A 57,671-nucleotide genomic window follows, 5' to 3' on the forward strand; every position below is an offset into this window, starting at 1 on the left:
ATGCCAAAATCAAAGCGTTCCGGGCCCAGTTCAGAGGGGTAAGAAATGTGGAATTTTTCCTTTACAGACTAACTCAGTTATATGCTTAAACCAAGATGATCCACAACTTTTGGTATTGATCCATTTTATACGTAAAGGGTGATTTTGAGATCATTCTCTTCATCAGGTTTTCACCCATTCCTTCTTTCAGTTTAAGTTCAAAACAATAGCGCTTTATTACCGAATTATTGACGTGCTTTACGGTCTGAACCGAAATTCCGTGAAACCTGCCCATCTTAGTGCGCTACTAGCCGGACCCATTGCGTTTTTTCTGGTTTTATTTTTTGCTGACTTAAACCCGGGTCATCCCGAGGTTACCAGAATGGCTGCGGTGACCGTATGGGTGGCCATTTGGTGGCTCACCGAAGCAACCGACCTGGCCGTGACGGCCTTACTCCCTTTCATCCTGATTCCGATCCTGGGCATAGCCGATTCGCAAACGGTGGCGGCCCAGTATATGGATCAAACCATTTTTTTATTTATTGGGGGCGTGCTGCTCGCTTTTGCCATTGAACGGTGGAACCTGCACCAGCGGATTGCCTTGTCCATTTTATCGAAACTGGGCACCAACCCGGCCACCATGCTGGCAGGCGTGATGGGCGCTACTTTTTTTATTTCGATGTGGGTGTCCAATACGGCTACCGTCATGATGATGCTCTCTGCGGTGCTGGGCATTATCATTCAGGTGGAAAAACACAACCTATCTCCTTTTCAAAAAAATGCGATCGCCAAAGCCATGCTGCTGGGGCTTGCTTACGCGGCATCCATTGGTGGCATGGCGACTTTGGTGGGAACGGCCACAAATCTCGCTTTCTACAAAATATATGTAGATGCTTACCAGGATGCCCATGACATGAACTTTGTCAGTTGGTTTGTGCTGGCTTTTCCTATTGCCGTAATCTTGTTGACCGCAGCGTTTTTTATTCTTAAGTTCTCCTTTCTACGCCATGCAAAAAAAGTGGTTTTTGACCGCAGTTACTTCGTTGCCTCCCTGCGGCAATTGGGCAAAATGGCTTTTGAAGAAAAGATCGTCTTTACGGTTTTTGTGATGACCGCCTACTTGTGGTTTGGCCGAAAGGATATTGATTTTGGTTCTTTTCATATAACCGGCTGGAGCCGTCTTTTAGGGACACAGGCATCGTTCATTACGGATAGCACGGTGGCTATCGGAATGGCATTGTTGCTATTTCTAATCCCCTCGAAAAATGAGAAAGGAAAAATGCTGATGAGCTGGGAAGAAGCGAAGAAACTTCCGATCGGCATCATCCTCTTGTTGGGCAGTGGTTTTGCTTTGGCAAAAGGCTGCGATCAGTCGGGGCTAAGCTCCTGGCTGGCACAGGAACTGCTTTTTTTAAAGGATGCGTCCCCCCTTGTTGTTATCGCCGGCATTTGCGTTATCGTTTGTGTCATTAGCGAACTGGCTTCCAATGTTGCCTGCATCCAATTGGTGCTACCCATTTTGATAGCCATTCAAAAAGTAACCCACCTGCCCCCATTGATGCTGATGGTGCCTGCCGCGCTGGCTGCGTCGCTCGGGTTTATGCTTCCCGTAGCCACCCCGCCCAATACGATCGTGTTTGGAAGTGGGCGGATCCGTGCGGCTGATATGCGCAATGCCGGGTTGCTGCTCGACGTTGCAGGCATTGTTATCATCACAGCCGCATCCATGATTATTCGGCTAATTATCTGGAAATAAAGACCGTGAATGCACGAAGAACAGGCTCGTAATGTCTCAAAAACCTCTCTACTCTACCGACCACTTGACCTCCGACCAGTTTACATCCTGCGGCAATAGGTTCTTTTTGGCCGCCAGTGCCGCCACCCGACCGGCAGCCTGGCCCATATAGGCGGCATTACCCGTGACCCGGTAGCTCGAATGGGCCACAAAATCGCCACTGATGCAACGACCCGCCATCATCAGCCCCTGCACATCTTTGGCGATCAACGCCCGCACCGGAATATCGTACGGTTTGCTGGCGGTACCCCGGTTGTAGGCCGTCGTGGATTCATCCTCCTTTTTGACCGAATGCACATCCACCCCAAACGTAACCCGGCAAACGGCATCCTCAAACCGCGATCCTTTGATCAAATCCAGACGGGAAACCGTGTATAACCCATGAATCCGGCGGCTTTCCCGTACGCCAATCTGCTCACCCGTGGCCATCAGCCGCAGATTCTCCCACGGCCCACCCAGCGATTGAAGACTCTGAATAATCTGATGCACCTCGGCCCGCCCTTTCAGTGTTGCTTCGGTCACCTGGCGGGCATCGGTTCCATTAAAACCGTATTCATGATTGGCCATCAGCATGTGCAAATCGTCGTAGATCGGGTGCAGGCTGGGCCGGGCATAGGAAGGTTTGTGACCGCCCTTGATAATGGCTTCTTCCAGCCGTTTTTTGGAGGGAGAGCCAATTTTGCTATCGGCTTCGTCGCGGATAAACGCTTTAATTTCGTTATACCGAACGCCCGAAATCAGGCAAAGCATGCTCATCGGTTGCCCCTGCCTGGCGCTGTCGCCATAGTCGAACTGGCAACCTGCCCGAGCGGCCAGATCGCCATCGCCCGTGCAATCGATGAACACTTTGCCCCCCCAGGCTTCCCGTCCCGACTTCGACTCGGTAATGATGTGGGTTAGCCGGCCATTCTGGGTGGATGCGGATACCAGCCGGGTAAAAAGCCGGACGGTAACGTTGGCTTTCAGGCATAATTCTTCCAACAGTATTTTCATCTGTTCGACGTCGAACGAGAACGTATTACCAGTCGGAACGGTGGCGGCTCCTTTCTTCAGCCGAAGCCCGTCCTTGATTTCGGCCACCAGTCCTTTCTTGTTCTTATTATCGATAATCCACGTCAGGCAACCCGATGTCCAGACGCCACCCAGACAACCGTGTACCTCCAGCAACAGGGTTTTCGCTCCGGTACGTCCGGCTTCAATGGCGGCTGCCACCCCGGCGGGCCCGGCACCGCAAACAATGACGTCAAATGCATCGACCACGGGAATATCGCGGGCGGGTTCGCTGAGTGTATTCGCTGCCGGGGCATGGACGGTCTGCGACAAACCGAAAAGGGGTGACGAGGCCGAAGCAGCAGCCAGGGTTGTTGCTAAGAAGTCTCTGCGTTGCATATCGAAAAAAGTTAGTATTCTGTATGTAAATTGGTTAACCCGCTCTTGTTTCCTTTGCCACTCCGGTCGATCGCCGTTAAAAGAGACTTCTGAATGATACCATCCGTGCCCGCTTTACAGGCTTACTTTTCCTGTCCCAACCACGCCAGCAACGCAGCACGTTCAGCCGTTGACGACAGGATCATGTGTTTTCCCTTCGACGGATATAATCGCTCCAATTCCGATGTAGAAACCGGCTGCCCGGCTCCATTCACGACACCGGCCAGCCAGACGGAACGGGGCGTGAGGGCCGCTACCAGATCGGGGAGATCATAGGTGTTGATGGCTCCGGCCACAACCGACGGTACATACCGGGGCAGATACTGCTCCTGCCCGATCAGGGAACGATACGTGCCCAACCCGTTGAGCAGCGCCAGCCGACCGATGGCCGGTGTCAGCAGGGTAGCGTGCAGAACATCAGGCACAAACGTGCCGACACCCACCGCCGAAACCGTCGTAGTGCCGGTTTTCCTTTTAATAAATTCGGTGAGCAACTGAATCTCTTCCATCCGAACGGCGACCAGACTTTTGCGGGTCAGGATACCCGCAAACCACAGGTTCAGCGATGTGCTGTCAAGCTCCGAATCACCACCGGGCAGATCCGCCTGGGCCTGTTCACCCGCTCCGCTCAGGTCGGGCAGCACCACGTCGTAACCGGCCTGTACCAATTGCTCGGCCACATTCCCTTTTTGTGCGGCTCCGGCTTTGCCTTTCGAGTCGATGTAAAGCACGGTTTTACCGGTACTTTTTTCCGGTTTAAACCACAGAACCGGCAGGTAATAGGCTCCCGGCCCTTTCACTAAATACCGCTCCAGATTGTATCCATCACGCGGAAACTTACCCGAAAAAATCACTTCGCCCAAGGTCGGCGGTGTGTACCCTGTCAACGCAATTACGTGTTTGACAAGAGTTTGCGATGAGTTACCAGCAATACTTTGGGGAGCAACTGCCGACGCCCGCTTTTGGGTCAACGAAAACAGGGTTTCGCCTTTCAGCGCGGTCAATACGTTGCCGGTCGGCGTCACATTGAGTTCTTCAGCCCGAAACGCCGGAATGTTTTCATCGGCACTGGAGCCGGGATTGTTGAGGTGTTTCTGAAAAAAAGCGTACGTCGCTTCCCGGTTTTTTTGCGTGGAAGCATGGGGAGCATCGTCTTCGACCATGCCCAGATTCGACTCCGCACCGAGGGCTTTATACGCCTTTTTGGCTTCGTCGAACAGTTCGCGGGCACCGTCCATGCTGAACATATCGCGGGTGGTCGTCACCATCAGCGTCGGACGCGGAGCGCGCACTTCGACCAGATCGCCCAAATCCAGCCCTTTCGCCAGCATCCCGGTCAGGATTTGTTCGGCGTCCTGCGGCCCGTTGGAACGCAACAGTTTATCGTAGGTCGTCAGATAACACTCCGGCGCAGCCGCCCGAATCCGGGGATCCATCGCGGCCAGATACGCACTTTGCGTGCCTCCCCCCGACCGGCCCGTTACGCCAATCCGCGTAGCATCAATTTCGGGGCGGGTCAGCAGGTAATCCACAGCCCGGATGCCATCCCAGACGAAATACATCGCCGGTGTTACGCCGACCACAAAGGATTGCGCGCCGGGATACGAGTGTTCCAGCGTGGGTTTAAGTCCGGCAAATCGTCTTCCTTCCGTTTTTTCGTATTGAATTCGTTCACCCTGCCCGATCGGGTCGAAGGCCAAAACCGCAAAGCCTTTTTTGACGTAATTGAGAATCATCTGCTGATAGACCCCGCTCCGAAAGGCTGGCGCACCGTGCCCACTGCAAAATACGATGGCTGGCAGGTTTTCGCGTTTTCCCGCAGGCATGAACAAGGCCGCCGTTACGTAATACTTTGGCAGGGACTCGAAGTAGAGTTTTTCGACCGTGATGCCATCCCGTTCGAGTTTACCGGTAACGACCGGATTGAGGGGTGTTTTTTCGGGAAAGGCACCAAAAGCTTCCTGCAATTTTTGCCGGACCACGGTTTGCCGCTTCTGCCAGTCCTGCTGCGTTCTCAACGCCTGAACCGCCTTTTTGCGCTGTTCCAGTTGCCCGAAGGCCTGTTCACACAGATGCCGGTAGAGCGCGCCCGGCTGACCATTGTAGTATTTCCAGTATGGCAATACGGCCAGGTCGTCCTGCGCCCGTACGAACGTGGTCAGACCAAGGCTGATGCACAGCAAAATCGGGAGAATGACTGGTTTCATGGCTCTCATTTATTTCTCCCTGGCTACGATTTCCAACGTGTTTTTCCCCGCCAAAGCCGTTGATTTCATTTCCAGCACGATGCGGTACACGACATTACCCAGCGACCGATTCAATTTTGGATCGTCGATCTCCTTTTTTTCGACCGTGGCCGACAGGGTTTTCGGGTCGTAGTGCATGAGCAGGTCAAACCCGTTGCCCTTCAGCACCAGTTCGCCGGGTTCGGGTTGCTCGCTGGGCAAAGTGGTCAGAAAATGGAGCCGGGTTTCGCCCGTTCGGGCCGTTAATTGGTAGGCATCGCTGACGACAAACTTTTTACCGCGTTCCAGTTCATAGGCGCGTTCCCAGCTTTTTACCCCGGCCTCTTTCGGATAGGCTCCGCCGATGTCAGTTGAAAAGCGAACACCGGTTTTTGTGGGGGAGAAAATCGAGTGCCGGGCCGTAAAGTTTCGCCCCTCGTGCTGGGCAAAACCGTTGATGTGCGGGACGTTGTGGTAGTCGGACTGCATCGTCCAGATTTTATAGCGGTCTTTGCTGAACGTTTCGCGGGTGTATGTGCCTACGCCCGCATCGATCAGAACCGGGTTGCCGTTATAAAACAGGATGAACGAACCCACGTCGTTGTGGTTGTGCTGTTCGCCGTTGTGGCCGCCTTTGGCCGCGAAATAAAATCCCTGCGCGGAACCTTCGCGTTCGCGGGCAATCGCTACGTCCAGGTTCGGCAAATAGTATTCCTTCAACAACGGTTCCGCCGGAGAAACCGTACGCCAGTCGGTGGGACTGAACAGATTCACCAGATTACTCCCCAACCGGCCACCCAACATTGCTTCGACCGGACTGGTTTTGTTCAGTACATACGCCCCAAACCCCTGCATGACCGGGTCCTGAATGGCTTTACCAATCCGGTAGATCCGTCCGCCATCGTGACGGAGTTTTGCCTGGGCATCGGCAAAATTAACGTAGTATTCGCCCTGGCTGACGTAGACCCGGTAGATGTACCGCCCCATATTTCGAACGAGTTCGTTCTCGTAAATGTCAATTTTGCCCCGGCTGGCTTTTTGCAACAGCGACAGGTAATCGAACATGCGTCCCCCGGCCGCTCCCCAGTAGCCCGGTCCTTCGCTACACCCGCCGTCTTCGGGATACGAATTGATGAAAAGATCGACGGCCTGCATGGTTTTGTAGATACCGTCTTCGCGTTTCTGCGGGTCGGTTTCCAGCAGCAGCACGCAGGTCAGCACGTTGTAGCTGCACCAGGGCGTCCAGTTATTGACCCGGCCCTCGCCCCAGCCTGTAATCCACCAGTAATCGTTGCGCTGGTAAAACGGTTCGAGCACTTTGGCGCGTAATTCCTGCTCAAGTCGTTGCGCAATGATGGGGCTAACCTTATCGAATGCCTCGTGAAAATAGTACCAGATCCAGGCCAGATCAGCGGCCGTATCGCCCGTCACCAGGTCAATGATCGGGTTGTTTTTGTCGGGCAACAGCGTGGTGATGTTGGCAATCTGGCCTTCGTACCCGTACATGTAAAAATGGGCGGGCGAACTCCAGACGGTTTGTTCACAGTAGGCAAACACGCCGTTGATCAGATCGTCCAGAAACCGCCCTTTGCCTTCGACCAGTTCGGCCAACGCCAGCGACCGCAACGCATCGAGCTTAGCCCGATTCACCGTATCGGCGGCCTCGCGGTTGCCGGTTCGGCTGTAGGTCAGGTAAAGCGATGCCTTCGTGAGGGGCCAGCCATAGCCAAGGTATTTTTCACCTTCCCGGATGGCCTGGGTTTTCACCGCGTCGGAAAGGCTGGCCCAGCCCTGCCGGTCACGATAGGCCGGAAAGTCTACCCATTCAGCCCCCTTCACGACCGATGTACTGATCTGTTTGCGCGAAAAATTCCCGGTAAGCAGATTTCGCTTTGCCTGACAAAACCCGGTTTCCCAGGCGAATACCAACAAAAAAACAATCGTGTAGCGCATCATTGGCGGTTACTGTTTCAGAAGTTTCAGGTGCCGGACATCCTGGTCCGGCATCACCCGTAACAGATAAGCATCCGGCGGCAGGTGTTCTACCCGAATCGGTTTCTGGAAATGCGCATCATAGTTGAAGTCGGCCAGAAGCTGGTTCAGGGCCGCCGTTCCGCTTCTGGCTTGCTTACCAGCCCGGATTCTGGGTCAGGGCCGCGTTCATTTCGATTTCGGTACGGGGAATGGGCCACAGGTTATCGCGATCGGTGAATTTGCGGACGAAATGCGGTTCACCAAACAGGTTTCGGATCACCGTACCATCGAGTTGCGCCTTCGCAATTCCCCACCGCCGAACATCGCTGAACTGATGGCCTTCACCCGCCAGTTCCACTTTTCGTTCGTGTACGATCCGGTCGAATAGCTGCGCTTTGGTGGTGACTGCCAGCACGGCAGGGCCACTGTTCAGACCCGGCATTTTGACGCGGGTCCGGACTTTGTTGAGTTCGATAATGGCTTTCGCCAGTTGCCCGTCTTCGTTGTAGGCTTCCGACAACATCAGCAGGACGTCGGCATACCGGATAATGGGGAAGTTAAACGGCGTGTGTTCGCGGACGCTCATGGCTCCATTTTCGTTCCCTTCCGGCGTAAACTTGCGCCACAGGTAGGTGAACCAGCCCGAATTATTGCGGCACTGCCCGAAGTTTTCGCTCACCCCGGCCGCCACCACAAATTGCAACATCCGGACCTGATTGGCTACAAAACCAAGGTGATGGGAATACGGGACAATCAGGGCCGCATTCATGCGCGGATCACGACCCCGGTAGATTTTGCCCAGCAAAGCCGTATCAGGTATGGAGGTCAGCTTGCCATTGGTATGCGTCGCCCAAAAGGCTTTCCGTTTGACGGCATTGTCTTCATTGAATTTGGGAATAACGTCATTCCAGTTAAACCGGGAACCGTCTTTGTTTTCGTAACTGTCGGCCAGTTCCGTGGTCGGTATACCAAAGTTCCCCCCGCCAAACGAGCCTCTGAAACCGGTATTGTAGGCATAGGGGATGCCATACTCCAGACCAACCCCACCGAGTGTCTGGACGGCAAAAATGATCTCATTGCTTTTATGACCCGCCAGCTTGAAGAGGTCGGCATAGCTGGGGTAAAGCGCATAGCCATAATTGTTCGACTTGTTAGAAACGATTTCCTCAAAATCGGCAATGGCGTTTTTCCAGTCTTTGGCATATAGATATACTTTACCCCGTAAGGCATAAGCCGCGCCTTTAGTCACCCGTCCGTATTCGGCTTGCGGCCAGGCAACCGGCAAGTCCACGATGGCTTCGGTCAGGTCTTTCACAATAAAAGCACGCACTTCCTCCACCGAACTACGCGGTTTTTTCAGATTATTGAAATCTGCGTTCAGATCCACCGACTCGTCGTAGAGCGGTACCCCACCAAAATAGCTGAGGAGTTCGGCATAGTGGAGCGCCCGCAGGAATTTCGCTTCGGCCACAACCGGTTTCTTAACCGCATCATCCACCGGCATGTCCGGCACCCGGCGAATTACCTGATTGGACCGTTGAATTTCATCGTACTGATGCCGCCAGAAATTGCCGATATACGTCGTTTGTTCGGTAGCCGTACCCAGCATGAAGCTCAGGTAGCCGTTTTCCTGCCATCCGAAGGCCAGGCCACCCATGTTATCGTGCATGTACTTTTTGCCGTACAAATCATCGCGACGAAGGCCGCCATACACGCCCATGATGGCCTGTTTGGCGTGTTCGGGCGTTTGCCAGAAGGTCTCGGAACTGATGCGGTCGTAGGGTACGGTATCCAACTGAACACAACCGGTCAGGAGAGCCAGCGGTACGATGAAGAGGAGGAATTGTATCGATCGTTTCATGGTTGGTTCTGGTTTAGAAATCAATGCTTAAGCCTAGGGTAGACTGTTTCATGGTCGGGTAGTTAAAGCTATCAATGCCCGAATTACCGCCCTGAATCTCCGGATCGAAACCTTTATAATTGGTCAATGTCAGGAAGTTTTCCAGGCTGCAATAGACCCGAAGCCCTTCAAGCGCCATTTTTTGTGTAATTGACTTTGGTAATCGATAGCCGAACTGGAGGTTTTTCACCCGCAGATACGATTTATCGACAACCCAGAAATCACTGATAACCCGGTTAATCGTATTGGTAGACAACAGTAACCGCGGATAGCTGGCATCGGTACGTCCCGGTGTCCACCGCCCGTCGGCCACCTCTTTGTTGATTAAATACAGGTTAGCCGGGGTGGGTGTCCGCCAGTCGTCGAGCCAGTAATCCTTAAAACCGCCGATGCCCTGCAACAGGCAGGAGAAATCGAAGCCTTTCCACTGAAGTCCGAAGTTTAGCCCGTACGTAAACCGGGGGGATGTACCGTATCCCACCACGTATTTGTCGTCGTTATTGATGATGCCATCGCCATTCAGGTCCTTGTAGAGCAAATCGCCCAGTTTGGGGGTACCGAATGCCGCAAACGGATTCACTTTCTGCCCCGAAGCGTTGACGGGTGCCTTGTCGATCAGTTGCTGAACCAGTGCCATATCCGACTCCGTCTGTAGAATCCGGTCCGTAGCCAGTACGAACAGGACGTTGGCCGGCAGTCCTTCCTGCAAGAGGTTTTCGTTCGAAATGGTCCGTTCATCGCCCTTGAACTTCGTTACTTCGTTGTTGATAAAGGCCATGTTCCCGCCAATCTGGTACCTGACCTCTCCAATCCGGTCATTCCAGTTGAGGGCCAGCTCGACGCCCCGGTTCCGCACGCGGGCCGCATTCTGCTGCGGCAGCGAGGCTGTACCACGCACATTAGGGGCTGGTAGGTTGATCAGAATGTTGCGGGTGTCCTTGTCGAAAAGTTCCAGCGAGCCTGACAGCCGGTTTCGGAAGAAACCAAAGTCGAAACCGAGGTTGGTCACGTAGGTACTCTCCCAGGTGATGATGGAATTGGCAATGGCCGTTTGGGCAAAGCCCGTTTGCAATGTACCGTTCAGGACGTAGTTCGACGACGCATACAGCGCCTGGTAATCGTAGTTCCCGATGCTGTTATTGCCCAGGGCGCCGTAGGAGGCCCGCAACTTGAGGTTATCCAGCCAATCGATGCCTTTCAGGAAAGGTTCTTCCGAAATCCGCCAACCGGCCGAAATCGAAGGGAACATCCCCCAGCGGGTATCCCCGGCTCTAAAGCGCGATGAGCCATCGTAACGGACATTGGCTTCGAGCAAATATTTCTCTTTCCAGCCCAGATTCAGCCGACCGAAATAGGAGTTCATTCCCCAGTCACTGGCCGTACCCGATGCATCGGCATCAATCGTAGCGGCATTCAATACGGTCAGTGACGGATCGGTCAGGTCATATTTTTGGGCCTCAAACCACGACGATTTGTAGTACTCCTGGCTTGCGCCAACCATCGCATGAAGATTCAGTCCGTTGCCAAACGTGGTTTGGTAGCGGATAATCCCATCCATATACTTCCGGGCCGTCTGTTCGCTGCGGTTCAGTGCATATGTACGACCCGTTCCGGCCACCACAATGCTGTTGGTGCGGAAACTCCAGCGATCTAAAAAAACCGGTTGCTGTTCTTTGAGATAACCCGTCTGTTCGTAATTGAACGAGCCTTCCAGCGTCAGACCTTTCACGGGATTGAAAACACCGAAGAAGCGGGTAGCCAACCGATTCTGGTTGATATCGCCTTTGCGGGCGTTGACCGTTGCCAGGGCGTTGTTCGTGACCCCACTCCCATCGGGGCTGTTGGAAGCACCGTAGCGTCCGTCGGGGGAGCGGTAGACCATCGCGGGCGACGTAGACGCACTCCAGCGGAAGGCACTGTTGTTGTCGAGCGCATCGGTGCCAATATCGGTGCTGGAGTTGGTGCCGCTGGCCAGCAAACCAAGCGTTAGGTACGGTTTTACTTTGGCTTCCAGATTCACCCGACCCGAATACCGCCGAAAGCCCGTATTTTCGATGATACCGGGGTTGTTCAAATATCCGAACGAACTGAAAAACTTGATCTTTTCGGTGCCCCCGTTGATCGACACATTGTGGTTTTGTGAGATCACATTTTGGTCAAACAGGTCACGCCAGTCGGTATTGGGATACATCAACGGATTTTTTCCGGCGTCGTTTTTCCACAGATCGATCGACGACTGCGGGAAAATGGGGCTAACACCGGGCGTCGTGTTCTGCTGAGACTCGTTGTAGAGTTCCATGTGCCGGACATAATCACTGACGGTTTCAACCAGACGGGTGGCTTTTTGAGCCGCTACATAGCCATTGTAGTTGATCTTCATCGTTCCCTCCTTGCCCTTCTTGGTCGTAATCAGAATCACGCCATTGGCCGCCCGCGACCCGTAAATAGCCGCCGATGCCGCGTCTTTCAGAATGGAAACCGTTTCAATATCCTGCGGGTTGAGGTTATTCATGTTCGACTCGACCCCATCGACAATCACCAGGGGGCTGGCGTTGTTCAGCGTACCCGAACCCCGGATCAGCAGCGAAGCACCATCGCCACCCGGTCGGCCATTTCCCTGGTTGACCGACAGGCCGGGGGCCAGGCCATACAGACTGGACGAAACAGAGGTGATGGGCCGGCTTTCGGCCACTTTTGCCAGATCGATCGTTGAAACGGCTCCGGTCATATTTACTTTTTTCTGGGTGCCGTAGCCCACCACGACCACTTCTTCCAATGCTTTGGTGTCGGTTTGCAGCGAAACATTGATCTGGGTTTGATTCCCTACGGTTATTTCTTTGGATACGTACCCGACGAACGAAAACACCAGTGTAGCCTGCACATTGGGCACGCTGAGGCTGTATTTCCCGCTTACATCGGTCGTTGCCCCACGTTGGGTACCCTTCACGACGACACTCACGCCCGGCAAGCCTTCGCCTTTTTCATCCGTGACGTTGCCCGAAATCGGTACGTCTTTCGGGGCAGTTTCAGCAACCAGCGGTCGGTGAATCGCCGGGTGGTTATCGCTGGCGGGTACGGAAAGCATTTCCAGCCGACCAGCCTCCGGCATTTCGGGTAGCAGCTTCAGAGCGGGAGCGGTTTTGGCTTCTTTCGGCAGAGCGAAAATGACGTAAGACCCGCTTCCCTGTTTGGAGAATGCCAGGTTGTGCGGTTGTAAGAGTTTCGTCAGATTTTGTTCCAGACTCAGGCTCCAGTTAACAGTGGAGGGCAGCACCTGAATGTGCCGTACTACCCGGTCGGCGTAGAGCACATCGACACTGTAGTGGCTCTTTATATCCCGAAGCAACTGACTGAGCTTTACCGGAGCGGTTTTCTGTTCATGAGTACGTTGCTGAATACGGGAGGTTGCTAATGTCTGGGCCGGGCAAACGGAAAAGGACAGGTTCGCCAATACCAGCAGCGATTTAAGGTATATCAATGTTCTCATTGAAAAAGGGTATTAGGATGTACAAGGAGGCAGATTTAATCGTTGGCCCGGGCCGAGAAAGTCACTTTCTTACCCCGACGTACGGCCTGAATGTCCAATGCTTTTGATAAGGAAATCAGCAGTTCATCCGCATTCTTCGCTTTGAACGAACCCGAAACCGTTTCGTGCGCCAGCGCCGGATCAGGAATGGAAACGTGCAGACCATAATTGTCGCGCAGGAGTTGAGCAACCTGACTCAGCGGCATGGAGTCAAACACAAACAGCTCGTCTTTCCAGGCCGAAAACCGCTCCGGATCGGCTACGTGTTTCCGCTGGATTTTTTCATCGACCAAGGTTACAACGTCACCGGGCGTCAAAACAATGGGAGCCATCGTCTGGTTGGTCTCCCGTTGCAGCACCACTTTTCCCTGATTCAAAACCACCTGCATCCGATTCTGCCGGCTCGACACGGTAAACTCCGTGCCCAATACCACCACATCCAGTCCGTTGGGCGTTTTGACAATGAAGCGTCGGTTATCCTGCGTATGTGTTACCGAAAACTGCGCTTCGCCGGTCAGGTATACTTCCCGGTTTTCCTGACCCGGAAGAACCCATTTCAACCCAAACCGGGGGACTTTCAGCACGGAGTTGGCATTGAGCGTTACCCGACTCCCGTCGTCCAGCACCCAGCTCCGGATTTGACCCGGTTCGGTGGCATAGGTTTGATTAACCAGTTCTGACCGAAACCACCAGCCCATGAGCAGTAAAATCGAAACGGAAGCGGCTAGGTACCAGCCCGAAAACCGGATCAGAAAGGGGGTTGGCTCAGTAGGCATCGCTTTCACGGACGGCTCGTCCTGTTTCTGGGCCAGGTAGTCGTGATACCGCTCAATGGCTGACGAAACATCCACCAGGTACTGAGGATGCGTAAGCTCCCATTCAGCCAGCGTTTTGTAAAAAAACTCTTCGTTTTCGGGTTGCTTCGCCCATTCGTCAATGGTCTGTTTTTGAAGTGCCGACGCATTCCCGTTAAAGTAATCGAACAGGAGCGTTTTCGTAATGGGGATATTCATGATAGGTCATATTTCTAAGTTGACAGAAACGATACGCAGCCCCACCATTAGACCGGCCAAAACAAAGCGACGGCCGTTATCAATAACCATTTGTCTTTCAGGAGCTTTCGGATGGCCTGACTGGCGCGATACACCTGAACTTCTACCGTTCGTACCGAAATTTGCAGGTCATCTGCAATCTCACGCAGCTTCCGGCCCTCAAACTGATAAAGCAGGTAGATTTTTCGGCGTTCCAGCGGCAAGGTGTTGATGGCTTTTTCGACATCCTGACACAATTCCTCGTATTGGGTGATGGCGTCAGGCTGCCGAAATTCCTGGATGGGTAAGGGCGTTGCTTCCTCCAGCGGTGATTTCCGGCTCAGGTCCCAGCGCAGGTAATTGTAAGCCCGGTTTCGGGCGGTTCTGAAGAGATAAGCCCGGTACGATGTCGTGATATGATCGAATAGGCCCTCCGAATAAAACTGATAAAAAATTTCGGAAACCAGGTCTTCTGCTACCTGACGCGACCCCACAAACCGTACGGTATGGGTACAAAGCGGCTGGTAATATCGCTTGTATAAAAGTTCTACGCCCAATTGAGGGTTCTCCAGCAACGTCTTTCGAATAAACAACTCGTCATCATTGGACGGCGAACGCGGGGAATGGGAGTCCTGATCCACGTTGGGTTCGATTCGATTGGGTTCGTCGGGCTGTTGAAAAGCAGAAGAGGTTTGCACCATAACTAAAAAATGTAAAAGTGCTTCCGGGAAAAATACTTTCCCGTTTCACCTACAAGACAAGTTAGACGCAACCGACTACTTACAGGCTATTGAAAAATTTTATTATTTTTTAGTACGAAATGGTTTTTTAACGGCTTTTTAGTCGATCATCTCCTAGTCGCTCAGGCAAAACGCCACGTATCGATCACCGGAGCGCGTGTTGAGTTTGCCCCCGCCACAGGCAATCACGATGTACTGTTTGCCATTGACCACGTAGGTACTGGGCGTGGCATACCCGGCGGCTGGTAGTTTCATTTCCCAAACCACCTGACCGGTCTGTTTGTCGAACGCCCGAAATTTCTCATCCCGGCTGGCCGCAATGAACACCAGCCCGCCCGCCGTAACCAGGGGACCACCGTAGTTGTCGGTTCCGGTTATCGGTACGCCTTTTTTCCTGAGTTCGGGGTATTCGCCCAGCGGCACCTGCCAGCGATGTTCGCCCGTGTTCAGGTCGATCGCCGTCAACGTACCCCAGGGCGGACTGCTAACCGGATAGCCGTTGCGGTCGTACCAGCGATTATAGCCCGTATGCTGATAGGGAATCACCGCTTTTTGCGTTGAAGCGACCGGTTTCTCTACGGTTTTGTTGAAGAGAAAATCGACAACAGCGTCGCGCTCGGCTGGCAAGATATGCGAGAACGAAGGCATCATGCCCCGCCCTTTCAACAACACCTGCACCACCTGATCGCGCGAAAGCCGGTTGCTCACCTGCACCAGCGACGGGTATGAGCCATCGTGGTTGCCTTTGCGGTCCGTTCCGTGGCAGGCCGAGCAATACAACTGATACTGCGCGTTACCCGCCACGGCTTGCTGACCCGCGTTTGGCGACGGCTGCTGACGGGGAATGAGCGACGTATAAACCGGCACTTCTTTCGACGGTACGTACAGAATACCTTCGGGATCGGTTGCCGCCCCGCCCCACTGCGCCCCGCCGTCGGTTCCCGGAAAAAAAACCGTCATCTTACCCGTCAGCGGAACATACGGACCCGTATTGGCTTTCCGCAGCACGTCCACCAGCGAATCGCGGTTGGCGGCAAATGAATTGATTTCTTTTTCGGTAAAAGACTGACGGGCAAACGGGGCGGGTCGCTGCGGAATGGGCTGGGTTGGGCTCGCCCGCTCACCCGAAACCGCTTCCTGGGGAAAAGGCGTTTCCTTGATCGGGAAAATAGGTTTGCCCGTGACGCGGTCGAACACAAACGTAAAGCCCTGCTTCGTTACCAGGGCCACCACGTCGATTTTTCGGGGCCGCCCGTCGGAGCCTTTTTGCGTGATGGTGAGCAGATTGGGAGGAGCGGGCGGATCACGGTCCCAGATGTCGTGATGAACGAGCTGATAGTGCCAGAGCTTCTTGCCCGTAGCGGCATCGAGTGCCAGTAAACAATTGGCATACAGGTTATTGCCTTTCCGATTACCTCCGTAAAAATCGTGAGCCGCCGAGCCGGTCGGTGCATAAAGAATGCCCCGCTCGCGGTCGATCGCCATCCCCATCCAGGGGTTAGCCGCCCCAATCCGCTGGCGCGGATTGGCCGGCAACCAGGTTTCGTAACCGGGTTCGCCTTTCATCGGAATCGTGTGGAACGTCCAGACCAGTTGGCCCGTCCGGGTGTCGAACGCCCGAATATCGCCCAGCAAAGCCGTTTCGCTTTCCGAAAACCGGGCGCCGACGATGATGCGGTTTTTGTAGATCGTATTGGGCGTATTGGACACCACGTAGTGATCGGCGCCGGGTCGCTCGATGCCGGTTTTCAGGTCGATCCGTCCGTGATCGCCGAAACCATCGATGAGTTTGCCCGTTCGGGCATCCAGCGCGTGCAGCCACGACCCGGCTCCAAAGAAAATCCGTTGGTCGGTTCCATCGGCCCAGTACGTAACCCCCCGGCTGGTGGTGCCGCCGTTATCGGTCAGGGTCGTTTTCCAGAGGGATTTGCCCGTAGCGGCTTCCACCGCAAATGCCTGGGTATTCGCCGACACGCCGTACATAACACCATTGATAATGAGTGGATTGCATTGCATCTGGGTGCGATTGCGCAACGTATCGGCCCCACCCGACGCATACGTCCAGGCTACTTTTAACCGCTTGACGTTGGTTTTATTGATCTGGTCGAGTGGAGAATAATGGCTCCGGGCGCCATCGCCATTGTATTCGGACCAGTCGGTCGTAACGGCTGCCAGTTGAAAAGCCAGCGCGGCACTAAACGCCAGACAGCCTCCCAGGGCCAGTAGTCTTTTCTGCATAGGATGGTTCAGGAAATAGGGCTATTTCGTGTTGGTTTTGGGGAGCAGATAGCCGAGTCGGGTTAAAAACTGGTCCGTCAAGTCGATAATCTGTTGATTGAGTTCCTGATTGGCATTAAAGAAACCGTGTTTCTGTCCGGCAAAGCGGTGCAATTCGCAACGGTTGCCAGCGGCCTGCATTCGTTCACAAAATTCTTCTGCGTTCTGAATCGGCACCGTCGTATCGGCCTCGCCATGAAAAAGAATAGCGGGCGGTATTCCGGGCCGTATGTGCGCCACGGGCGAAAGGGATTCTGCCCGGTCGCCCAATCGTTCGTAGCCATAGCCCCCCACGGTTGTTTTGGTAACCGGATTCATCAAAACCAGGGCACTGGGTCTGGTGCTGACCGACTGATCTTCACCCGGTTCGTCGATCTGGTCCAAAACCGCCGTCGCCAGGGCCAGATGACCACCTGCCGACCCGCCAGCCGCCACAATCCGATCCGGTTGAATCCCCAATCGGCTGGCATTTTTGCGCACCCAGCGCATGGCCGATCGGGCATCCTGCACGGCTTCAAACGGCGTGGTTTTTTGCCGACTCGAAACCCGGTAGTCGAACGCAATCGTGATCATGCCCCGGTCGGCAAAATAATGACAGGCCTTTTCAAACTGGGTGACACGCCCGCGGACCCAGCCACCCCCAAAAAAGAAAACGAGGGCCGGGCATGTTTTCCCCGGCTGGTAATCCGGTGGATAAACGATGCTCGCCCGCAAATCGGTTGGTCCGGTCTGTTTATAGATTTCAACCTGGGCGTGGGGCAATATGCGTTGGGCCAGTTGCAGGGTATCGCGGCTTTGGGCAGAGGCTACGCAGCAACTGAGTAACCACAGCCCCAGCAGCGCATACCGACGGGCTGAACGACGGTTTCCCGGTTTATTCGTGGCGGTGGCTACGGGGTGTTTCATGGCTAAAAATAGTGCTGGATGGCTTTCGGATAATCAGCAAAGGCCAGTTCCGGCTCCGCAATTTCGGGATGCCACATTTTTTCCCATTCCAGACTGTAATAGCCAGAATAACCGCCCGCTTTCAACGCATCGATCGCTTCCTGAAGCGGGGCTTCGCCTTTGCCAATAAACGTATAGGCGGGTTTTCCGGCCACCATACGACCATCTTTGATGTGGGTATGACGGATGTATTTTTTGAGCGTCTGATACACTTCCGCCGGTGGCTCTTTGGTAATGGACCACATATTGAAAATATCCCAGATCAGCCCAACGTTTGGATGCGCGGCCTTTTGCATAATCTCAAGCAAAACGCCTTTCCAAATCACCTCGCCGTGCGACTCCAGCAGCACCGTTACGTTGGCATCTTTGGCGTACGTTCCCAGCTCCAGCAGGTTTTCGCTAATGAGGTTGATGGTTTGCTGCCGATCCTGATCCTTGGGTAAATCGTTGGGAAAAACCCGGACGTACGGGCAGGCGAGTTGCCGGGCCAGGTCGATGAAGCGTTTGGCTTCGTCCATGTTTTTCTGCCGTTTGGTCGCATCCATCCAATGCAGATTGGCCGACGAGCCTAAATTACAGATTTTAAGATTGTTATCTGCAAACAACCGGCGTGTTTCGGCAATGGCCGTACTGAACTCCGGGCATTTGGGCAGGAACATCTCCTTCTCCAATCCCCGGATTTCAATGGCTTCGTACTTTTCGGCAACGGCGGTTTTGACGATTTTCGACAACGGCCAGGCCGGGCAACCCAAGGTAGAAAATGCCAGGCGCGGTTTGGCTTTTTTGACCGTCAATCCCAACGTGGCCGCCCCGGCGATCCCGACGGCGGTTTGTATAAATGTTCTGCGTGTAGTCTTCATTTGTAGGGAAGAAACGGCCGTGGCTTTTTTACTTGCTTCTGTGATCCCTTTGAACCATTAATTCGGAGTGCGTGGGCCGTGGATGTACCGGGGTGCCAGGCGCAGCGCCCCGTCAGGAGCAGACAGCGATTCGTCTACAAACGGAGTGAAGTGAATGGAGCAAAGGCTTTACTTGTCAAAGGAAGCATTCGACTGCCTAAAGACAAGTAAAGCCCTCACAACTACGTACAGGATCGTTGATAATCGTCTAGAATTGTACAACGCGCTCATACGCTTTCTTCGGCTGGCCGTTCTGATCGAACAGCAACGGATAATCTTTGCGGCCCGGAACCGGGAAGTTATCCAGCCAGGAATACTTATCGCTCAGGTTCCAGAATGTAACACCCGTGATCTTGTCGCGGTGCTTGCGGAATACCTCGAACAGCATTTTATAATGTGCAGCCTGTTTGTCGTTCATCTCCGGTGTAAATTCGCTTTTGTCCGTCTCTTTTCTGGCACGACGCTCGTGTTCTTTGGGGTACACCGACACGTCGACCTCCGTGAACTGGATTTTGAGCCCCAGGCTGGCAAATTTGGTAATGGACTCCTCCAACTCCTGTTTGGTAGGCTCATAAATAGACCAATGCGCCTGTAAACCCACCCCATCGATGGGAACACCTTTCGCTTTGAGTTTCTTCAGCAACTGGTAAATCCGCTCCCGCTTCGAGGCATTTTCGGTGTTGTAGTCGTTGTAGAAGAGTTGCGCAGCGGGGTCGGCTTCGTGGGCGAACTGAAATGCCTTCTCGATGTAATCCTCGCCGATGATCTCGTAGAATTTCGATGGGCGGTAAAGGCTTTTTCCGGTATCAGGAACGGCTTCATTCACCACATCCCAGGCATAGATTTTCCCTTTATACCGGCCCATGACGTCGGTAATGTGCCGTTTCAGACGAGCCAGCAACACTTCCCGGCTCACGGTTTTACCCGTTGAGTCGGTGAAAAACCAGCGGGGTGTCTGGTTGTGCCAGCAGAGCGTATGCCCCCGCAGTTTGATGCTATTTTGTTGGGCAAAGTCGGCGATGGCGTCGGCGTCCTTCCAGTTGTAGCGGTTTTCTTCGGGATGAATCGGCCCCATCTTCATGGCGTTTTCGGGCGTCATGCTGTTGAACTGGGCTTTGATCAACTCCGCATCCGGGCCGGGCTGCACCATGCGCGGGTTCACGGCCACGCCAATCGGAAAATAGTCTTTGTAATAATCCTTTAGCCCTTTTTCGGGGGCCACGAAGCCGACCGCCAAGGCAATCAACACACAGGAGCTTAGTTTACGCATGGTCAAAATAGGTTAGTGGCTGATGATGAAACCTGTACGATGAATGAAACCTGCAAGGTCTTTAAGACCTTGCAGGTTTTGTTTCAAGTATCTTACTTATAAGCGTCGATGGTTTTAATCGTTCCGTCCGGATTATGGGTCAGTTCGGTTACTTTCACATTCCGAAGGTGGGTCTTGCCGGAGAGCTGCACGTCGTGGTAGAATAGGTACCATTTTTTATCAACCTGCACGATGGAATGGTGATTGGTCCAGCCCAGAACGGGTTTCAGCACCAGACCTTTGTACGTAAACGGCCCATACGGATTGTCGCCGATGGCGTAGCAGAGATTATGCGAATCGCCGGTCGAATACGAGAAGTAATATTTGCCGTTGTATTTATGGAGCCAGGCCGCTTCGAAAAACCGCTTGTCGTTGTCTTGTTCCAGAAATGGTTTGCCGTTTTCATCCAGAATCTGCACTTCCCGAACCGGCTCGGCAAAGGACTTCATGTCATCACTCAGCCGGGCAACGCGGGGCAGGTAAGCTACCTCGTTTTTCTGTTTCAATGCCCCTTTCGGGTTATACTGGTTGTTGTCCCAGCGTTGCAACTGCCCACCCCAGATGCCTCCAAAGTACAGATACGCTTTGCCATCGGAGTCCTGAAATACCGTTGGATCGATGCTGTAGCTCCCCTTGATAGGCTCCGGTTCGGCCTTGAACGGCCCGGTCGGGCTTTTGCTGGTGGCAACCCCGATGCGAAAAACATCCTGTTTGTCTTTGGCTGGAAAATACAGGTAATACGTTCCATTTTTGTACGTCGCATCGGGTGCCCAGAGCTGGCGACCGGCCCAGGGGACACCTTTCAGGTCGAGAGCGACGCCATTGTCCTTGACGGCCCCGCCAATCTTATCCATCGACAGCACATGGTAGTCACGCATCGCAAAGTGGCCCCCTTCGTCATCTTCTTTAACGTCTTTCGCATCGATGTCGTGGGAGGGATAGATGTAAATTTTGCCGTTGAAAACGTGCGCCGAAGGGTCAGCCGTGTAAATATGCGATACCAATGGCTGCGAAATTGGATTTTTGCCCCCGCTGGTTTGGGCAAAGGTGGTTAGTGAACAGCCCATCAGGGCTGTCAGCACTAGCGTTGTGTAGGCTCGTTTCATCATAGTCATATAAGGTTAAAAAATAAACTGCGGCATCTCGGTTCTGAAACGCCCTTTTACTTGAACAGCACCTGCGAAAAGCCAAACAGATCGTGCCGCCAGACGGGCCAGGTGTGTCCGCCCGCGTACTCGCTGTACTGGTATTTGATGCCCAGATCATCAAACTTTTTCAGCATGACCTGGCTGTTCTGATGCGCAATATCTTCCTTGCCGCCCATCGAAATCCAGAGGTTTTTGAGATTGCCGTTGATCGTTGCGGCATTGGCTTTCATGAATTCGTACTGCGGATCCGACAGCTTGGGATTGTTGGCAAACCAGCCCGAACTGAACACGCCCAGCGACGAAAACAGATCGGTGTTCTTGATGCCCGCGTACAACGTCTGCAAACCGCCCATCGAGAGTCCGGCCAACGCCCGGTTTTTGGCGTCGGTGGCCACCCGGAAGTTGCTTTCGACAAACGGAATGGCGCCTACTTTTAACTCATTTTCAAACATGCGCAGGACGTTTTCGTTGAAACCGGCCAGACCGCCCGCGTTGGGCATGTTGCCGTCCAGCATCACCACCACCATCGGTTTTGCCTTCTTGTCAGCAATCAGGTTGTCCAGAATCATACCCGTTCGGCCCTGCGTGGCCCAGCCGCGCTGGTCTTCGCCCCCGCCGTGCAACAAATACAAAACCGGGTATTTCTCCGCCGACTGATCATAACCCGGTGGGGTGTAAACGTACATTTCACGCCAGGCATTCGACGCTTTTGACAGGTAGCGTTTGATCCGGATTTCGCCATGTGGCACGTCTTTCAGGGCGTAATACCCGCCGTCCCGATCCGGAATTTCGATGCCGCTCGCCATCCGTCCCATGCCGTAAAAGGTTTCACTGGCCGGATCGACCACCGCAACGCCATCAATCAGCAGGGAATAATAATGAAAACCCCGGCTGATGGAATCCGTTGTGACGGTCCAGAAACCGCTCGTGTCTTTTACCATCGCGTACTTTTTACCCAAATCGATCTGCACCTTCTGAGCTTCCGGCGCTTTGACCCGAAAAACAACCCGGTTATCGGGCAGAATCTGCGGGTATTTCGCGGACCGGATGTTGGTCGAAGCGGGGGTACCCAGAATCGTAAATTTTGTCAAAGACGCCACATCGACGGGTTTGAAAAGAAACTGGGAAAACATGTACAACCCGTTTTTCCAGACTTTGAAGTCGTGCACGCCCGGTTCGATGTAATACACGTGCGGAACCTTGTTTTCGTAGAGGTAATCGTGGGTGCGTTTGCTGAATGTGATCAGTCCATCGGCATCCCCGCACGAAATCCAGAGCAGTTTCAACTGTTTTTTGGCTTCCTCCGGGTTAGGCACCAGTTCTTCCGGTTTTTTCGTATTGGGGGCCGACGAAAAACCGCCCACCCAGGCAAACCGGTCCAGATTACCCAGACCAAAGTTCAACGATTGCCCTCCGCCCATCGACAGTCCGGCAATGGCCCGGTGTTCGCGGTCTTTCAGGACAGAATACTTTTTCTCTACAAACGGAATCAGATCGGTCAACAAATCCTTTTCAAACGTCGCAAACGCTTCCACTTTGTCTTTGTCGAAGACGTTGCCTACGGCGCGGTCGTCTTTCATGGCGCGGCCGTTGGGCATGACCACAATCATCGGCTCCAGTTTGTTTTCGGCATACAGATTATCCAGAATCACCTGCGGTTTGCCCCCCCGGAGCCACTCTTTCTCATCGCCCCCGATGCCGTGCAGCAGATACAGCACCGGATATTTTTTCTTTTTCGAATACCCTGGCGGGGTGTAAATCAGGGCCTTGCGAGTGGTGCCGACGGTTTTGGATTCGTATTGTACCGAATCCATTTTGCCGGTAGCAATGCCCTCGCGCACCTGATCGAAGCCTTTGGGCATTTCTTTTTCGATGGTTTGCGAATGGGCCTTTGAGCCTGCCGCCGTGGCAACCGCAATGGTTACGGCGAAATACGCCACTTTCCGGAATAAGCTATTTTTCATGTCTTCGATGCGTTTTTAAGAACCCTTTACTTTTGGACAGGAACACGGATTGAACCGATCAAAACGGATTTTAATCTGCGCGAATCCGTTCAATCCGTCTAATCCGCGTTCCTATCCAAAAGTTTAAACACGTTTTATTTAAACAGCAGCGGAGCCAGTTCGTGCAAACTGCGACGCCAGGTCAGAAATTCGTGGGCGGTTTTTTCGGAGACGTACGCAACCGCGTTGTAACCGGCCGCTTTCAAATCGGCGGTCGCCTTGTTCACCCGATCCGGGTTTTCCTTGCTGCCGCAGCTCAGGAAGATCAGTTTGGCTTTTGGTTTGTCCTTGAGTTCTTCCGGATTGTAGACACCACCGCTCAGCAAGGCGTAAGCACCAAAAACGTCCGGTTTATTAAGCGTAATCGTGTGGGTTTCCATGCCGCCCATCGATAGCCCGGCCATGGCCCGGTTGTCCTTGTTGGCTAGGGTGCGGAAGTTGGCATCCACGTACGGAATCAGTTCGTCGACCAGCACCGTCTGGAATGGCACAATGCTAAAATCCTTCATTCGGCCCCACTTCACCTCGTTGGTCATGCCGTAGGTCATCACAATGATGAAGGGCTTGATTTTGCCTTCCGCCATCAGGTTGTCCATGATCAGATTGGCGCGTCCCTGGTTGCTCCAGGCGGTTTCGTCTTCGCCCCAGCCGTGTTGCAGGTAGAGCACCGGATATTTTTTCGATTTCTCTTTCTCGTAACCCGGTGGCGTATACACAAACGCCCGGCGCGAGGTACTGGTGCTTTTGGACGGAAAAAGAATCTGCTGCACGTTGCCGTGGGGGACGTCTTTCAGGGCGTAAAAGTCCTGATCGTGCGCCGGAATTTCAATCCCACTCTCCCACCGGACGGAACCGTAATAATTCAAAGCGCCGGGATCGTTGAACGTACCGCCGTCGACGGTCAGGTGGTAGTAGTGGAAGCCCTCGTCCATCGGCCCTTCCGTGGTGCCGGTCCAGAAACCGTCGTCTCCTTTGGCGAGTCGCGTGCCTCCGCGTCCGCCCAGCCCCAGGCTCACCCGAACGCTATCGGCCTTGGGGGCCTTGATCCGAAACCGGGCGTACCCCTGGGAGTTTACCTGCGGATAGTCCTGCCCCGGCTGGTTCAGGGTGGAGGGTTTAAAATCCTCGGCCACTGCCGGTTGGGTGGCCTGCGAAAAACAGTCGACGCTCGATAAAGTGGCTGCGAGTAATACAGTAAGAATCCTGATCATCATATGGTTACTGGTTTAAGGGAAATTACAAGGTTTATTGGAAATGTATTCAAGACTTTCGCTATTGCCCCTACATCCCCTAAAGGGGACTTTTGCATCCGGATCAGTAAGTGTCCAAGTCCCCTTTAGGGGATGTAGGGGCAATAGCCAATAAAATTTATTTAAAAAGTTGAGGCAAGGTCGTAGCCAGATAAAGCTTGCAGTTCATCCAGGTATGGCCGCCCGGCACGATCAGCGGTTCTACTTTCAGGCCCTTTTCCTTGAACATCGCAATGTTTTGTTTCACCGGTTCATACAGGAAATCCTCGGTGCCTATACTGATCGTGAACAGCTTCAATTGCCCGTTCATCTGCCCGGCGTTGGGCGACCAGTCGGTGAAGTTCTTTTTAAATTCTTCCGTGGCGGTGTACGGCGCATACGAACACACGTAGGCAAACTTGTCGGGATGGGTCAGTCCGATGTTCAAAGTCTGGCCCCCGCCCACCGAAAAACCAGCCACCGCCCGGCTTTTGCTGTCTTTGCCGACGGGATAATTCGCTTCGATAAACGGCACAATGTCATTGACCATATCCTTGGTAAAGTCGGGCATCGGTGCCGGGCGGACATTGCCGTACGGCATGACGATCAGCATCGGTTTGGCTTTTCCCTGCGCAATCAGGTTGTCGGCAATCAGGTTGGCGCGGCCCACTTTGGTCCATGTTTCTTCGGTATCGGAGCCGCCGTGAATCAGGTACAAAACCGGGTATCTGGTTTTGCCGTTCGGATTGAAACCGGGCGGGGTGTAGACCAGTACCTGCCGGGTCGTCCCCAACGTACCGGATTTGTAGTAGCGGTAGCTGACTTTGCCATGCGGCACATTCTGGAGCGAATGAATCAGCGGCTGATCGCCCGGCACATCGACAATACTGCGCTTAAAGCGCTCATTGGCAAAGATGTACGTATTATTCGGATCGGCAAGTTGAACGCCGTCCACCGAAAAGCTGTACGGATAAATGTCCGGTTTCACGGGCGGCACCGTCACGCTCCAGATGCCCGACGTATCTTTCGTCAGGTCGACCGGTGCTTTCAGAAACTCGCCGTTCAGGGTCACATTCTGTGCTTTTCTGGAAAAATACCGGAACGTAATGCTGTGGTCGGGATGCACGTCGGGCGAACTGATGGACGGCGGCCGCTGGGCGATTACCGCAATAGCCGACAAAAGAAAAGCCTGGAAGAGGTAGATACTACGTTTCATGGGGTCGGTCGGGTCTTATTGGAAGAGTAAAGGCGTGGTTTCGGCAACGTACTTTTTGACATTCATCCAGGTATGACCGCCGTCCGTGATCAGGCTTTTGAAAGCCACGTTTTTCGCCTTCAGGTAATCCATAAATTCGACAGTGCCTTTGTACAGAAAATCGTCGCTGCCCACACTTACCCAGAACAGTTTCAATTGCTTGTTCGTGTTTGCGGAATTGCCTCCGATTTGCGGAAAATTCTGATCCATTTCGGCGGGCGACAGGTACGAGCTGTAGCTGCACACCCACGCAAATTTGTCCATATTGCTGAACGCCGTGCGGAGCGTTTGCCCACCTCCACGCGAAAAACCGCCGATGGCCCGGCTTTCCCGATTCGCCACCGTCCGGTAGTTTTTCTCGATGTACGGAATGACCTTGCTCACCAGGTCCGTCGCAAAGTCGTTGGCCCGTTTGATGGCATCGGCCCCGTCCCGAACCGTCGGATCGGCGGGTTTGGCGCCCCCTTTCTGCTCAGCGACCCGGGCCGCCATATTGCCGTACGGCATGACAATGATCATCGGTTTGGCTTTGCCTTCCGCAATCAGGTTGTCCAGAATCAGATTCGTTTTCCCGACTTTAAAGAAGGTTTCTTCCGTATCCGTCGTGCCGCTGATGAGATAGAAAACCGGGTATTTTTTCGATGGATTCTGGTCGTAACCCGGTGGCGTATACACCACCAGCGAACCGGTGGTCCCTTCCAGCGACGGATAGTATTCGTAATTGATCGAACCGTGGGGAACGTCTTTCATCGCATGCACTAACGGCGTGTCACCGGGCACATCGACCAGACTGGCTTTAAACCGCTCGTTCGGAAAAAAGGCAACGTTGGCGGGGTCCATGACGGTAACGCCATCGACCTGAAAGCTGTACGGGTAAATATCCGGTTTGATGGGCTCCGTTGTTACGCTCCAGATGCCTTGCGCATCTTTGCTCATTTCGATGGGCGCTTTCAAAAACTGCCCACTCAACTTAACCTCTTTGGCCGTCGGAGATAAGTACCGAAACGTAACGGTTTTGTCGGCGTTCACCTGGGGTGACACCACCAGCGGGCCGCGTGGTGGCTGGGCGATTGCCAAATTGCAGAGGCCGAGCACGACCCACAGAAGCCACAAACGACTGATTATTACCTGCTTCATGGTTTATTAAGATTTAGGAATCGATTTTACTTCTATCATTGGGTAATGATGTCAATTTCGGCATAACCCGATGCCGAACCTTCCTGCGTATTTTTCAAGGCCCGCAATTTGATATACCGGGCTTTGGTGGGTTCGAACGGTTTGGTTTGCCAGACCGGGCTGTTTTTAATGTTTGAAAACTCCCCTTCGCTGACGGTTTTCCAGTTGGTATTATCGGTCGAAACCTCAAACTGATACTGAGTGATGATGCTGGCCTCTTCCCACCAATTCTGGGCAGGCAGATACCGGAAACCGGTCAGATTTTCGTCCTTGCCCAGATCAATGACCAGGTCCGACGGCACTGGCTGGTTTTTGGGTTGTTGCCAGGACGTATTCGGATTGCCATCCAACACCTGATGCGCCGACTTGGCCTCCGTACTCAGAATTTTCCAGCCGTTGCGGGCGATGTCGAATTTCTCTTCGCTGACGATGCTGCTTTGTTTCGTAAACGGATTGTAGGCAATCGCCTTCAGGTCTACTTTGCCGTTACCGGTTTTTACGGGAACCGTATACTTATTCGTGTTGGCGGTTGGCGTGCTGCCGTCGAGGGTGTAATACAATTCCGATTCCGTATCGCCCGGTTTGATATGGATCTCACCCGCCTGATCGCGCATGACGATGGGGGGCGTTAGAATCAGCGGGGCTTTGTAGACCTCCAGATTTGAAATCAACGGACAACCTTTGGCATCCAGAATCGTCAGCCGCAGTTGCGTGGCTTCGACGGTCGGAAACCGCAGAATGCGTTTATACCCGATGGTCGTCTCTTTGGCAATCTCTTTCCAGTTCCCATTGACCATCGCTTCGACGGTAAACGATTTGACCCGTTGCCCCAACCGAATGGGTTCCTGCACCAGAAACCGGTTAAAAGCCGTGGGTTTCGTAAACCGGAGCGTCAACGATGCGTTCCGAACGGCATCGTCCGTGGCCCAATAGCTTTCCGGATCGGCATCGATGGCCTTACCGGCGTCGTAAGCCGCATTTTTCCCCCGTTCGTTTGAAGCCGTGGCCCGGGCATTTTTAGCCAGATTGACAGAAAAGGCTTCTTTGGTGGCTTTGGTAAATTCCTGTACGGCTTTCTCGTCCTTCTCGTGAATCAAGCCGTTGGGCATGATCGGAAAATTGAGCAGTAACGTCCCGTTTCGACCAATGGAGTTGTAATAAAGATCCATCAGTTGGGGTAAGGTTTTTACCTTTCTGTCTTCGCGCTCGTGGTAAAACCATTCGGGACGGATGGAGGTGTTTACTTCGCCGGGCACCCAGGTATCGCCATTTTCGACACCGTGGCGCAGCATTTGCTCCGGTACATCGCCGGTGGCATTCAGTAAGCTCCAGTTGGTTTCGCCCACATACCCGGCTTCGGTGCCCACCCAGCGCAGGTCGGCCCGGTCGCCCCCGTCGTTCCAGATCACCAGCTTGGGCTGGAGTTTGCGCACCAGTTTGTACGTGTTCGGCCAATCGTAATACGTTTTGGAATCGATTTTACGGGTTTCATTCGCCCCGCCGTAATAACCGGAACCGCCGTTGGCGCCGTCGAACCAGACTTCAAAAATGTCACCGTAATTGGTCAGCAGTTCCTGCAACTGGTTGCGGAAATAGGTGATGTATTCAGGCTTGCCATAATCAGCATGGTTCCGGTCCCAGGGCGACAGATACACCCCGAATTTCAAACCGTATTCTTTGCAGGCATCGGCCAGTTCCCGAACGATGTCGGCTTTCCCGTTTCGCCAGGGCACATTTTTTACGGAATAGTCGGTGTATTTGGAAGGCCAGAGGCAGAAACCGCTGTGGTGTTTGGCCGTAAAAATGATGCCTTTCATACCAGCCTCCTTACAAATTCGGGCCCACTGGCGGCAATCCATTTTGGTCGGGTTAAACAACTTGGGGTCTTCGCTGCCGAGGCCCCAGGCCATATCGGTATAGGTGTTGATCGAAAAATGGATGAACGCATAGTATTCCATTTTTTGCCAGCGCAACTGGTTTTCGCTGGGGAGCGGGCCAACAGGTTGGGGCGGTGTTGGTTGGGCAAATCCCGTCTGATGGAACAGCAGAATTAACCCTATCGCAAAAAGTTTTTGCATCATTTTTTTAAAGTGGATGAAAGCATCCGATTTTGAACAGCCTGGGCGCATCGGTGTAGTTGGTAAGTTATCAATCCACCGAAGGTACACGAAAACGGCTGTTTATAGGAACCGTATCCTGCGGTTCGATTTTGGCATTGCCCTCCATATTGGATTGCCCAAAACAGAGGTACATATGGAAGTTGGGGTCCTGCGCCGAAGCGTTGAAGCTCCACAGCAGGAAGCCAAGAAGAAGCGTAATGGCAGAATACGTCTTTTTCATAACGGGTTTAGTTTCGGGAGGATGGCGAAATCTTATCATCAATCCGGAAATAATCGAAGTCGGCAAAACCGCCCGTCTGCTGCGTGGCGTAATTGAACAAACCAAACCGGTACCCCATAAAATGCGGGATGGTGTAGGGCATTTTCAGCCGCTCACCAATGGATTGCCACGACTTTCCGTCCAGACTATAAAAGAACTGAGCGCTGTTGGCCCGTTCTTTAAAATTGCATTCGGCTTTTAAATAGACGGTTTTTTGCGTCAGCGGAACCCGCTGAATGTCAATTGGTTTCCCGGAAGCCGCGCTCAGCATGACGATAAAATTTTGCCCATTTTCCCGTTTGACACCCACCAGACCGTAGTTTTTCTGTAATAGACTCAGCCCGGCAAAATCTCCGTCCTTCAGGTTGGTCACGTCGAGCAACGTTGATCCGGTACATGCCGGGCCGACGGTCCGCTGCGTCAGTGTGTTTCGGGCCAGCACAAACGAGGTGTCGATGCGACCGCTTTTCAGCCGCAGATACCCTTTCCGTTCCGTAACCGACCAGAGCTGGTTGTCCGGGTTGTGGTTCCATTGCCAGACTAGTGGCAGCGCAGAATCTCCTTTCTTCCGCGTGAATTCGTCCGAAGCCACAATGCCTGGAATCAGGCCTTTGCTGGCAGGCAAATCGAGCGTTTCGGGTACTTTTCCATTAACGCCCAAAACCGGCCAGCCGTCTTCCCAGGTCACCGGAACCAGATACGGAATGCGCCCGACTCCACCAGAATCCCGGAAAAGATAAGCGTACCATTTCCCATCCGGCGTGTCGATCAAACCGCCCTGCGCCACACCCAAATCCTGCAAACCGACTCGGCCTTCCCATGGACCCGTCATCCTGTCGGCGCGGTGAATCACCACGGTTCTCATGCCGCCCCGCGGCCAGGTAATGTTGAACAAGTAGTATTTGTCCTTTACCTTGAACAATTGCGAACCTTCGGCGGGCAACCCTCCGCCGGTGCTGGATGGCGTGCTGGCGTTCTCAATAAGGACCTGTTCGGTGGTGCCGGGCTTCACGCCGGAGGCATCGGCAGTCAGTTCAACCAACCGGAGTTTGCCCGCGCCGTAAATGAGGTACACCCGACCGTCGTCATCGAAAAACAGGGTATTATCGTGGTAGGACGGTTTAAATGACGTCTGTTTCCACGGCCCTTTTTCGATACTGTTGGTCGTAAAAACATGGGTTTTACCGGTGGTTTGGGCAAAAGTGGTTACGTAGTACGTGCCGTTGTGGTAGCGCAGGCTGCTGGCCCACGACCCTCGTCCGTAGGTGCTTTTGCCGTTGGCCAGGTTCAAGGCATCCACATTCGCCAGCGTATCATACCCATAACCAACCAATTGCCAATTCACCAGGTCTTTCGATTTCATAATCGGCAAACCCGGACTCAGGTGCATCGTGGTGCTGCTCATGTAATAGGTATTGCCCACCCGGATCATGGACAGGTCGGGTACATCGGCAAAAATGATCGGGTTTTGGGCGGTTTGGGCTTCCGAAGCGAATACCGCGCAAAACAGGGTAACCACCCATAAAACCGCCTGAAAAACCGTCCTTTTCATCTTAATGTATTTAAGACTTACGTCTGATAATTCTTTTCGCTTTTGCCCCTAAATCCCCTTTAGTGACAAAAGCGAAAGTCCTAGTATTCAATCAATTACTTGAACATCGGATCATCCCCCGCATATTTCAGGTACTGGAACGAAGCGGTATTCGTGCTGGCGTCCCCCGACGACGTCGCGTACAGACCGTACAAACAGCCGATAAAGCTGCCCGCTACTTTGGTACTCAGGAATTTAGCATCCACCTTGTCCTGAAGAAGCTTCCAGTTTTTAGCATCGGTGGAATAATGAAAAGTATAAGTATCCCCCTGCGACGCGATCCGCAGACCCACTTTCCCGGTTTTTCCGGTCAGCGGCACTTCGGTCAGCAGTTCCATCTCTTTGGATCGCGGTTTGCTTTTGTAGAGTTGCATCACATCCTTGTCCTGCGATTTGGATTTACACAGAAAGTAGAAATGGCCCTCATCCTGAAGAATGATCAGCCCGGCTTTTTCTTTATCGGATGCTGGGGCGAAATCCAGCTCGGTTTCCGCCGTACTGAACAGGTGCTGCTGGCGTTTCCCGATGAACGCTGGATTGCTCAAATCCATGACGGTTTCGGGCTTGAGTTTCAGCGTCAGTCCCTGTTTCTTCGACAGCGAATACCAGCTTTTGTCGAGGGTTCGCATAAACAGCAGCGCCGGGTCCAGTTCCTTGTCAAAGGTCAGCGTATAGGCAAAGTTACCCGATTGCGGTAACGCGCCCTTTTGTTTCACTTCTTTGAAATTAACCGGATAGCTATACGAAATTGCCTTCTCGCCATGCTCGATCATGGGCCAGTCGTTTGTCCAGATGACGGGCGCAATGAACGTTTCACGCCCTGTGTTGTAATAATCGCCTTCGTAGGGCCTTACCGCCAGAAAAATGCAATACATCTTGCCGTCTGGCCCATCCACGAACTGCGCGTGACCCGCCGATGTAATGGCGTCTTTCCGGTCGGCCGGCAACTCCCGCTGTGTCAGGATCGGATTGCCTTCAAAAGGCACATACGGCCCCCAGACCTCTTTGCTCCGCAAGATCACTTCGGAGTGATTGACTGACGTTCCGCCCTCGGCCGCGTAGAGGTAATACCAGCCGTTCCGCTTCATAATGTGGGGGGCTTCGATCCAGACCGGTTTTTTAGACAGATCCACACCACCGTTGACCAGTTGTTTTTCTTCCCCGACAACTTTTAAATTCTGGTAATCAAATTCATACATGCGGATGGTCCGGTGTCCCGAATACAGCGGTTTGTTGTTGGGCGCATCGCTGTTGTATAAAATGTAGGCTTTGTCAGCCGCTTCGTCAAAGTAAATGGAGGGGTCGATGCCTCTTACCTGCGGGATTTTAACCGGATCGCTCCAGGGGCCAGCCGGATTTTTGGCCGTCACCACGAAATTGCCATCGTGGTCGATGTCGGTGCAGGTGAGGTAGTAGGTGCCTTTGTAATAACTGATGGCTGGCGCAAACAAGCCCCGCGTCAGCCGTTCGCCCATGAAATCCATCTGAGTGGGCCGGTCGATGACATTCCCGATTTGCTTCCAGTTTTTTAAATCCTTGCTGTGAAAAACCGGAATGCCGGGAAAATAGGAAAACGTCGAGTGGACCAGATAGTAGTCGGTGCCAACCTGCACGATGCTCGGGTCCGGGTAAAAACCGGTCAGGATGGGGTTGACCAGGGTGGTGGTCTGGGCGAAAAGGAAGTGACTCAAAAAAATACCAAGTGCCAGCAAAGCACCCGGCAGAACGTTTTTCATCTTTTTCATAGCAATCTTAAAATCAATAGCCAGGTGGTGGGCCACAAAAGCAGTGTGTTCTTCCGGCGTGGGTGGTTCATCGTAACGCTAAAGAGACGTAAGAGGTCAAAAGCCTCTTACGTCTACGCAATTTATCTACCAACTTTTCTTACTCAATAACCCGGATTTTGCGGGAACTTCGGCCCTTCCACCACCCGGTCGATTTGCGATTGGGGAATGGGTCTCAGCATGTGAAAATCCTGAATATTGGCAGCCGCTTCCGGATTCCAGGCTTTCACGCGTCGCACCAGCGAACGGGTCCGGACCAGGTCATGCCACCGTTGCCATTCGCCGAAGAGTTCGCGGGTTCGTTCGTCCAGGATAAAGTCAACCGTTACGTCGGCCGGCGTAATGGTCATGGCCGTTGCGGCAGCCGCGTTCTGAGCCGCCGTGTTGGTTTTCCGGAAAGCCGCGCGTTGCCGAACCGTATTCAGCATTGCAGCCGCCTTCGTCGCATCGCCCGCTTTCAGGTAGGCTTCGGCCCCGGTCAGGTACACATCCGCAAAACGGTAGAGCACGCAGGGCCGGGTCGACGGATCGTTGAAGTTGGCACCCCGGCTGGGGTCCATGAATTTTTTCAGCGCCGGAAAAATGCCGTTATCCCACAAGCTGGGCGGTACGACCAGCCCTTTAAAAGGCCGTGTACCGATGAACTGTGGCGCACCTTCTACCTCAAAGTCGGGCAACCAAACCGCGGTATCTGCCCCCACCACGGTGGTATAGCTGATGCCCCGTTTGTTGTTGGCGGCCGTAGCGGTGTTCGTAACGGCAGTATTGGAAATATAAACCGTATAGAAGGAATTGATAAACCGTGAATCGACATTCCGATTCGTAAACGCCTGATCCAGAAAGTAGTTCTTGCCGGCATTGGGGCCTGACGGCCATTTGTAGCTGTTCGGGCGCATCCGGGTATAAGGCCGGCCATACTGCGAATCCCGGATCATCAACGAGGTTCCACTGTTCACGTAGGCCCCCGCAGCGCTTTTGTAGGAATTGATACCGGTGTTGTTCGGGTAATTCCAATTGGTAAACCAGGGCGTCAGATTTTGAGCGGCACCACCACCAGCGGCTCCTCCAACCTGATAGTAGCCAAATTTCGGGTCGAGTACGTGATCGCTGACAAACATGGTTTCTTTCCCATAGTCGTTGGCCGGGACAAACGCATCGCCATAATCCTGCCATAGATCGAGACCATACGTTGCTTTATTGGCAATGATGTCTGCACAAATGGTGGCCGCCTGCGTAAAATCAGCCGCCGTATTGTTGAGCCAGCCCCGGGTTAGATATGCCTTGGCCAACAGGAGCTGCGCCACCGGTTTCGTAGCGGCTTTCCCCAGAAATGGGGCGGTTGGCTGGTTGGGCAGATCAGTGGCTGCTTCGGTTAGATCCTTGATAATCAACTCATACACCTGAGCAACCGGTTGGCGGGAAGCAGCCTGTGAGGGTACCGTAATAAATTCGGTACTGAGCGGAACATCGCCCCAGGTTTGCACCAGATAAAAGTACCAGAACGCCCGCAGAAACTTCGCCTGTGCCAGGTACTGCTTGCGGGTAGCCTCCGGCAGATCGATCGTCTGGCCGTATTTAAGTACACCGTTCAGCGTGTTGATGTCCTGAAAAGCAACGCCCCAGGCGGAACCGAAGTTGCTGCTGTTCAGTCCATTGTAGGTATAGGGCGGAACACCACCGCTGCTGGCTCCCTGCAAAAACTCATCGGTTCCGGCCTGCATTTCGACCGTGAACCCTTCGGTTCCCCACTGGCCCCGGATGTCGTTGTAGACCCCGGCAATACCGCCCAATACACCCGACGGCGTATTGAAGTAGGAAGGAACGATCTGTGATTGTGGGTTCTCTTCTAATATTTTTTCGCAACCCGTGTTGAGCAACGCTGTTAGGCCAATGATGGACCAGAATTTTATCGTTTTCATGGTTCTATCCAGGATTAGAATTTAAAATTTACCCCCAGCGTGAATTGCCGTACGGGCGGGTTGTTCAGGTTGACAGAAATCTGACGCTCCGGCGTACCGCGTTCGCTGGCACCCTGCGGGTTCAGGGTCGACTGACCGCTGGCATAACTGTTTCCTTCCGGATCGACGGCCAGATTATCGCTCACCAGGGGCGAATACAGGATCAGCGGATTGGTAGCGTTGAAATAAACCCGGGCGGAGTTCATGCCGATTTTCCGGATCAACTGACTGGAAAAGGTATAGCCCAGGTTGATGCTTCTGACTTTAATGAACGAACCGTCGTAGTAGCCCAGCGTGGAGCCGAAATAGGCGACCGCACTACCGGCATCCGGTGCGGGGAAGGCATTGGTCGGGTTGGTTTCGGTCCAGTAATCGGTTTTCACCTGATTGACCCGGCCCTGGTTGAAGAAAGCAAAACCACCCGAACCCGTAGAGTTACCTGTCAGATACGGTACGATCACTTTCATGCCCATCCGGGCAAAGGTTACGATAGACATATCAAAGTTTTTGAAGCTGAACCGGTTGGTGATGCCGCCTTCCCAGGCCGGCTGGAAATTGCCCAGAATCTGCCGGTCAGCCGCATCAATCTTCCCATCACCATTCAGATCTTCCACCCGGATCTGGCCCGGAAACTGCGTGGGAGAGGTCTGTTTGGCCAGCGTGCCGTTTTCTTTGTCCGAGGTCTGCCAAATGCCGGTTTTTTTGTAGTCGAAAATGACCGAAAGCGGTTGTCCCACAAACCACCCTGCCCCCAAATTGGCAAGTTCGGTCGGCGTCGTAAGCTGCGTAATTTTCTCCCGGTTGAAGAAATATGTCACATCGGCGCTCCAGTTGAAGCCTTTCGGGTTTCTGAAAATCTCGAACGTCAGCGCGGTTTCCAGTCCCTTGCCTTCCGTGCGGCCCAGGTTTTTCAAGGTTGAACCGGCTCCGTTGCTCGGTGGCAGCGGAACAGACAGCAGAATGTCTTTCGTTTGCTGGTGATACCAATCCACCGAACCCGTAATGCGGTTATTCAGGAAGCCAAAGTCAACACCGATATCCACCTGCGAGGTCGACTGCCAACCCAGACCGGTCGCCGGCAGACTGGTAACCGTGTAGGCCAACTGCTGGCCGGCGGTTCCCGTACCGAAATTGTAATACCCGGCCGACAACGCACCCAACGTTGCATAGGCTCCCACGTTTCGATTTCCGGACAAACCCCAGCTTCCCCGTAGTTTCAGGTTCGAGATGAACGGGGCTCCTTTCATAAAACCTTCCTCGATAATATTCCAGCCAGCACCAATTGCCGGATAATTAAAATACTGGTTACCAGGAGATAAGGTAGAAGAACCATCCCGTCTCAACGTCAGGGTCAACAGATAGCGGTCATTGTAGCTGTAATTCACCCGACCCATGTAGGAAAGAAGACCGGTTTCGGAAAACGAGTTACCGAAGTCCGAGTTGGCAACCGGCGTTCCGGAAGCCAGCGAGAAATTAGACGTCTTGATGTAATCGGCCGGAACCCCGGTGATCGTAAACCTGCTGCCCAGGGAGTGGTTTTTCGTAATTTCATACAGCCCGGTGACGCCTACTTTATGTTTCCCAAACGTCTTGTCATAGTACAACAGGTGCTGAAGATTGATGTCCCAGTACTCGGTATTGCTGATTTCGGCATTGGAAGACGACTGAACCGTGGCGCTGTTAAAATACGTCAGCGGGCCATTGTAGCCATTGTAGTTCGACTGGCTGAAGTTCAACCCGGCATTCATCCGGTAGCGCAGGCCGGGCAGAATATTTACCTCGGCGTATAAGCTGTTAAAAGTTCGCAAGGCCCGCGTACGGCCCAGATACGAATCTTTCTTGGTCAGAATCGTTAATGGGCTAACCCCAGCGGCATCGATGGAGCCTTCGGCCGGGAACAGGTTGACCGAACCGTCGGCATTATAAGGCGCTGCCAGTGGCGTTTGCCGTACCAAACCACCCGGAATACCACCACCACCCGGTGTGTTGGTGTAGGTCAGCGTATTCAGGGTGTTCAACCCAATCTTGATCCGCTTGCCAATGCGCTGGTCGACCGTTGCCCGGATGGTGTAACGTTCAAACTTTTGGCTGGGAATGATGCCGGTTTCATTGAAATATCCCAGACCCAGCGAATACTGCGTATTTTCAACCCCGCCGACCATACTCAACTGGTGGTTGGTGTTGAAACCGGGTCGGTAAATTAAATCCTGCCAGTCGGTGGAAACACCGGCGGCCAGGGCATCTTTTTCTTTCTGGGTCAGCGGATAGGCGGTTGTGCCGGGGCTGGTGCGGTTATATTTGGTCGCATCGTCTTTAAACCGGGCATACTCCGGGCCATTCATGACGTTAAATTTGCCCATGATGTTGGTCACCCCATGATAGCCATCGTAGCTGAATACCGGTTTTCCGACTTTACCCCGTTTGGTGGTAATCAGAATGACGCCCCCTGATCCCCGCGACCCGTAAATGGCCGTTGCCGAAGCATCTTTCAGAATTTCGAGACTGGCGATGTCGTCGGGGTTGATGTCATTGAGTCCGCCGAAGGGGATTCCATCGACAACCACCAGCGGGCCATCGAGCCCGTCGCTTGACCCGGAACTCGTCGTCAGCGTCCGGTTTCCCCGAATCCGGATTTGCCCCTGAGCACCCGGCGTAGAACCGTTGCTAATAATGGAAACCCCGGCAGCCCGGCCTTTCAACTGGTTCACCAGGTTGGGAGCCGGAACCTCTTTCAGCGTGGTTTCATTGACCGAAACCACCGAACCCGTCACATCGCGTTTCCGCTGAACGCCATAGCCCACCACCACCACCTCATCCAGCGTTTTATCATCTGCAGCCAAAACGACATTGACAACCGTTTGGCTCCCCACAGTTACTTCCCTGTTGGTATAACCGATGTAGGAAAAAATGAGAACCGTCCCATTGGCCGACGGCACCGAAAGCCGGTAATCACCATTGCCGTCGGTGGTGGTGCCCCGGGTAGCCGACTTGATTTGAATCGTTACACCCGGCAGCCCTTCCCCATTTTCAGCCGTGACCTTCCCCGTGATTTGCACATCCTGGACGTTCTCAACGGCGTTCTCATCGGAAAGTTTGCCCTGGAGCGGTCCGGGTGGTGTCGACATTCTTTTGAGTACAATCTGTTGATTGACGATCTCGTAGCTGACATTCAGTGGCGTCAGGATCTGGTTTAGAACCACATGAAGCTGCTCATTCTTAGCCTGGTAAGAGATTTTTCGTTTGGATTGGATAATCTCCCGGCTGAACAGAAACTGCACATCAGCCTGTTCTTCGATGCGTTTGATCACGGTCTCGACGTCCTGATTTTTGGCGGAGAGACTGATTCGTCGGTTCAGGATTTCCTGGCCCCGCACATCGAACGCTACGCTGATGTGAATGAAGGCGAGCGCAAGCAATAGTTGTAGGCTTGAAAATTTCATAATCCTGACCCAAGCATTGCGGTTTATAGAATAGGAATGCATAAGTTTGCGTGCTTTGTTGTTCTTCAATTAGTTAGGAATGGCAAAAGTGTTCCCGACCCCTCACCTAAAGGGATAATGTGTGGTGGAACGCACATGATTTGGGAAGCGTACAGGCGATGGTGTTGGAAGCACTATCGCCTATTTCTGGCAGGAAAGAGATGGGTTTCTAGTTCATGTTACCTGGCTTTGGTTAAGAGTTAAAAAATCAATTACAACCCTGGCTGTGAATGACCACCTGATTGTCTACCAGTTCAAAGGTAGAAGCCGTCGTTAAGCAGATGAGCCGGACTTTTTCAAGGAAAGGCACATCATTGAGTTGTCCGGTAAAGGTGCAGTTTTTCAGCAGGCTCCGGTCATAGTGAATGGGCATGTGGTAACTCGCTTCCAACTGGTCAAAGATCTCCGTAACGGGCGTGTAATTGAACGCAAATGGTTGAGCCAGCGGGGCAGATGGCGGTTCTTTCTCCAAAAAGTGTTCGTGCCTGACCAGTTTCTCCGCACTGGCATTTAGCCGAAGTTCTTCGTTTACCGTCAGCAGGACGGTTTTGCCCGGCGATTTAACGGAAGAAACCGCAACTTTACCCGTTTTCACTTTGACAAACGCCGTGGACTCCTTCTCAAAAGACCGTACCTGAAAACAGGTTCCCAGCACTTTGGTCGTTAGGTTGGAGGTATAAACGATGAACGGTTTCGCCGGATTTTTGGCCACTTCAAAAAAGCCTTCACCTTGAAGATACACTTCCCGAACCGACGGATGCGACTGTTTGCGAAACCGGATCTGGCTGTCGGGCGACAGCAGAACCGAGGAATTATCAGGCAACACAACCACCAGCGACTGGTCCGTACCATTCTTCACCAGTTTCCAGTCATCCCCGCGCGTCGGCTGTTCTTCCTGCCTGCCAATCATACGGCCTGTCTGGAAGACGGGTTGATCCAATTGCCACCAGACCAGCAAAATCACCACGGCCGCTGCGGTTGCCCAGGGCCCCCAGCGTCCGCGAAAGAGCGGTTTGATAGCCGGGGAAGCGTCCGGCAATTGATCCAGAATTTCGTCGGCTTTCTCTTTCGCCTGTTTCCGCGAAGGCACAGCGGTTTTGCCCTGAATGGCCAGAAAAGTAGCTACGGCCTGCTCGTAGAGTTCCCGTTTATCCGGATTCTGAGCCAGCCACACCCGCCAAAAAGCCTGATCTTCCGGGCGTTTTTCCAGCATCCAGCGCCGGAAAGCGTCGCTTTCCAGGAAATCCTCAACGGTCGAAAAACGTTCGAAAGGAAAGTGCATTGGTACTATTCGGCTGTTTTTATTGATAGTATGAAGACTTGGCGCGCTGATACCCTCCTCAAAGCGAATTTTTTTGAGAAAAAATACAAAATCTCACGGCCATAGCTGGACAAACCACCGATTGCGAAGTTTGCCGAGTGCTTTTTGCAAAAAATTGGAGACCGATTGCCGGTTTACGTGCATCACTTCGGCAATCTCGGGGATGGATAAATTCTCGTAATATCGCAGATACAGGGCCTCCCGTTCACGGGCGGGTAAGGTAGCCAGTTGATCCTGAATGGTCTTTGTCATACCAGCCAGTGATTCCTGACGAATCAGTAAGGTTTCGGAATCTACTTCGTCAATTCCGGAGTTGTCCCAATCCAACTCTTCGAATTTCCAGCGTTTTTGGACCCGTAAATACTGAAGGATGTGGTTCCGGAGGGCCTTTAACAGATAATGCCTGATACAGCCCGTCTCATTGATCTGTAAGCGGTTTTGCCAGAGTTGCAGAAAAAGCTCCTGAATACAGTCTTCAACCACGGATTCATCCACCATAAATTTCAGCCCATAGTGTTTCAGCGCGCCATAATAGCACTCGACCAACCGGCCCAAGGCCTGTTTTTCTCCCTCACGAAAGGATTGCCATAACGCTTGATCCTGGGCTTGAGAAGTCATGGAGCTTACTGGAATAAAGACTGATAAAGCAAAAAACGGGTTAGCTGAATCGTACTGTGGCGACCTCACCCGTATCACGTGTCAAATTTCCCACAGGAGATTTCCAGTCGATCCGGGCACTCCGGTAAATCATCCGATGGTGAGCAGCCCCATCCTGTTGAAGCGGAAAATTTAGCATGAGTAAAAGGTGTCGTACGAACGCAATTTAATAACTGTAAAGTTGACGTTTATTTTTTAATTGTCAATAAGACAATTAATGTTTTTGAAAAAAAATTTTCTTATTGGCACGAATAATAGAATTATACCAAGTTTTCCCTGGTGGCTATGCAACGAATTGGGAATACCGTTCAACCGGCAGCAGCAGGCTGGTGATGCATTTCGTCCTCCATTTTGCCGTAAAAAAATCCTCACCTCCGCTAGCTGCTTCTCTAGAATCGACAGGACAAATGCCGTAATAGATTTTACCTATGTAAATATAGAATTTATCGATTGGTATTATTTCTCCCAATAACATAATTTTATCCCGCTGCACCCAATCCGGTGCAGGCATCTATCGATTTAACACAGAATGTATCGAAATGGAAAAAGGATCAAACGACATCAGCAAGTGCCCGGTTCACAATGGCAGTCTGAAACACAACGTGGGCGGTGGTGGCACACGAAACCGTGATTGGTGGCCCAACCAGTTGAAGCTCAACATCCTGCGTCAGCACTCGTCCTTATCCGACCCGATGGGTGAAGATTTCAACTACGCCGAAGCCTTCAAAAGTCTCGACCTGGAAGCCGTAAAAAGCGACCTTCACGCCCTCATGACCGATTCACAGGACTGGTGGCCGGCCGACTTCGGACACTATGGCCCTTTGTTCATCCGCATGGCCTGGCACAGCGCCGGAACCTACCGCGTGGGCGATGGCCGGGGTGGTGCCGGTGCCGGACAACAACGTTTTGCTCCATTGAATAGCTGGCCCGACAACGTGAGCCTCGATAAAGCGCGCCGGTTGCTTTGGCCCATCAAACAGAAATATGGCCGCAGCCTTTCCTGGGCCGATTTGATGATTCTTACCGGTAATGTGGCCCTCGAATCGATGGGTTTCAAAACCTTTGGCTTTGCCGGTGGACGGGCCGATGTCTGGGAGCCGGATGAAGACGTCTACTGGGGTGCCGAAACCACCTGGCTGGGCAACGACCACCGCTACGCCGATGGTTCGCCCGGGGTTGCAGACCATGGTGTCGTTTCATCGGACGAAGATCCGGGGCGCAACATTCATTCCCGCAACCTGGAAAAACCGCTCGGTGCCGCCCACATGGGCCTGATCTACGTCAATCCGGAAGGTCCCGATGGCAATCCGGATCCCGTAGCGGCCGCAAGAGACATTCGCGAAACCTTTGGCCGCATGGCCATGAATGACGAAGAAACCGTTGCGCTGATCGCCGGCGGGCACAGCTTCGGTAAAACCCACGGCGCTGCCACTTCCGAGCACGTAGGCAAAGAGCCGGAAGCTGCCGATCTGGAATCACAGGGATTTGGCTGGAGCAACAGCTATGGTTCCGGCAAAGGGGCCGACACGATTACCAGCGGGCTGGAAGTCATCTGGACGAAAACGCCGACCCAGTGGAGCAATAATTTCTTTGAAAACCTGCTGGGCTTTGAATGGGAATTGACGAAAAGCCCCGGTGGTGCGCACCAATGGGTGGCAAAAGACGCCGGGAGCATTATCCCCGATGCGTATGATCCCTCCAAAAAGCATGCACCAACCATGCTGACGACCGACCTCGCACTGAAGTTCGATCCGGCTTACGAAAAAATCTCCCGTCGGTTTCTGGAAAATCCCGACGCCTTTGCCGATGCTTTTGCCCGGGCGTGGTTCAAATTGACGCACCGCGATATGGGCCCCCGCGCCCGGTATTTGGGTCCTGATGTTCCGGCCGAAGTATTGATCTGGCAAGACCCCATCCCGGCGGTGGATCATGCCCTGATCGACGAAAATGACATAGCGGCTTTGAAAGCGAATATATTAGCCTCCGGTCTGAGCGTTTCGGAACTGGTTTCCACCGCCTGGGCTTCGGCTTCTACCTTCCGGGGGTCCGACAAACGCGGAGGTGCCAATGGCGCCCGCATTCGTCTGGCTCCCCAAAAAGACTGGAAAGTCAATAACCCCGTGCAGTTGCAAAAAGTGCTGGGCATTCTGGAAAGCATTCAGCAGGAATTTAACGGGATACAGTCGGACGGCAAAAAAGTTTCACTGGCCGATCTGATCGTGCTGGCGGGTTGTGCGGGCGTTGAAAAGGCAGCGAACGATGCCGGACACCCCATCAGCGTTCCTTTCACCGCGGGTCGTATGGACGCTTCGCAGGAACAAACCGACGTCGAATCGGTGGGGTATCTGGAACCGATTGCGGACGGTTTCCGCAACTATAGGACATCGAAATTCTCGGCTTCTACGGAAGAGTTGCTGATCGACAAGGCGCAATTGCTCACCCTGACGGCTCCAGAGTTAACCGTACTGGTGGGCGGGATGCGGGTCCTGAACACCAATTTCGACGGTTCCAAAAACGGTGTGTTTACGCAGTCTCCGGGCAAGCTTACCACCGATTTCTTTGTGAACCTGCTCGACATGAACACCGCCTGGAAAGCCATTTCCGAAGACCGGGAATTGTATTTGGGCAGCGATCGGAGTAGCGGTCAACCCAAATGGACTGCCACCCGTGCCGATCTGGTGTTTGGCTCCAACTCCGAACTGAGAGCCATCGCCGAAGTGTACGGCAGCGCCGATGCGCAGGGCAAATTTGTCCGGGACTTTGTGGCGGCCTGGAATAAAGTGATGAACCTGGACCGGTTTGATCTAGCCTGATCACCGATTGCCCGACTGTCCTGAAAGGGCCGTCTCAGATGATCTGAGATGGCCCTTTCTCTGTTTTTACGGGTCCGCTTGCCCGTGTCAAAGGAGTCGGGGTTATGTTTCCGTATGGCGGAGGCATTGTTGATTATGTCGCAGGGGAAAATCAAAAATGCCTTATAAGATAGCTTAGTGGAAGCAACTTATAAGGCATTCAACGTACCGGGAGCGGGAATCGAACCCGCACGAACATTACTGCTCACAGGATTTTAAGTCCTGCGCGTCTACCTATTCCGCCATCCCGGCGTGGTAGCAACCACATTCTACAAAAAAAGCACCGCGGTGGGTGCTTTTGAGCGAAAGACGGGGTTCGAACCCGCGACCTCGACCTTGGCAAGGTCGCGCTCTACCAGCTGAGCTACTTTCGCGTTCTATGCCAGAACGTTGGCGTTTTGTGGATGCAAATATAAGGGGTCTGCGCCGTTTGGCAAGTACTTTCCCGAAAAAAAATTAGCATGATCGTCAATAACGCCACTTAGATTCTGATTATGAATCGGTTAAAACCAACAAAAAAAGAAAGAAAACATTCAACCCCGTGCCCGCCAGCAGCGTCATCGTCATCGCCGACCGAAAATCAGCCTGCCGTTCGTCCCGAAAAACCCGGTTAGCCCAGAATAAAAAATACAATACCCCCGGCAACAAACAGACGGGCAACAGCCAGAATACCGTCTCGCCCCGGAAATAGGCGTAAAAACCGGCCAGCGACAGCGTAAACCAGATCAGCGTATTCAGAAAGGTACCGCGAACCCCCAGCAAACGGCTCATGGTCAAATCGCCCCGACGACCATCTTCCTCGTGCTGATACACCTGCGTGATCGGGTAAATGGCCAGCAGATTCAGCGTACAGAGGAGAGCCGCCAGCAGGGGCCGGAAGGTTAGCAGGTCAAAAACCGGTAGTGCATCGATGGCTTGCAGGGACATCAGGTAGGTAAAACCGCCCTGAAACAACCCGATCACGAGCCAACTGGCAATGGGGTACTTTTTTAAGCGAATAATTGGATGACTATACGCCTTGGAAATCAATCCGTAAATGAGTAAATAGACCACGAATGGCCACCCGATCCAGAAGCCAATCACCAACGCCAGCAGGTCCAGCGCCCAGGCGACGTAAAACAGGGTTTTATCGACCGGCGGGGGCGTTTCCAGAATACCGATACTGCCTTCGTCTTTGTCGAAATAACTGTTGTAGGCATTGCTGGCCGGATAGAGCAGGAGGTGAATAACCGCCCCGATCACGGCCACCCGCCCCCAATCCAGCGTACCCTGACGAAGACTTTCCGACTGACTCAGCGCAAAGAGAAAAACCGGCAACAGGAAAAACGAAAACGGCACCCGCAAATGGAGCCAGACGGTCCGAAAGGTCATACCAGGAGAGGAAGGATAGAGGGTACAGATTTCATCATGCAAAGTCTAACATTCAAGTGAACCTTTGGTTATAGAAAAGTCCGGATCGCTCCGGCAACCCTGAATAGGACTAAATGGATAGCTACATTACCGCCATCGGCACGGCCGTTCCGGCATACGGCTTCTCGCAGTTGCAAATTGCTTCGTTTATGGCGCAGGCTCTCCAGCTCGATGAACACAACCGGCGAAAATTACAGGCCCTGTACCGGCTGACCCGCATCGACCAGCGGCATTCGGTGCTACCCGACTACGGTGCTTCGCCGGGTGAATATACATTTTTTCCGAATACGCCTGATCTTGAACCGTTTCCGACCGTCGGAACCCGGATGGAATTGTACCGCAACGAAGCCCTCCCGCTGGCGGTGGCCGCTATTCAGGATTTATATTGCGACGAAAAACGAACCGTTCAGCCCACGCACCTGATCACGGTGAGTTGCACGGGCATGTATGCGCCGGGGCTGGACATCGACCTGATCGAAGCCCTCGGGCTGCCCACCACCACGCAACGCACCGCCATCAACTTTATGGGTTGCTACGGTGCTTTCAACGCGCTGAAAACCGCCGACGCCTTCGTCCGCGCTGATCCGTCGGCCTGCGTGCTGATCGTTTGCCTGGAATTGTGTACCATTCATTTTCAGAAGAAAACTGACGAAGATCATCTGCTGTCCAACGCCCTCTTCGCCGACGGAGCCGCTGCGGTGTTGGTGGAAGGTCGACCCAACCGGGAAAAACCGGCTCCCTCCTTCCGGATGCGGACCTTCTTCTGCGATTTGTTGCCCGATGGAAAAAACGACATGGGCTGGATCATCAACGACCACGGTTTTGAAATGACGCTGACGTCGGACGTGCCGACGGTGATCCGGCAGGGCATCGGCCAGGCGCTTTCCCGCCTACTGGAACGCAGTGGACTGGCCATTGAAGACATCACGCAGTATGCCCTGCACCCCGGCGGACGCAAAATTCTGGAAGTGATTGAGCAGCAGTTGGGCATCGAACCGCACGAAAACCGCTTTGCCTACGAGGTGCTGCGAAAGTACGGCAACATGTCGTCGGCCACGGTTCTGTTTGTGCTGAAAGAAATCCGGAACCACCTGCGCCCGGAGTCGGGGGCGGGCAACATCCTGAGTTGCGCTTTTGGGCCGGGACTGACCCTGGAGTCGATGATTCTGGAAATTATACCGGCGGTTTTGCCGGTCACCAATCAGGCCGTGCCCGAATCTACTGCAATACCTTCCAACGCATAAGCCCCCAGCGGTGCAGCCGGTAGCGCATCGACACTGCCAAAACGCCCAAACCGTAGATGCTGCTTCGCCGGAAATTGATCGACGATGCTTCCTCGAAGTATTTCGTCGGGCAGGTCACCTCGGCAATTTCGAAGCCTTTGTGAAAGATCTGGGCGATCATTTCATTATCAAAAATGAAATCGTCGGAGTTGTGCGTAAAATCCAGACTGCGCAGCACTTCGCCCGAAAACGCCCGGTAACCGGTATGGTATTCCGACAGTTTCTGGTTCATCAGCACATTTTGCGTCAGTGTCAGGAAGCGGTTGGCCACGTATTTATACAGCGGCATTCCCCCTTTCAACGCCCCCTTGCCCAGAATCCGGGAGCCAAACACCACCGGATACAAATCGTTGCCAATCAGGCTGACCATCGCCACAATCAGCTTGGGCGTATACTGATAATCAGGGTGTAGCATCACAACAATGTCGGCCTTCAGTTCCATCGCCTTGCGGTAGCAGGATTTCTGATTGCCGCCGTAGCCTTTGTTTTTTTCGTGCCGGATCACATACCGGATGCCCAGGCGCTTTGCTTCATCGACGGTATTGTCCGGGCTGGCGTCATCGACCAGAATGACCTCATCAACGATATCGAACGGGATTTCACGGTAGGTACGTTCCAGCGTCAGGGCGGCCCGGTAGGCCGGTAATACTACTACGACTTTCTTATCATGATACATATTTGCAAAAATAAGGAATCAACCGAAATCATAACCTGTTACTTAATAGAGCTATATTGCAATCAGTTTCACAATTCAATTTGTTTGGTTCTACAACTCTCCGATCTTCCGGCGAATTTTGTGCCAAAATCCAATTAAACAGTTCTATTTAAACACTCGTTATACGCTAAATTTCATTGTTTTTCGACTCATGAGTTACGAAACCATATTTTTCATCTGCTTTGCGCTCTTCGTTCTGTTGGTAATGGCCTTCGATTTGGGGGCATTTACGAAGCAGAAAAGCCATATTGTCAGTTTTAAAGAAGCCGGTACCTGGAGTGCGGTTTGGGTGGCGTTGTCGATTGGCTTCTACTTTTTCATTAAAAATTTCGGGTACCTCGTTCACGGCATTACCGACATGGCGCGGCTGGAAGAAGTCCGCAGCCTGTACGCCGATCACCTCAAATTGATTCCGGGCAATTTCGAGCAGAGTCTGGCCATTTTCCAGAATAACATGGCGCTGGAATACATCACCGGCTATCTGGTCGAGTATTCCCTGTCGGCCGATAATATTTTCGTCTTCATCATGATTTTCGCGTCGTTCGGCGTACGTCAGAAGTTCTACAAAAAGATTCTGGTCTGGGGCATTCTGGGGGCCATCATTCTGCGGTTTATCTTCATTTTCGTCGGCTCGGCCCTTTTACAGCGGTTCGAATGGATCATCTACATTTTTGGGGCTTTCCTGGTCTACACCGGGATTAAACTCTTCTTCGAAAAGGACGAAGATCAGCAGATGGAACCGAAAAACCACCCGGTCGTGAAGCTGACCGCCAAATACCTGAATGTCTACCGCCGGAACGTCATCGACCACTTTTTTGTCCGCCGGAAATCCGACCGCAAGCTATTTGTGACGCCCCTGTTCATTGTCGTCATCGTGGTTGCTTTCACCGATCTGGTGTTTGCCGTCGACTCGATTCCGGCCATTTTCTCGATTACCAAAGACCCCTACATCGTCTTTTTCTCCAACGTTTTTGCCATCATGGGGCTGCGGTCGATGTTCTTCTTCCTCTCCAGCATCATGAGTCAGTTCCGTTTCCTGAAAACCGGTCTGGCGGCCCTGCTGACATTTATCGGATTGAAAATGATCTTCCACAGTTGGCTTGAAGATCACGGTTTTGAGACGGTTTACTCGCTCTATGTCATTCTGACCATTCTGAGCGTTAGTATTCTGGCCTCCTGGCTGATTCCGGAAAAAAAGAAGGAACCGGAGGAAGTCCAGGTCTAGGTTTCGAGCAAATTTTCAGGAAGATTTCGACCCGATGAGAAGGTTCACAACCGGATCAATGACTGATTGGTCCGGTTGCCATTGAATTGGGAATCCGACGGGCAGCCGGACAACTCGGTTTTAGCGCGGGTTTTCAGGTAAGTAACAACCTGATTCCGCAGCTTCAGGAATAACCAGGATTTAAATTCCGGGTCAGACTGGGGCTCTGATCCGTTGTCCCGAAGCTCGCTGAAAACGGCACAAACCATCTTCTCGGCTTCCGCCTTGTTTTTAATCAGGGACTCGCAAAATTTGAGGGAAGCCGGTCGATACTGTACATAGAGAGCCTCGTCGGCCTTCGGCGACCGCCGGATCATTCCACCAGACATATGCTTATGAGTCGAAGCCATTGCGTTATCGGTGCGTCTACACGTCAAAAAGACCCATTTTTAGGGACGTTAAATGAATTTAAGCGTACAGTATCTGTGATAACAAATGCTACTTATATAACTATATTGCAATATTATACTAATATTTTATTGTTTTAGTATACATTTATAGCCATTTGATGTACGATTTTACCACAATGAAGCACCGGAGAATACCTGACGAATCAGGGCGAACCTCAACCCTGATCATTCAAGCCGGGCAACCCTTTTGAGGCCCCTGTGTTTTTACGGCTTTTTGGGTAGTTTTGTGGGGGCAGCGGGGAGAAAGGTGCTTCGTTTTTTTTGCACGATCAGGTGCATTCACTCTTCGTTGGCGTTTTCATTCGCGCCCTATTTTTTGACAGTTTCCCGGACAAAACACGGATTCAAATCCGTGGGTACGTATGCTATCCCCGACGGTTCTTAAAGCTTACCTCAAACGCCTGACCAACCTCAGCAGCCGCAACCGGTCGCTGCTGCTGACCAGCCTGCCCGCCGAGCAGTTTCTGGATCTGCACGAGCTTGATTTTCTGGACAACAAACCGTCGTTCGATCTCGTCCGCCAGTTAATCGCGCGTCGTCCGGCCATCCCGCTCTGCGATGTGATGGACAGCCGGCTGGAAAAAGGCAATGAGGTCAGTAAAAAACTCCGAAAAATTGCCCGGACCGACCGGTTCATCGAAGAAGAACGCGGTTCGGAAGATTTGTACGTGGGATATCCCTTTGTGCGCGGCAAGCTGGCCGACGGAACGGTGATTCACGGGCCGCTGGTTTTCTTTCCGGTTCACCTCGAATCCCAGGGCAATAAATGGATGCTCGTTCGCCGGGCGGATGAGTCCATCATGCTCAACCGCAGTTTTCTGATGGCCTATGCCTACTACAACCAGTTCATTCTGCCCGATGCGGTTTTGGAACATACGCTGGATGAGTACGACAAAGACGCTACGGTTTTTCGCACCCAGCTCTACGAGTGGCTGAAAGCCAGTCCACTGGAAATCAATTTCAATCAGAATCTTTTTACGGATCAACTCCAGTGGTTCGATCCGGTCAAGAAAACCGATCTGGATAAACTGGAGCGCAACGGCGAATTAAAGCTGTATCCCGAAGCCGTGCTGGGCATTTTTCCGCAGGCGGGTTCGTATCTGGTCCCGGATTATGAGGTGTTGCTGGAAGGCGAAGCCGTGCAGTTTCTGCAAACGGACGAGCTGCCGGAGCCGCCCTCCGAAGCGTCGATGGCCGGTTTGCTCCCCGATTTCAATACGTCTCAGAAACCGGTTTCCGTCCGGGAAGAAACCCTGCACACGCCCCTGGCCCTCGACGCGTCGCAGGAGGAGGCCATCCGGCGCATCAAAGCCGGGGAGTCGATGGTGGTGCAGGGCCCTCCGGGAACCGGCAAGTCGCAGTTGATTGGAAATTTGATGGCCGATTTTGCCGCACAGGGCAAGCGGGTTTTGCTGGTTTGTCAGAAACGGGCGGCTTTGGACGTGGTCTATGAACGACTGCGTCAGGTCGGTATGCAGCCCTTTTCGGCCCTGATTCACGATTTCAAGAACGACCGCAAGGCACTTTACGACCAGATCGCCGGTCAGATTGAGCGGGTGGAAGAATACCGCAAACAGAATTACGGCCTGGATGCGATTTTGCTCGAACGCAATTTCGATCAGGAAAGCCGCCGGATCGATCAAACATTGGCCGAATTACAAGCCTTCAAAGAAGCCCTATTCGACGAAACAGAAGCGGGAATTTCCGTCAAACAGTTGTACCTGAGCAGCGATCCCACTGCCGAAACCATTCCACTTGCCGATGTGTATACCCAGTTTCGGCCCGATTCGGTGGCTGGTTTTGTAGAAAAACTCCGGGAATACGGCGCTTACCTAACCCGGCTGGGTCCCCATCATCCGTGGGCCAACCGGATTTCCTTCGCTCCCTTCTCGTTTGGCCAGCTCCCGGCACTCAAAAAACTGCTGAGAGAGTTCCCAGTTTTCGTTAAAACCGTAACCGAACAGGCGCAAACGCTCGCCCATCACACTTTTTCGCTCGCCGACTGGGAAACCGTGCAGGAGGACGAATGGGAAACCACCGCCTTGCTGACCTTGCTGAATGCCGACCCTTCGGCCCCACGCTGGCAGTGGGTTCGGCGATTGCAACAACAGCCCGGCCATCCGCTGTTCCGGATAGAACCGGAGGGACTGGAACGACTGGAAACCGAGTTAACAGACTGCCTGAGCGGAACCGGCATCGAAAAAAGCCTCCCGGTGACCGACCTGCCCAACATGGCCCAGCGGTTGCAGGAAGCGATTCAAAGCCATTCGTCGTTCGTCGGACGTACAGTTTGGGGCTGGTTCAGCAAGGACAAAACCGGGTTACAGCAACTCGCAGCCGCCAACGGCTTGGCCCTTTCCGACGAAACGCTGCCGGTTTTGCTCGAAAAAGTACAGCGTCGAATCCGTTTTGAGATCCTTCGTCAGCAAATCGAAAAGAATGTCGATCAGGACGTTACCGCCGAAAATGCCGTTCTGACCGTTCGTCTGGCCCGCCAGGCGCTCGAAGCGATCCGGCGACTGAACGCCATTTCCTGGTTGAATGCCCTGCCCGAATCCCGGCTGGAAACCGTCGGTGTTTTTTCAAAAACCGTAGCGCAATTGCTGGAAACCGGTCGTGGTGTGGCGGCTCAACGCAGCCGGTGGCAATTGTTTTTGAGCGAATCGCAAATCCAAAGATTATGGCAGGAACCGGCCCAAACCGATGCGCTGATTCGCACCCTCGAACAAGACATCGACCTGCTGATTGAAACCGATCGTCTGACCGAAAACTTCACGGTTGCGGAACGGGAAATTGTGCAACGGCTGGGCGATACGGGAACGGTTAGGCTCTTTTTAAATAGTCTGCACCTGGCCTGGATTGAACATCTTGAAGGTATCTACCCCATTCTTCGTGGTGTTTCTTCTTTAAAAATCAGCCAGTTAGAAACCGCTTTGCAGGAGAGTGTCCGGAAAAAGCAGACGCTGAGCCGCCAGATTTTGCTGGTTAAACTTCGTGAAAAGGCCTACCAGAATCTGGCTTTCAACCGCCTGAACAACCTCGTTACGTACCGGGAATTGAGCCATCAGGTGACCAAAAAACGCAACATCTGGCCGGTTCGGAAACTGATGGAGCAGCACTCGGATGAAGTTTTTCAACTGGTTCCGTGCTGGATGGCATCGCCGGAATCGGTTTCGGCCATTTTTCCGATGAAACCGGGGCTTTTCGATCTGGTGATTTTCGATGAAGCGTCGCAGTGTTTTGCCGAAAACGGCATTCCGGCGATGTACCGCGCCAGGCAGGTGGTCATCACCGGCGACAGCAAGCAGCTTCAACCGAGCGATTTGTACCGCATCCGGTTTGAAACCGAACCCGGCGAAGAAACGCCCGCTGCGCTGGAAGTGGAATCATTGCTCGATCTGGCCACGCATTATTTTCCGCAAACGCAGTTGCGCGGCCACTACCGCAGTCGCTCGATTGATCTGATTGATTTCTCAAACCGCCTTTTTTATAAGAATTCGCTGCACCTGCTCCCCGATTTCCACCAGCTCAACCGCCGGGAGCCTGCCATCCGGTATTCGAACGTGAAAGGAATCTGGGAAAATAACACCAACGAAACCGAAGCCCGCGCCGTGGTTGCCCTGATCGATCAACTGGCGAACGAGTTACCGGGGCGTTCCATCGGCGTGGTGACGTTCAACTTCCAGCAACAGCAGTTGATTCAGGAGTTGCTGGAGGAACACGCGCTGGCTGGGCTGGGCGCGCTGGCTGTTCCAGATTTGCAATCGCCGGACGACCCCGCTGGAATTTCATCTGTTTCGGATCGTCGGGCGACCCCGTTGCAAGCCGAAGTAAGTAAAAATGCGGATTTTAAATCTGCATCAACAAGCGCTGCCCCCAAATCTACATCAGCATCCCCTACTTCCACCGAACCCACTTTCGTCAAAAACATCGAAAATGTGCAGGGTGACGAGCGCGATGTGATTATTTTTTCCATTGGTTACGCGCCCGATGTTCGCGGAAAGTTATCGGCGCAATTCGGCAGTCTGAACGCCAAAGGGGGCGAAAACCGCCTGAATGTGGCCGTGACGCGGGCTAGGGAACGGATTTACGTAGTCACTAGCCTATATCCACAACAGCTTTCCGTTGAAAACACCGCCAACGAAGGGCCGAAAGTGTTGAAGCAATACCTCGAATATGCGCTCTCCGTGGCCGACGGTTCGTATGCCCCGCAACCCCGCCGAACCGACCGCGTTCCGGGTGCGCGTTTGCTGAAAGATGAGCTGAAAGACACCAAAACCGGTCTGGTGGAAGAACTGCCCTTTGCCGACCTGACCCGTAAAACCACCGATTTGTACGAAGGGCTGGTATTGACCGACGATGATTTGTACTATGAAAGCACGCTCAAAGACGCTCACGCATACACGCCGTTTGCCTTACAAATGAAAAACTGGCCATTCCAGCGGGTGTATAGCCGTGAATTCTGGCGTGGGCGGATTACGATTCCGTCGGATCCCCCAAAGGCGTAGCGGGTTGATCCACCGCCCCGAACGGCCATTGCTTGCGAATGCGGGCCGTAATCAGGAAGACGATAATCCCCAGCGCAATCACCGTCAGACCCGACAGCATAAACGTCCAGCCGGTGGAAATGAAGATGAAGGTCCAGATGGCGATGGCCAGTAAAACCGGCAACGGATAAAGCGGCATTCTGAACGGAAACGCGCTGGTTTGCTTGCGTTTGTGCAACAGCAGCAAGCCGACGGCCTGTCCGATAAACTGCACCACAATCCGCATCGCCAGAATGGCCGTGATGACGTCGGACAGGCGGAACAGCAAACTAAAACCGAAACCCAGCCCACCCAGAAACAACAGCGAGACGTATGGAAAATGCCGGGTGGGGTGCAGTTTGGCGAAGATCCGGAAAAACTGACCGTCGGCGGCAGCCGCGTAGGGAACCCGCGAATACCCCAGCAAAACCGCAAATAAGGACGAAAAGGCCACGATTAACACCATAAACGTCGCGATCGTACCCGCCTGCGAGCCGTAAAGCCGCTCGATCACGGCACTGATGATAAACTCGCTGTGCTGGGCCTCCTGCCAGGGAATGACACTGACGACGCTCCAGTTCATGGATAGATACAAAACCGCAATGCCGACCACCGAAATCAACATACTCAACGGAATGTTGCGCGACGGATTGCGGATTTCGCCCCCCAGGTGGCACACGTTGTAGTAGCCCAGGTAGCAATAAATCGTTTTCACGGATGCAATTCCCAGACCAGCACCAAACAATCCGGACAGGGATTCACCCGACGGCAACGCGAACGAAACCGTCTGCTGTCCGCCCGTCAGCCCACCCCAGATAATCCAGCCGAGTGTGGCCAGTACGCAGACCCACAGCAAGATGCTGATGCGGCCAATGGATTCGATTTTGCGGTATAACAGCATCGTAATCAGGATCACTACACCCCCGGAAACGGCTTTTCGTTCCCAGCCTTCGAGCGGGATCAGATACGAGGCATACTGCGCGAAACCGATGGCTCCCGAAGCCACCACCAGCGGGGCCTGAATCATGGTTTGCCAGACATACAGAAACGACAGCATCTTGCCCCAGCGTTGTTCACCGTAAGCGATTTTCAGAAAATTATAACTCCCCCCGGCCTGCGGATATGCGGCTCCCAGTTCGGCCCAGACCAGGGCGTCGATCAGCGAAATAACCGCTCCCAGAATCCACGCCCAGAGGAAATGCGGCCCGCCGATGATGTGAATAACCAGGGGCAGCACCACGAACGGGCCGATACCGACCATGTCGATCATATTTAAGGCCGTAGCTTGCCACAATCCCAGCCGTCGGGGCAAGGGAGTCGAATCAGTAGAAGTAGACACAATCAGGTTGAGTAAGAAATCGGTTGTCTGATAAAATAACCCGGATCGGGCAAAAACCGGCTGGCTTCAGGCCGGGCAAAGAACGGCATAACCATCAAGTTCTTTCATATACGACGCCAGTTTCTCGATGAACGCATCGGTATACGGGGCGTGTAGTTTGTTTTTCAGCGTCGCGGCATACCACGTCCGCAGGAACCGTTTCCGGGTGAGCGAGACGGCAGATAATTCGCCGGATTTCAGGTACGGTTTGACAATCCAGTTGGGCAACAGCGCCACGCCCATGCCGGCTTTCACCATTTCCAGAATGGCTTCGGTCAACGTCATTTTATAGAGCCGCTGGGGTCGGCAGTTTTTGAAGATCATCTGAAAATTGGAGCTTTCCTCTTCCGGGATGTTGTACATGACGTAATTCTGACCGGCAAATTCGTCCAGATCCACCCACTCGCGCCCCGCCCATTCGTGGTCAGGGGCTACGATCACCATGAATTCGTCCTGAAAAAGTGGTGTGTAGGTCAATTTTGGGTTTTCAGAATCTTCGAGGATCGCGACGTCAATCTTGTTTTCAAGCAGGTGCTGCTCGGCGTAGTGGGTCGCTTCGATGTCGATTTTTACATCCACTTTCGGGTAAATATCCCGGTAGGCCCGCAGAAATCCCGACAGCCAATGGTACGAAGTGTAGCATTCCGTGCAGAGCCGCACCTCACCGGACTCCTTGTCGGTCAGGCACTTCACTCTGGCTTTGGTTTCGGCCACTTCCCGCAGAATTTTCTCGGCAGCTTCCAAAACTACGGTTCCGGCATCCGTCAGCCGCATCTGCTTTTTGTCGCGGATGAACAACTGGGTATTAAAAAAGCCCTCAATTTCTTTCAACTGATGGCTCAGTGCCGACTGGGTCAGGTACAGCCGATCGGCGGCTTTGGTGAGGTTGCCGCAGGTTGCCACCTCTTTCACCATTTGCAGATGCCGGATTTCCATGATGAATAATTTTCATGATTTCGACAAAAATAATTCGTTTTGCTAATATTCCAAAACACTGCACCTTTGTCACAGAAACGAAACAACACAAACTCATGAAAACGATTGCACAACACGTACTGATGACCCTTTTAGTCGGTTTACTCGTAACGGTATCGAATGCCCAGGTAGCCGCAGCCAACGATCCAAAGGCCAGCCAGTCGGCCTTTGAAGTGAACCTGTTTCTGGGCACCCAGGAGAAGATTAATGTGATGCTGGCCGTTCGGGAGCCCCGAAAAGTGACCATCCGGTTGAAAGATGCCAACAGCACGGTTCTTTACCGGGAAGCCCTGAGCAAAACACCCGCCAGCCACTGGCGCAAATTTGATTTTGAAGGCATGAAAACCGGCGTTTACTACCTGGAAATCACCGACGGCAACCAGAAAATCGTTCGCCAGATTGAAATTGGTTCATTGCCAGCGGTGCAGTCGCAGCGGTTTATCACGTATGCGCAGTAAACAACAATTCTACTTTTATAACACCGGCTTCCTCATGCGTGGGGAAGCCGGTGTTTTGTTTATTAGCTTATGCCGAGAGTGTCAGCCAAGTAATTTTTTTAGAGCTTCCGGATCAGGCAAGACATCACGCAAATGCGCCGGTAAGTCCGAACTGAGTTGGTAGGTTGCTACGCCCATCGGATTGTGAATAGCCTGAAAAGCATACTCAACCGTCTTATCATTTTTAGCCGAGCAGAGCACAATGCCAACAGCCGGGTTTTCGCCGACCAACCGCTCCTGGTCGTTGAGTACGTTCAGGTAAAAGTTTAATTGTCCGGCATAAGCGGGTCTGAACTTCCCTTTCTTCAGTTCAATGGCAATTAAACACTTTAGGTGGCGGTTATAAAAAAGCAGGTCTACGAAAAACTCCTCGTCATCGACTAAAAGGCGATGCTGGTTTCCGATAAAGGCAAAACCTTTGCCCGCTTTGAGTATAAAATCCTTGATATTTTGTACGATGCCTTTCTCAACGACTCGTTCATCGTCGGTTTCGACGTTGATGAAATCCAGCAGATATTCGTCCTTGAAGGCTTGCAGTGCCGTATCACGCAACGTTTCGGGTAATGTCCGGGCAAAGTTGCTGCTTAATTTTTGATCGCGTTTCTGATATGCTTTGGCTTTGATTTGCCAATCGAGCATTTCGTGCGTCCATTGGTTATCAACGGCTTTTTGCATGTAAAATGCCCTTTCTGGAATATCTTTGCACCGATTTAGAAGCAGAATATGATGCGAGAAACCTAAACTGAAGAAGGCATTAATTTCTATATTTTCTAATTGGGCAGACGGCATCTGCCCAATTAGCTCGACATATTCTTCGGCAAACTGCCGCATATTTTTTAAGTTCCGATGCGAGAATCCCCGCAGCCCCGGCAGTTTTTTCTGCAAATCATCCGCAAGCTGCTCTAAAACCTTTGCGCCCCATTTCTCGGCAGCAATCTTCTCAGATAAGCGTTTTCCAACAGCATAGTAAAGCAGCAATAATTCGCGATTGACGAGCTTAGCCGCCCGGTATCGGCTTTGCAAAATCTGATGGCTGATGTCGCCCAGCAGCTTGCTGTACTGGTCTGGCATTTCGGTGTTCATAGGTAGTGGATTTTCAGGATACGGTCTTCGATACTGTACCCTAATCCTACCTAGACGCAAAAAGGCTTCCCCGGTCACAGAGAAGCCTTTCTAAATCATTTTATTCACGGATTTTAGTCCGAAACACTAAATCTACACGTCACAAATCGCAATACTCTCCCGCAACGACGTCAGCGGATCACGCTTCGGAATAAACTCCTGCGCCACAAAGCCTTTGTAGCCCGTGTCGACGATGGCCTGCATAATGGCCGGGTAATACAGCTCCTGCCCGTTGTCGATCTCGTTGCGACCCGGATTCCCGCCGGTATGGTAGTGAGCAAAATACTGGTGATCCCGCCGGATGGTGCGGATGATATCGCCCTCCATGATCTGCATATGGTAGATGTCATACAGCATCTTGAAGTTTTCGGAGCCGACCATTTTGCACAGTTCCACACCCCAGGCGGATTTGTCACACATGTAATCCTTGTGATCGACCCGGCTGTTGAGCAACTCCATCACCATCACCACGCCGTGCTTTTCGGCACTGCTCATGAGTCGTTTCAGACCCACCGCGCAGTTTTCCATCCCCTTCTGATCATCCATACCGCGTCGGTTTCCCGAAAAACAGATGACGTTTTTCAGCCCCGCTTCCTTCAGTTTCGGGAAAATGGCCTCGTAACTGGCCACCAGTTCGTCGTGCAGTTTCGGATCATTGAAACCGTCGTTGATGCCCTTCCCGGCTCCCTGCGCCATCGAGCAGGTCAGACCGTACTTTTTAACGATCGGCCATTCGTTAGGTCCCAGCAGATCGATGCCGGTCAGGCCGATTTCCTTAGCAGCCTTGGCAAAGTCCTCCAGCGGAATTTTTCCGTAGCACCATTTGCAGGCGGAGTGATTGATCCGGCCTTTCAAGGCCGGGAAAGCAGTTTTCCGGGTTTCTTCCATTTGAGCGGCTAAGGAGTCGATAACAGAAAAGGTCAGGGCAGTACCGGCCAAAGTTTTGATGGCGGAACGGCGGGAAGGAGTTTTCATAGTTTTTGATTGAGTGATTGAGTGATTAAGTGATTGAGTGAAAATTTGAGCAATCTCATTTCTTTCACTCAATCGCTCAATCACTCATTCGCAATTAGAGTTCTCTGATTCGGATATTCCGATACCATACTTTGTCGCCGTGATCCTGGAGGGCGATGTGGCCTTTGCTGAACTGGTTGAAACCCTCCCAGCCTTTGAACTTGCTTTCGCTCACCATTTTATCCCATTCCGGGCCGCTGGTGCGGTATTCAACCAC

38 protein-coding genes and 2 tRNA genes (1 of these 40 running past the window's edge) are annotated in these 57,671 nt (G+C 52.9%); 6 read left to right on the forward strand and 34 right to left on the reverse strand.

Annotation, left to right across the window (positions count from 1 at the left end):
- The first annotated feature begins 259 nt into the window (after positions 1 to 259).
- On the forward strand, positions 260 to 1,735 hold the full coding sequence (locus ACS5NO_RS29785) for an SLC13 family permease (RefSeq protein ID WP_439418511.1): 1,476 nt from the start codon (positions 260 to 262) through the stop codon (positions 1,733 to 1,735).
- 48 nt (positions 1,736 to 1,783) lie between these two features.
- Here ACS5NO_RS29785 and ACS5NO_RS29790 read toward each other — a convergent pair whose 3' ends face one another.
- The 24 genes from ACS5NO_RS29790 to ACS5NO_RS29905 form a co-directional block, all read right to left on the reverse strand.
- Positions 1,784 to 3,163, reverse strand: a complete 1,380-nt coding sequence (locus ACS5NO_RS29790) for an FAD-dependent oxidoreductase (RefSeq protein ID WP_439418512.1) — start codon at positions 3,161 to 3,163, stop codon at positions 1,784 to 1,786.
- A gap of 122 nt (positions 3,164 to 3,285) precedes the next feature.
- A complete protein-coding gene (locus ACS5NO_RS29795; protein ID WP_439418513.1) occupies positions 3,286 to 5,409 on the reverse strand; it encodes an alpha/beta hydrolase family protein in 2,124 nt (707 codons plus the stop codon).
- 9 nt (positions 5,410 to 5,418) lie between these two features.
- On the reverse strand, positions 5,419 to 7,380 hold the full coding sequence (locus tag ACS5NO_RS29800) for a heparinase II/III domain-containing protein (RefSeq protein ID WP_439418514.1): 1,962 nt from the start codon (positions 7,378 to 7,380) through the stop codon (positions 5,419 to 5,421).
- A gap of 175 nt (positions 7,381 to 7,555) precedes the next feature.
- Complete coding sequence (locus tag ACS5NO_RS29805) at positions 7,556 to 9,262, reverse strand: RagB/SusD family nutrient uptake outer membrane protein (RefSeq protein ID WP_439418515.1); 1,707 nt, start codon at positions 9,260 to 9,262, stop codon at positions 7,556 to 7,558.
- 13 nt (positions 9,263 to 9,275) lie between these two features.
- Positions 9,276 to 12,788, reverse strand: a complete 3,513-nt coding sequence (locus ACS5NO_RS29810; protein ID WP_439418516.1) for a SusC/RagA family TonB-linked outer membrane protein — start codon at positions 12,786 to 12,788, stop codon at positions 9,276 to 9,278.
- A 35-nt stretch (positions 12,789 to 12,823) separates the two neighbouring features.
- The gene (locus tag ACS5NO_RS29815) at positions 12,824 to 13,840 is read right to left on the reverse strand and encodes a FecR family protein (RefSeq protein WP_439418517.1); all 1,017 of its coding nucleotides are present in this window, start codon (positions 13,838 to 13,840) and stop codon (positions 12,824 to 12,826) included.
- 47 nt (positions 13,841 to 13,887) lie between these two features.
- Positions 13,888 to 14,559 carry a sigma-70 family RNA polymerase sigma factor gene (locus ACS5NO_RS29820; protein ID WP_439418518.1) on the reverse strand — a complete coding sequence of 224 codons (672 nt, stop codon included), beginning with the start codon at positions 14,557 to 14,559 and terminating at the stop codon, positions 13,888 to 13,890.
- A gap of 153 nt (positions 14,560 to 14,712) precedes the next feature.
- Complete coding sequence (locus tag ACS5NO_RS29825) at positions 14,713 to 16,836, reverse strand: outer membrane protein assembly factor BamB family protein (RefSeq protein ID WP_439418519.1); 2,124 nt, start codon at positions 16,834 to 16,836, stop codon at positions 14,713 to 14,715.
- A gap of 21 nt (positions 16,837 to 16,857) precedes the next feature.
- A complete protein-coding gene (locus ACS5NO_RS29830; RefSeq protein ID WP_439418520.1) occupies positions 16,858 to 17,781 on the reverse strand; it encodes an alpha/beta hydrolase in 924 nt (307 codons plus the stop codon).
- 2 nt (positions 17,782 to 17,783) lie between these two features.
- Positions 17,784 to 18,680, reverse strand: a complete 897-nt coding sequence (locus ACS5NO_RS29835) for a sugar phosphate isomerase/epimerase family protein (RefSeq protein ID WP_439418521.1) — start codon at positions 18,678 to 18,680, stop codon at positions 17,784 to 17,786.
- A 247-nt stretch (positions 18,681 to 18,927) separates the two neighbouring features.
- Complete coding sequence (locus ACS5NO_RS29840) at positions 18,928 to 19,989, reverse strand: endo-1,4-beta-xylanase (RefSeq protein ID WP_439418522.1); 1,062 nt, start codon at positions 19,987 to 19,989, stop codon at positions 18,928 to 18,930.
- Between the two features lie 92 nt (positions 19,990 to 20,081).
- On the reverse strand, positions 20,082 to 21,095 hold the full coding sequence (locus tag ACS5NO_RS29845; RefSeq protein ID WP_439418595.1) for a glycoside hydrolase family 43 protein: 1,014 nt from the start codon (positions 21,093 to 21,095) through the stop codon (positions 20,082 to 20,084).
- 95 nt (positions 21,096 to 21,190) lie between these two features.
- Positions 21,191 to 23,038: an alpha/beta hydrolase-fold protein gene (locus ACS5NO_RS29850; protein WP_439418596.1), complete on the reverse strand. Its 1,848-nt coding sequence runs from the start codon at positions 23,036 to 23,038 to the stop codon at positions 21,191 to 21,193.
- A 236-nt stretch (positions 23,039 to 23,274) separates the two neighbouring features.
- Positions 23,275 to 24,390: an alpha/beta hydrolase-fold protein gene (locus ACS5NO_RS29855; protein WP_439418597.1), complete on the reverse strand. Its 1,116-nt coding sequence runs from the start codon at positions 24,388 to 24,390 to the stop codon at positions 23,275 to 23,277.
- 157 nt (positions 24,391 to 24,547) lie between these two features.
- Complete coding sequence (locus ACS5NO_RS29860) at positions 24,548 to 25,624, reverse strand: alpha/beta hydrolase (RefSeq protein ID WP_439418523.1); 1,077 nt, start codon at positions 25,622 to 25,624, stop codon at positions 24,548 to 24,550.
- Positions 25,625 to 25,639: 15 nt separating this feature from the next.
- Positions 25,640 to 26,800 (reverse strand): alpha/beta hydrolase-fold protein, encoded by a 1,161-nt coding sequence (locus tag ACS5NO_RS29865; protein ID WP_439418524.1) that lies wholly within the window; start codon positions 26,798 to 26,800, stop codon positions 25,640 to 25,642.
- Between the two features lie 35 nt (positions 26,801 to 26,835).
- Positions 26,836 to 28,917: an alpha-L-fucosidase gene (locus ACS5NO_RS29870; protein ID WP_439418525.1), complete on the reverse strand. Its 2,082-nt coding sequence runs from the start codon at positions 28,915 to 28,917 to the stop codon at positions 26,836 to 26,838.
- A gap of 70 nt (positions 28,918 to 28,987) precedes the next feature.
- Positions 28,988 to 29,179 (reverse strand): hypothetical protein, encoded by a 192-nt coding sequence (locus tag ACS5NO_RS29875; RefSeq protein WP_439418526.1) that lies wholly within the window; start codon positions 29,177 to 29,179, stop codon positions 28,988 to 28,990.
- A 7-nt stretch (positions 29,180 to 29,186) separates the two neighbouring features.
- Positions 29,187 to 30,770 carry a glycoside hydrolase family 43 protein gene (locus ACS5NO_RS29880; RefSeq protein ID WP_439418527.1) on the reverse strand — a complete coding sequence of 528 codons (1,584 nt, stop codon included), beginning with the start codon at positions 30,768 to 30,770 and terminating at the stop codon, positions 29,187 to 29,189.
- 95 nt (positions 30,771 to 30,865) lie between these two features.
- Positions 30,866 to 32,545, reverse strand: coding sequence for a glycoside hydrolase family 43 protein (locus tag ACS5NO_RS29885; protein ID WP_439418598.1), 1,680 nt, complete (start codon positions 32,543 to 32,545; stop codon positions 30,866 to 30,868).
- Positions 32,546 to 32,697: 152 nt separating this feature from the next.
- A complete protein-coding gene (locus ACS5NO_RS29890; protein ID WP_439418528.1) occupies positions 32,698 to 34,512 on the reverse strand; it encodes a RagB/SusD family nutrient uptake outer membrane protein in 1,815 nt (604 codons plus the stop codon).
- A 14-nt stretch (positions 34,513 to 34,526) separates the two neighbouring features.
- Positions 34,527 to 37,991, reverse strand: a complete 3,465-nt coding sequence (locus tag ACS5NO_RS29895; protein WP_439418529.1) for a TonB-dependent receptor — start codon at positions 37,989 to 37,991, stop codon at positions 34,527 to 34,529.
- 247 nt (positions 37,992 to 38,238) lie between these two features.
- Positions 38,239 to 39,312 (reverse strand): FecR family protein, encoded by a 1,074-nt coding sequence (locus ACS5NO_RS29900; protein WP_439418530.1) that lies wholly within the window; start codon positions 39,310 to 39,312, stop codon positions 38,239 to 38,241.
- A gap of 93 nt (positions 39,313 to 39,405) precedes the next feature.
- Positions 39,406 to 39,969 (reverse strand): RNA polymerase sigma factor, encoded by a 564-nt coding sequence (locus ACS5NO_RS29905; RefSeq protein ID WP_439418531.1) that lies wholly within the window; start codon positions 39,967 to 39,969, stop codon positions 39,406 to 39,408.
- A 578-nt stretch (positions 39,970 to 40,547) separates the two neighbouring features.
- On the opposite strand from ACS5NO_RS29905, the gene katG reads away from it, so the two are divergent.
- Complete coding sequence (katG, locus tag ACS5NO_RS29910; protein ID WP_439418532.1) at positions 40,548 to 42,821, forward strand: catalase/peroxidase HPI; 2,274 nt, start codon at positions 40,548 to 40,550, stop codon at positions 42,819 to 42,821.
- 205 nt (positions 42,822 to 43,026) lie between these two features.
- Here katG and ACS5NO_RS29915 read toward each other — a convergent pair.
- From ACS5NO_RS29915 to ACS5NO_RS29925, 3 genes are all read right to left on the reverse strand, one after another.
- Positions 43,027 to 43,112: transfer RNA gene (locus ACS5NO_RS29915), tRNA-Leu, on the reverse strand.
- Between the two features lie 49 nt (positions 43,113 to 43,161).
- Positions 43,162 to 43,234: transfer RNA gene (locus tag ACS5NO_RS29920), tRNA-Gly, on the reverse strand.
- Between the two features lie 118 nt (positions 43,235 to 43,352).
- Positions 43,353 to 44,231 carry a UbiA family prenyltransferase gene (locus ACS5NO_RS29925; RefSeq protein ID WP_439418533.1) on the reverse strand — a complete coding sequence of 293 codons (879 nt, stop codon included), beginning with the start codon at positions 44,229 to 44,231 and terminating at the stop codon, positions 43,353 to 43,355.
- A gap of 113 nt (positions 44,232 to 44,344) precedes the next feature.
- On the opposite strand from ACS5NO_RS29925, the gene ACS5NO_RS29930 reads away from it, so the two are divergent.
- Positions 44,345 to 45,514 (forward strand): type III polyketide synthase, encoded by a 1,170-nt coding sequence (locus tag ACS5NO_RS29930; protein WP_439418534.1) that lies wholly within the window; start codon positions 44,345 to 44,347, stop codon positions 45,512 to 45,514.
- Here ACS5NO_RS29930 and ACS5NO_RS29935 read toward each other — a convergent pair.
- Positions 45,489 to 46,229, reverse strand: coding sequence for a glycosyltransferase family 2 protein (locus tag ACS5NO_RS29935; RefSeq protein ID WP_439418535.1), 741 nt, complete (start codon positions 46,227 to 46,229; stop codon positions 45,489 to 45,491). The two genes, ACS5NO_RS29930 and ACS5NO_RS29935, sit on opposite strands and share 26 nt — an antisense overlap.
- Positions 46,230 to 46,419: 190 nt before the next feature.
- Here ACS5NO_RS29935 and ACS5NO_RS29940 point away from each other — a divergent pair, with 190 nt between their 5' ends.
- Positions 46,420 to 47,493, forward strand: a complete 1,074-nt coding sequence (locus tag ACS5NO_RS29940) for a TerC/Alx family metal homeostasis membrane protein (RefSeq protein ID WP_439418536.1) — start codon at positions 46,420 to 46,422, stop codon at positions 47,491 to 47,493.
- A 44-nt stretch (positions 47,494 to 47,537) separates the two neighbouring features.
- Here ACS5NO_RS29940 and ACS5NO_RS29945 read toward each other — a convergent pair whose 3' ends face one another.
- Positions 47,538 to 47,882 (reverse strand): hypothetical protein, encoded by a 345-nt coding sequence (locus tag ACS5NO_RS29945; protein WP_439418537.1) that lies wholly within the window; start codon positions 47,880 to 47,882, stop codon positions 47,538 to 47,540.
- Between the two features lie 422 nt (positions 47,883 to 48,304).
- Here ACS5NO_RS29945 and ACS5NO_RS29950 point away from each other — a divergent pair, with 422 nt between their 5' ends.
- On the forward strand, positions 48,305 to 52,450 hold the full coding sequence (locus tag ACS5NO_RS29950) for an AAA domain-containing protein (RefSeq protein ID WP_439418538.1): 4,146 nt from the start codon (positions 48,305 to 48,307) through the stop codon (positions 52,448 to 52,450).
- Here the strand turns inward: ACS5NO_RS29950 and ACS5NO_RS29955 are convergent.
- Positions 52,419 to 53,738, reverse strand: coding sequence for an APC family permease (locus ACS5NO_RS29955; RefSeq protein ID WP_439418599.1), 1,320 nt, complete (start codon positions 53,736 to 53,738; stop codon positions 52,419 to 52,421). The two genes, ACS5NO_RS29950 and ACS5NO_RS29955, sit on opposite strands and share 32 nt — an antisense overlap.
- Before the next feature lie 135 nt (positions 53,739 to 53,873).
- The gene (locus tag ACS5NO_RS29960; RefSeq protein ID WP_439418539.1) at positions 53,874 to 54,782 is read right to left on the reverse strand and encodes a LysR family transcriptional regulator; all 909 of its coding nucleotides are present in this window, start codon (positions 54,780 to 54,782) and stop codon (positions 53,874 to 53,876) included.
- Between the two features lie 95 nt (positions 54,783 to 54,877).
- Between ACS5NO_RS29960 and ACS5NO_RS29965 the strand changes: the two genes are divergently transcribed.
- Complete coding sequence (locus ACS5NO_RS29965; protein WP_439418540.1) at positions 54,878 to 55,279, forward strand: T9SS type A sorting domain-containing protein; 402 nt, start codon at positions 54,878 to 54,880, stop codon at positions 55,277 to 55,279.
- 81 nt (positions 55,280 to 55,360) lie between these two features.
- Here the strand turns inward: ACS5NO_RS29965 and ACS5NO_RS29970 are convergent, their stop codons facing one another.
- From ACS5NO_RS29970 to ACS5NO_RS29980, 3 genes are all read right to left on the reverse strand, one after another.
- A complete protein-coding gene (locus tag ACS5NO_RS29970; protein ID WP_439418541.1) occupies positions 55,361 to 56,401 on the reverse strand; it encodes a PDDEXK nuclease domain-containing protein in 1,041 nt (346 codons plus the stop codon).
- A gap of 132 nt (positions 56,402 to 56,533) precedes the next feature.
- On the reverse strand, positions 56,534 to 57,415 hold the full coding sequence (locus ACS5NO_RS29975) for a hydroxypyruvate isomerase family protein (RefSeq protein ID WP_150878876.1): 882 nt from the start codon (positions 57,413 to 57,415) through the stop codon (positions 56,534 to 56,536).
- 94 nt (positions 57,416 to 57,509) lie between these two features.
- Positions 57,510 to 57,671: the final stretch of a 3-keto-disaccharide hydrolase gene (locus tag ACS5NO_RS29980; RefSeq protein WP_439418542.1), read on the reverse strand. It continues 552 nt past the right edge of the window; the window shows 162 of its 714 coding nt (coding positions 553-714); its start codon lies beyond the right edge, outside the window — the gene reads right to left on this strand; the stop codon is at positions 57,510 to 57,512.

This window comes from Larkinella fluvii (assembly GCF_051857545.1).
Classification (GTDB): Bacteria; Bacteroidota; Bacteroidia; order Cytophagales; family Spirosomataceae; genus Larkinella.

What these genes read in the sequence shown, in the direction of transcription:
- ACS5NO_RS29790 (WP_439418512.1), bottom strand. Translation starts at nt 3,163, where the DNA reads ATGCAACGCAGAGACTTCTTAGCAACAACCCTGGCTGCTGCTTCGGCC.
- ACS5NO_RS29865 (WP_439418524.1), bottom strand. Translation starts at nt 26,800, where the DNA reads ATGAAGCAGGTAATAATCAGTCGTTTGTGGCTTCTGTGGGTCGTGCTC.
- katG (WP_439418532.1), top strand. Translation starts at nt 40,548, where the DNA reads ATGGAAAAAGGATCAAACGACATCAGCAAGTGCCCGGTTCACAATGGC.
- ACS5NO_RS29835 (WP_439418521.1), bottom strand. Translation starts at nt 18,680, where the DNA reads ATGAAGACTACACGCAGAACATTTATACAAACCGCCGTCGGGATCGCC.
- ACS5NO_RS29855 (WP_439418597.1), bottom strand. Translation starts at nt 24,390, where the DNA reads ATGATCAGGATTCTTACTGTATTACTCGCAGCCACTTTATCGAGCGTC.
- ACS5NO_RS29845 (WP_439418595.1), bottom strand. Translation starts at nt 21,095, where the DNA reads ATGGGCTGTTCACTAACCACCTTTGCCCAAACCAGCGGGGGCAAAAAT.
- ACS5NO_RS29850 (WP_439418596.1), bottom strand. Translation starts at nt 23,038, where the DNA reads ATGCCCAAAGGCTTCGATCAGGTGCGCGAGGGCATTGCTACCGGCAAA.
- ACS5NO_RS29815 (WP_439418517.1), bottom strand. Translation starts at nt 13,840, where the DNA reads ATGAATATCCCCATTACGAAAACGCTCCTGTTCGATTACTTTAACGGG.
- ACS5NO_RS29905 (WP_439418531.1), bottom strand. Translation starts at nt 39,969, where the DNA reads ATGACTTCTCAAGCCCAGGATCAAGCGTTATGGCAATCCTTTCGTGAG.
- ACS5NO_RS29810 (WP_439418516.1), bottom strand. Translation starts at nt 12,788, where the DNA reads ATGAGAACATTGATATACCTTAAATCGCTGCTGGTATTGGCGAACCTG.
- ACS5NO_RS29960 (WP_439418539.1), bottom strand. Translation starts at nt 54,782, where the DNA reads ATGGAAATCCGGCATCTGCAAATGGTGAAAGAGGTGGCAACCTGCGGC.
- ACS5NO_RS29895 (WP_439418529.1), bottom strand. Translation starts at nt 37,991, where the DNA reads ATGAAATTTTCAAGCCTACAACTATTGCTTGCGCTCGCCTTCATTCAC.
- ACS5NO_RS29860 (WP_439418523.1), bottom strand. Translation starts at nt 25,624, where the DNA reads ATGAAACGTAGTATCTACCTCTTCCAGGCTTTTCTTTTGTCGGCTATT.
- ACS5NO_RS29970 (WP_439418541.1), bottom strand. Translation starts at nt 56,401, where the DNA reads ATGAACACCGAAATGCCAGACCAGTACAGCAAGCTGCTGGGCGACATC.
- ACS5NO_RS29950 (WP_439418538.1), top strand. Translation starts at nt 48,305, where the DNA reads ATGCTATCCCCGACGGTTCTTAAAGCTTACCTCAAACGCCTGACCAAC.
- ACS5NO_RS29840 (WP_439418522.1), bottom strand. Translation starts at nt 19,989, where the DNA reads ATGCGTAAACTAAGCTCCTGTGTGTTGATTGCCTTGGCGGTCGGCTTC.
- ACS5NO_RS29975 (WP_150878876.1), bottom strand. Translation starts at nt 57,415, where the DNA reads ATGAAAACTCCTTCCCGCCGTTCCGCCATCAAAACTTTGGCCGGTACT.
- ACS5NO_RS29930 (WP_439418534.1), top strand. Translation starts at nt 44,345, where the DNA reads ATGGATAGCTACATTACCGCCATCGGCACGGCCGTTCCGGCATACGGC.
- ACS5NO_RS29925 (WP_439418533.1), bottom strand. Translation starts at nt 44,231, where the DNA reads ATGACCTTTCGGACCGTCTGGCTCCATTTGCGGGTGCCGTTTTCGTTT.
- ACS5NO_RS29805 (WP_439418515.1), bottom strand. Translation starts at nt 9,262, where the DNA reads ATGAAACGATCGATACAATTCCTCCTCTTCATCGTACCGCTGGCTCTC.
- ACS5NO_RS29870 (WP_439418525.1), bottom strand. Translation starts at nt 28,917, where the DNA reads ATGCAAAAACTTTTTGCGATAGGGTTAATTCTGCTGTTCCATCAGACG.
- ACS5NO_RS29800 (WP_439418514.1), bottom strand. Translation starts at nt 7,380, where the DNA reads ATGCGCTACACGATTGTTTTTTTGTTGGTATTCGCCTGGGAAACCGGG.
- ACS5NO_RS29900 (WP_439418530.1), bottom strand. Translation starts at nt 39,312, where the DNA reads ATGCACTTTCCTTTCGAACGTTTTTCGACCGTTGAGGATTTCCTGGAA.
- ACS5NO_RS29795 (WP_439418513.1), bottom strand. Translation starts at nt 5,409, where the DNA reads ATGAAACCAGTCATTCTCCCGATTTTGCTGTGCATCAGCCTTGGTCTG.
- ACS5NO_RS29955 (WP_439418599.1), bottom strand. Translation starts at nt 53,738, where the DNA reads ATGATCGACATGGTCGGTATCGGCCCGTTCGTGGTGCTGCCCCTGGTT.
- ACS5NO_RS29825 (WP_439418519.1), bottom strand. Translation starts at nt 16,836, where the DNA reads ATGCAGAAAAGACTACTGGCCCTGGGAGGCTGTCTGGCGTTTAGTGCC.
- ACS5NO_RS29875 (WP_439418526.1), bottom strand. Translation starts at nt 29,179, where the DNA reads ATGAAAAAGACGTATTCTGCCATTACGCTTCTTCTTGGCTTCCTGCTG.
- ACS5NO_RS29890 (WP_439418528.1), bottom strand. Translation starts at nt 34,512, where the DNA reads ATGAAAACGATAAAATTCTGGTCCATCATTGGCCTAACAGCGTTGCTC.
- ACS5NO_RS29820 (WP_439418518.1), bottom strand. Translation starts at nt 14,559, where the DNA reads ATGGTGCAAACCTCTTCTGCTTTTCAACAGCCCGACGAACCCAATCGA.
- ACS5NO_RS29885 (WP_439418598.1), bottom strand. Translation starts at nt 32,545, where the DNA reads ATGAAAAACGTTCTGCCGGGTGCTTTGCTGGCACTTGGTATTTTTTTG.
- ACS5NO_RS29830 (WP_439418520.1), bottom strand. Translation starts at nt 17,781, where the DNA reads ATGAAACACCCCGTAGCCACCGCCACGAATAAACCGGGAAACCGTCGT.
- ACS5NO_RS29940 (WP_439418536.1), top strand. Translation starts at nt 46,420, where the DNA reads ATGAGTTACGAAACCATATTTTTCATCTGCTTTGCGCTCTTCGTTCTG.
- ACS5NO_RS29935 (WP_439418535.1), bottom strand. Translation starts at nt 46,229, where the DNA reads ATGTATCATGATAAGAAAGTCGTAGTAGTATTACCGGCCTACCGGGCC.
- ACS5NO_RS29945 (WP_439418537.1), bottom strand. Translation starts at nt 47,882, where the DNA reads ATGGCTTCGACTCATAAGCATATGTCTGGTGGAATGATCCGGCGGTCG.
- ACS5NO_RS29965 (WP_439418540.1), top strand. Translation starts at nt 54,878, where the DNA reads ATGAAAACGATTGCACAACACGTACTGATGACCCTTTTAGTCGGTTTA.
- ACS5NO_RS29880 (WP_439418527.1), bottom strand. Translation starts at nt 30,770, where the DNA reads ATGAAAAGGACGGTTTTTCAGGCGGTTTTATGGGTGGTTACCCTGTTT.